The 44,996-nt window shown below is 72.2% G+C and carries 26 protein-coding genes, 1 pseudogene and 2 CRISPR repeat arrays; of the genes and pseudogenes, 10 read left to right on the top strand and 17 right to left on the bottom strand.

The genetic code is table 11. The features are described from left to right. Positions 1-138 precede the first annotated feature (138 nt). Positions 139-327: a hypothetical protein gene (locus tag ACWDD9_RS40440; RefSeq protein ID WP_449814381.1), complete on the top strand. Its 189-nt coding sequence runs from the start codon at positions 139-141 to the stop codon at positions 325-327. Positions 328-707: 380 nt separating this feature from the next. Here ACWDD9_RS40440 and ACWDD9_RS40435 read toward each other — a convergent pair whose 3' ends face one another. The 3 genes from ACWDD9_RS40435 to ACWDD9_RS40425 all read right to left on the bottom strand — a co-directional run bounded on the left by ACWDD9_RS40435 (position 708) and on the right by ACWDD9_RS40425 (position 3,412). Then, positions 708-968, bottom strand: a complete 261-nt coding sequence (locus ACWDD9_RS40435; protein ID WP_449814380.1) for a hypothetical protein — start codon at positions 966-968, stop codon at positions 708-710. Then, positions 965-1,315 (bottom strand): hypothetical protein, encoded by a 351-nt coding sequence (locus ACWDD9_RS40430; RefSeq protein WP_380745706.1) that lies wholly within the window; start codon positions 1,313-1,315, stop codon positions 965-967. The genes ACWDD9_RS40435 and ACWDD9_RS40430 overlap by 4 nt, the downstream gene beginning before the upstream one ends. Positions 1,316-1,697: 382 nt before the next feature. After that, a CRISPR array of direct repeats spans positions 1,698-2,032; the repeat unit is 29 nt; unit sequence GTCCTCCCCGCGAGCGCGGGGGTCAGCCG. A 1,104-nt stretch (positions 2,033-3,136) separates the two neighbouring features. Next, positions 3,137-3,412, bottom strand: a complete 276-nt coding sequence (locus tag ACWDD9_RS40425; protein ID WP_380745637.1) for a hypothetical protein — start codon at positions 3,410-3,412, stop codon at positions 3,137-3,139. 731 nt (positions 3,413-4,143) lie between these two features. Here ACWDD9_RS40425 and istA point away from each other — a divergent pair. From istA to ACWDD9_RS40405, 4 genes are all read left to right on the top strand, one after another. Beyond that, the gene (gene istA, locus ACWDD9_RS40420; protein ID WP_449814379.1) at positions 4,144-5,412 is read left to right on the top strand and encodes an IS21 family transposase; all 1,269 of its coding nucleotides are present in this window, start codon (positions 4,144-4,146) and stop codon (positions 5,410-5,412) included. Beyond that, positions 5,409-6,260: an IS21-like element helper ATPase IstB gene (gene istB, locus ACWDD9_RS40415; protein ID WP_449814378.1), complete on the top strand. Its 852-nt coding sequence runs from the start codon at positions 5,409-5,411 to the stop codon at positions 6,258-6,260. The genes istA and istB overlap by 4 nt, the downstream gene beginning before the upstream one ends. Positions 6,261-6,911: 651 nt before the next feature. Then, complete coding sequence (locus tag ACWDD9_RS40410; RefSeq protein WP_449814377.1) at positions 6,912-7,322, top strand: CU044_2847 family protein; 411 nt, start codon at positions 6,912-6,914, stop codon at positions 7,320-7,322. 4 nt (positions 7,323-7,326) lie between these two features. Next, a complete protein-coding gene (locus tag ACWDD9_RS40405; RefSeq protein ID WP_449814376.1) occupies positions 7,327-9,828 on the top strand; it encodes an nSTAND1 domain-containing NTPase in 2,502 nt (833 codons plus the stop codon). Here ACWDD9_RS40405 and ACWDD9_RS40400 read toward each other — a convergent pair. Next, positions 9,809-9,982 (bottom strand): annotated as a pseudogene (locus ACWDD9_RS40400) (IS5/IS1182 family transposase); the annotation flags it as partial. The gene ACWDD9_RS40405 and the pseudogene ACWDD9_RS40400 overlap by 20 nt on opposite strands. 567 nt (positions 9,983-10,549) lie before the next feature. After that, positions 10,550-11,387: direct repeats of the CRISPR family, unit length 29 nt; unit sequence GTCCTCCCCGCAAGCGCGGGGGTCAGCCG. Positions 11,388-11,574: 187 nt separating this feature from the next. Here ACWDD9_RS40400 and ACWDD9_RS40395 point away from each other — a divergent pair. From ACWDD9_RS40395 to ACWDD9_RS40385, 3 genes are all read left to right on the top strand, one after another. Next, positions 11,575-11,868: a hypothetical protein gene (locus ACWDD9_RS40395; RefSeq protein WP_449814375.1), complete on the top strand. Its 294-nt coding sequence runs from the start codon at positions 11,575-11,577 to the stop codon at positions 11,866-11,868. Then, the gene (locus ACWDD9_RS40390; protein ID WP_449814374.1) at positions 11,865-12,434 is read left to right on the top strand and encodes an RNA polymerase sigma factor; all 570 of its coding nucleotides are present in this window, start codon (positions 11,865-11,867) and stop codon (positions 12,432-12,434) included. The genes ACWDD9_RS40395 and ACWDD9_RS40390 overlap by 4 nt, the downstream gene beginning before the upstream one ends. Positions 12,435-12,562: 128 nt before the next feature. Beyond that, complete coding sequence (locus tag ACWDD9_RS40385) at positions 12,563-12,802, top strand: helix-turn-helix domain-containing protein (RefSeq protein WP_449814382.1); 240 nt, start codon at positions 12,563-12,565, stop codon at positions 12,800-12,802. Between the two features lie 174 nt (positions 12,803-12,976). Here the strand turns inward: ACWDD9_RS40385 and ACWDD9_RS40380 are convergent, their stop codons facing one another. Continuing rightward, positions 12,977-13,639 (bottom strand): O-methyltransferase, encoded by a 663-nt coding sequence (locus ACWDD9_RS40380; protein ID WP_449814373.1) that lies wholly within the window; start codon positions 13,637-13,639, stop codon positions 12,977-12,979. Positions 13,640-13,709: 70 nt separating this feature from the next. Here ACWDD9_RS40380 and ACWDD9_RS40375 point away from each other — a divergent pair, with 70 nt between their 5' ends. Continuing rightward, entirely contained in the window at positions 13,710-14,417 is a 708-nt protein-coding gene (locus tag ACWDD9_RS40375) for a TetR/AcrR family transcriptional regulator (protein WP_449814372.1), read from the top strand. After that, positions 14,414-14,785 carry a hypothetical protein gene (locus ACWDD9_RS40370; protein ID WP_449814371.1) on the top strand — a complete coding sequence of 124 codons (372 nt, stop codon included), beginning with the start codon at positions 14,414-14,416 and terminating at the stop codon, positions 14,783-14,785. Before ACWDD9_RS40375 ends, ACWDD9_RS40370 begins: the two co-directional genes overlap by 4 nt. Positions 14,786-15,392: 607 nt before the next feature. On the opposite strand, the gene ACWDD9_RS40365 is transcribed toward ACWDD9_RS40370, so the two are convergent. From ACWDD9_RS40365 to ACWDD9_RS40310, 12 genes are all read right to left on the bottom strand, one after another. Next, complete coding sequence (locus ACWDD9_RS40365) at positions 15,393-15,680, bottom strand: DUF6355 family natural product biosynthesis protein (protein ID WP_449814370.1); 288 nt, start codon at positions 15,678-15,680, stop codon at positions 15,393-15,395. A 99-nt stretch (positions 15,681-15,779) separates the two neighbouring features. Further along, positions 15,780-16,895 carry a beta-ketoacyl-ACP synthase 3 gene (locus ACWDD9_RS40360; protein ID WP_449814369.1) on the bottom strand — a complete coding sequence of 372 codons (1,116 nt, stop codon included), beginning with the start codon at positions 16,893-16,895 and terminating at the stop codon, positions 15,780-15,782. 113 nt (positions 16,896-17,008) lie between these two features. Then, positions 17,009-17,548 carry a YbaK/EbsC family protein gene (locus ACWDD9_RS40355; protein WP_375877657.1) on the bottom strand — a complete coding sequence of 180 codons (540 nt, stop codon included), beginning with the start codon at positions 17,546-17,548 and terminating at the stop codon, positions 17,009-17,011. Positions 17,549-17,658: 110 nt separating this feature from the next. Further along, the gene (locus tag ACWDD9_RS40350; protein ID WP_375877652.1) at positions 17,659-17,946 is read right to left on the bottom strand and encodes an acyl carrier protein; all 288 of its coding nucleotides are present in this window, start codon (positions 17,944-17,946) and stop codon (positions 17,659-17,661) included. A gap of 72 nt (positions 17,947-18,018) precedes the next feature. Continuing rightward, positions 18,019-19,008 carry an alpha/beta fold hydrolase gene (locus ACWDD9_RS40345; RefSeq protein WP_375877651.1) on the bottom strand — a complete coding sequence of 330 codons (990 nt, stop codon included), beginning with the start codon at positions 19,006-19,008 and terminating at the stop codon, positions 18,019-18,021. Next, positions 19,001-20,401 carry a condensation domain-containing protein gene (locus ACWDD9_RS40340; RefSeq protein WP_375877650.1) on the bottom strand — a complete coding sequence of 467 codons (1,401 nt, stop codon included), beginning with the start codon at positions 20,399-20,401 and terminating at the stop codon, positions 19,001-19,003. Before ACWDD9_RS40340 ends, ACWDD9_RS40345 begins: the two co-directional genes overlap by 8 nt. 92 nt (positions 20,402-20,493) lie before the next feature. After that, positions 20,494-22,215: an acyl-CoA dehydrogenase gene (locus ACWDD9_RS40335; RefSeq protein WP_449814368.1), complete on the bottom strand. Its 1,722-nt coding sequence runs from the start codon at positions 22,213-22,215 to the stop codon at positions 20,494-20,496. Next, entirely contained in the window at positions 22,212-23,957 is a 1,746-nt protein-coding gene (locus ACWDD9_RS40330; RefSeq protein ID WP_449814367.1) for an acyl-CoA dehydrogenase family protein, read from the bottom strand. The genes ACWDD9_RS40335 and ACWDD9_RS40330 overlap by 4 nt, the downstream gene beginning before the upstream one ends. Beyond that, entirely contained in the window at positions 23,954-25,759 is a 1,806-nt protein-coding gene (locus tag ACWDD9_RS40325; protein WP_449814366.1) for a fatty acyl-AMP ligase, read from the bottom strand. Before ACWDD9_RS40325 ends, ACWDD9_RS40330 begins: the two co-directional genes overlap by 4 nt. Before the next feature lie 21 nt (positions 25,760-25,780). Next, entirely contained in the window at positions 25,781-26,575 is a 795-nt protein-coding gene (locus tag ACWDD9_RS40320; protein ID WP_449814365.1) for a thioesterase II family protein, read from the bottom strand. 80 nt (positions 26,576-26,655) lie between these two features. Then, complete coding sequence (locus tag ACWDD9_RS40315) at positions 26,656-28,020, bottom strand: MFS transporter (protein WP_449814364.1); 1,365 nt, start codon at positions 28,018-28,020, stop codon at positions 26,656-26,658. After that, a complete protein-coding gene (locus tag ACWDD9_RS40310) occupies positions 28,017-44,981 on the bottom strand; it encodes an amino acid adenylation domain-containing protein (RefSeq protein WP_449814363.1) in 16,965 nt (5,654 codons plus the stop codon). The genes ACWDD9_RS40315 and ACWDD9_RS40310 overlap by 4 nt, the downstream gene beginning before the upstream one ends. Positions 44,982-44,996: the final 15 nt, after the last annotated feature.

Genomic DNA, 44,996 nt, shown 5'->3' with positions numbered 1-44,996 from the left:
AACAACCGGATGGCGGGACTCGAACCCGTCACTCATGAAGATCACCAACAGCATCCGGAACTCCGGTCAGAGCCAAATTCAGAGAGCGTCATCACAGTTAGTGGCGGGACTGGTCGATCGCACGGGAGGATGCCGACCATGACGATGAATGAGGGCCGCGTCTGTGGCTGCCGGTGCGGTGGCATCCCCGCCCGTGGGAAGTTCTTGCCAGGCCACGACTCGAAGATCGTGCCGCAGCTCGAAGCGGACCACGGAAGCCTGATCGCCTTCTGGGCCTGGTATGAAGAAGCGATGACCGGCGCGCCGCCCAAGCCGCGTACAGCCTGACGGCGCCCGGTAGCCTCAAGCTCGGCATCTGGGGGTCCTTCCCGGTCTTCCCCGCGAGCGCGGGGGTCAGCCGTTGCGGAGCACGGCCGTCAGGTCGATCCCGGTCGTCCTCCCCGCGCCCGCGGGGGTCAGCCGACCTGCCCATCTTTGGCCTACTCTCGCACGCCGTCCTCCCCGCGCCCGCGGGGGTCAGCCGTCGCAGGTCGAGGAAGCCAAGGCCCTCCTCGGGTTCTCCCCGCGAGTGCGGGGGTCAGCCGCTGCGCCGCCTCAAGCGCCGCCGCCCGGACCTGTCTTCCCCTCGAGCGCGGGGGTCAGCCGGTGGCCGACGCGGGCGGCATCCTCGCCTCCGTGCCCTCCCTGCTTCTGTGGGGGTCGGCCGGTCAGGGTGTCGGCGGTGGTGTGAGCTGGCAGACGACGACGAGCTCCAGGCGGGGGACGACGTAGTAGGTGAGCAGGCCGCCGGCGACGTCGAGGTAGCGCATCGGCTCGCCGCTGCCCTGGTAGGAGGTTCCGTCCAGGTAGAGCGCTTCGGCGGCGCGGACGAGTTCGTCGGCCCGCCGTGCGACGGCGGTGAGGAAGTCGGCCGGGGAGCCGGCGGTGACGTGCCGCTCGTTGGGGAGGTACTCCCAGCTCCAGGTCACGCGTTCACCGCTGCGTAGGCGGCGCGGTAGAGCTCGGCGACGGTGGTGGCGTGCTCGCGGCACTCCTGGACGGTGCCGGCGTGGTTGGCGAGGTAGTTCGCCCGGTGCCAGGCCTGCGCGGTGGCCGGGTGCCGCTCGATCTCCACGACGGCGGCCCAGTGCGCGACGAACGAGCGGAGCGGCTGGACACTCCCGCTGGCGATGGCCTCGGCCATGGCCCCCGTCTGCCCGTCGATCATCTCCGGAAGACGGTCCGCGGCGACGACCGCCAGCGCCGCCTTCAGCGCGGCCGGATTCCGCTCGGGCCGGGGGATCAGCTCGACTCCGTCATGGACGGGCTGACTCATGGCGACACTCCATCTCTCGTCTGCTGCGAGGCTACCCGCTCCGGAGTCCTCCCCACGCCCGCGGGGGTCAACCGCTCCTGGGCGGCGGCCGCACCTGGGGGCACTTCGGTCCCCCCGCACCAGCGGGAGATCGGTTCCTCTTCGGGGCCGGCCGTCGTGCAGTGCTGCGGGTCTCCGGAGTGACTCCTCCCCCTGCTCCGTCCTCGCCCACGCAGACCCAAGCACCACCCGGGCCTTCAACGGTGTCCGCGCAGAACGGTGTCGTGGCCCTCTGCCACGATGGACGCTGCTCCTTGATACCTCAACAGGCCGGTCCGCCTCGTGCTCCTCGGCAGGCTGGTCAAGAAATGGCAAAGCCGTCAGGACGGTGCAGGTCGCGAAGGGTCCTCCCCGCGAGCGCGGGGGTCAGCCTCCGGGCGGGTGCCGGGGCCGGTTTGGACGGGGGTCCTCCCCGCGAGCGCGGGGGTCAGCCGCCCTCGCTGCCGGTGTGGCACATCCACCACTCGTCCTCCCCGCGAGCGCGGGGGTCAGCCGGGATCGATCCCCCCGGCGCACCCAGCGGGTGGGTCCTCCCCGCGAGCGCGGGGGTCAGCCGGGATCGATCCCCCCGGCGCACCCAGCGGGTGGGTCCTCCCCGCGAGCGCGGGGGTCAGCCGACGTAGTAGTCCTCCGTGCGGGCGTTGCCCCGGTCCTCCCTGCGAGCGCGGGGGTCATCCGGCGTCGCCCTGGTCGCCACCGTCCGCGCCGAGGTCCTCCCCTGGGCCAGCGGGAGATCGGTTCGTCTTCGGGGCCGGCCGTCGTGCGGTGCTGCGGGTCTCCGGAGTGGCTCCTCCCCCTGCCTCGTCCTCGCCCAGGCAGGCCCAAGCGTCACCCGGGCCTTCAGCGGTGTCCGCGGAGAACGGTGTCGTGGCCGTCTGCCACGATGGGCGCTGCTCGTTGACACCTCAACAGGCCGGCCCGCCTCGTGCTCCTCGGCAGGCTGGTCAAGAAATGGCAAAGGCCATCAGAACGGTGCAGGTCACGAAGGGTCCTCCCCGCGAGCGCGGGGGTCAGCCGCGACTGGATAGGGACTCGGCCAGCGAGAGACGGTCCTCCCCGCGAGCGCGGGGGTCAGCCCGCGACGGTCGGCGGCAGCGGGTTCGGCATCGGGTCCTCCCCGCGACCGCGGGGGTCAGCCGGTGGACCCGGGTCTGACGGGCGATGAGCGGCGGTCCTCCCCGCGAGCGCGGGGGCCAGCCGGGCACCTGGTCGGCGAAGACCGGGTCGCGCCGGTCCTCCCCGCGAGCGCAGGGGTCAGCCGGCGGCCGACGCCGCCCAGGTTTCCGTGGCCCGCTCCTCCCCGCGAGCACGGGGGTCAGCCGAGGTACGCACGCACCAGTTGGGTGACGGTGGCGTCCTCCCCGCGAGCGCGGGGGTCAGCCGAGGTACGCACGCACCAGTTGGGTGACGGTGGCGTCCTCCCCGCGAGCGCGGGGGTCAGCCGGACAGGCGAGGGTACGAGGGCGCGCGGATCATGTCCTCCCCGCTAGTGCGGGGGTCAGCGCGGGGGTCAGCCGCACCATCGGGGTTGTCCTCTCTTATAGGGGCGGTCCTCCCCGCGAGCGCGGGGGTCAGCCGGTGTCGGGCAGCTTGTACGGGGTGCAGTTGTTGTCCTCCCCGCGAGCGCGGGGGTCAGCCGGGGTCGCTGGTTGAGGCGGCCCGGCAAGTGGTGTCCTCCCCGCGAGCGCGGGGGTGGCCCCGTAGACGAGGCAGTCGGGCACTTCCGCCTGATCCGGGATTCGGGTAACCCGAGCAGACCCGGCTGGCCCCCCGGCCAGTGGCTCAGTCTTCGTTGTCGACCAGACCGCAGGCGCCGGGGAACGACTCCAGGAACTCCCGCCGGTGTGGGTCCGGCTCGGCCTCGGCAAGATCCGTGAGCGTCCGCAGGAACCGGCCGAGCTGGTCCTCCGGCAGCCGCTGCAGCACTCCGGCCACGCTCTCCATCATCTTCACCGCGGAGTCGGCATCGACCTCGTCGTCCTCGCAGCCGTCGAGGAACCGGACGGTGTCGACGACCAGCCCGGCGAGAACGGGCACCAACGGGTCCATGTCAGTCATCCGGGCAACCTATCCGACCCCGACCCCCAGGAAAGCAAGAACGACAGCCGGCCGACGGCATCGAACCGCCGTCGGCCGCGAACCGGAAAGAGCACACCGCCATGAACGACAGCTCCACCGTCCCCGCGCCACGACACCGAATGCAGGCCCCGGCCTCGGCGATCGCCGCGACCTCGGGCGCCGCCGTCCTCCCCGCGGGCGCGGGCGTCAGCCGTGCAGGCCGCGGCCGAACCCCCAGGTGCAGAGGTTCTCCCCGCGAGCGCGGGGGTCAGCCGGTGTGGCGGTCGCCAGCGAGAACCGCACCGAAGTCCTCCCCGCGCCCGCGGGGGTCAGCCGATCTCGTCCGCCCTGTCGGCACCGGGCCGGACGTCTTCCCCGCGAGCGCGGGGGTCAGCCGCGCCGCCGGGCGCCCGGCCTGGGAGGGAATTTGTCTTCCCCGCGAGCGCGGGGGTCAGCCGCCGGGCGGCAGGTAGGTGGCCACGAAGTCGGTGTCCTCCCCGCGCGCGGGGGTCAGCCGATGCTCCGGGCATGGCCGTTGTGATCAAGCGGTCCTCCCCGCGAGCGCGGGGGTCAGCCGACCACCCTCGCCGCAGACTACACGGACCAGCAGTCCTCCCCGCAGGTGTCGGCAACGGGTGAAACGAGGACCACGGACAGCGGATCAAAAGCGGGTCACTTCGTGATCTCTTGATGATCCTGACTTCATGGGTACGGGAGTCGGGAGGAAAGAGGTGATCGGAGTGGAGGACTGGGCTGAGATCCGTCGGCTGCATCGGGCCGAGGGGTTGTCGGCGCGGGCGGTGGCCCGGCAGCTGGGGATCTCCCGGGGCACGGTGGCGCGGGCCCTGGGCTCCGATCGACCGCCGGTCTACCAGCGGCCGTTGAAGGGCTCGGCGGTGGATGCGGTGGAGCCGGCGGTCCGCGAGTTGTTGCAGCAGACCCCGACGATGCCGGTCACGGTGATCGCGGAGCGGATCGGCTGGGACCGGGGGCTGTCGATCCTGCGGGAGCGGGTGCGCGAGCTGCGGCCGGCCTACCTTCCCGTCGACCCGGTCTCGCGGACGGTCTACGAGCCCGGCGAGCTGGCCCAGTGCGACCTGTGGTTCCCGGAGGCGGACATCCCGCTCGGCTACGGCCAGAGCGGCCGTCCGCCCGTGCTGGTCATCGTCTCCGGCTACTCCAGGATGATCACCGCCAGGATGCTGCCCTCGCGGCAGACCAACGATCTGATCGACGGGCACTGGCGGCTGCTGACCGGCTGGGGCGCCGTTCCGAAGACGCTGGTCTGGGACAACGAACCGGGCGTCGGCAGGGGCCGGCCGACCAGCGAGTTCGCCGCCCTGGCGGGTCTGCTCGCCATCCGGATCCACTTCTGCCGGCCCCGCGATCCGGAGGCGAAGGGCCTGGTCGAGCGCGCCAACGGCTACCTGGAGACCTCCTTCCTGCCAGGACGCACGTTCGCCGGACCCGGCGACTTCAACACCCAGCTGACCGCATGGCTGCAGAACGCCAACCGCCGCCGGCACCGCGCGATCGACGCCCGGCCCCTCGACCGTTGGGAGACGGACAAGGCGGCCATGCTGGCCATCCCGCCCGTCGACCCGCCCACCTGGTGGCCGCTTCGCACCCGCCTGGGCCGCGACCACTACATCCGCGTCGACACCAACGACTACTCCGTCCACCCCCGCGCGATCGGCCGCCTCGTCACCGTCCGGGCCGACACCGAGGAGATCACCGTGACCTGCGGCGACGACGTGGTGGCCCGCCATGCCCGCTGCTGGGCCCGCCACCAGTCGATCACCGACCCCGAGCACGCCGCCGCGGCCCACCGCCTGCGCGAGGAGGTCCGGCAGCAACGGCCCGCCCGCGCACGCACCGCCCAGGCCCGGCTCCTGGCGCCCGACGGCCTCGGCGTCGAGGTCGAGCAGCGCGAGCTGGCCACCTACGACCGCATCTTCACCCTCATCGAGGGCGGAGCCGGAAAAGAGGACCCCCGATGACCCCGACCACCGCCCCCACCAGCCAGAACACCACCACCGCCAAGAGCGGCCGTCCACCCGATACACGCGCTGCCCGCACCGGCCGGCAGACCGCCGCCGACCTCGTCTTCCTCGCCCGCGCGATGAAGACCCCCGCCCTGCTGGACGCCGCCGAGCGCCTGGCCGAACGCGCCCAGGCCGAGTCCTGGACCCACCTCGAATACCTTGTCGCCTGCCTGCAACGCGAAGTCGCCGCCCGCGACAGCCACGGCGGAGAGGGCCGCATCCGCGCCGCGCATTTCCCCGCCATCAAGACCATCGAGGACCTCGACCTCGCGCACCTGCGCGGGCTGACGCGCCAGCAACTCGCACATCTGGGAACATCGGACTTCATAGCCGCCCGGGAGAACGCAATATTTCTGGGCCCGCCCGGGACAGGCAAGACACATCTGGCCACCGGGCTCGCCATCCGGGCCTGCCAGGCCGGGCACCGGGTCGCGTTCGCGACCGCCGCCCAGTGGGTCGACCGCCTGGCCGCCGCCCACCAGGCCGGCCGACTCCAGGACGAACTGGTCAAGCTCGGCCGCTACCCGCTGATCGTGGTTGATGAAGTCGGCTACATCCCTTTCGAGGCCGAGGCCGCGAACCTGTTCTTCCAGCTGATCTCGAACAGATACGAGAGGGCGAGCGTGATCGTCACCTCGAACAAGCCGTTCGGGCGTTGGGGAGAGGTCTTCGGCGACGAGACCGTCGCCGCCGCCATGATCGACCGGCTCGTCCACCACGCCGAGGTCCACTCCCTCAAAGGCGAGTCCTACCGCATGCGAGGACGCGAACTCGGACACGTCCCCACCGACGACAACGACTGACACACACCATCCATCCAGCGAGACCACGGCTGGCCCACAACTGAACCGCTGGAACCGGCCCGTTCTGAGCCGTTGCCGACAGATCCGCCGGTGCCGGCTGACCCCCGCGCTCGCGGGGAAGACCCTTCGCGACCTGCACCGTTCTGACGGCTTTGCCATTCCTTGACCAGTTTGCCGAGGAGTACGAGGCGGGCCGGCCTGTCGAGGTGTCAAGGAGCAGCGCCCATCGTGGCAGACGGCCACGACACCGTTCTGCGCGGACACCGTTGAAGGCCTGGGCGGTGCTTGGGCCTGCGTGGGCGAGGACGGAGCAGGGGGAGGAGCCACTCCGGATACCCGCAGCACCGCACGACGGCCGGCCCCCGCAGGCGCGGGGAGGACGAGCCCATCCTGGTCAACCGACAGAATCCGGTGGCGTTGGGGTTCGTGCAGGGTTCAGTGGCTCCCTTCCCCGTGGCATGGAGATCGTTTCCCAGGTCGGTGTTCACGGGTGGCCCCATGTCCTGGTGGTCGTGCGGCTGTTTCGGGCGGCAGGTCAGGATGCTCCAATCATGGCTACTTGTCAGGGAGTTCGAGGTTTCACCATATGTCGGTGCGCGTACTACGGTGTGGGCCTGGCCGTCGTGGGACGGCACTTGGGGGAGGGTTGTCGTGGGGCAGCAGTTGGCGCGGGTGCCGTTGGACGGCGGGGGTTCGGTCCTCGTCGAGGCGGAAGAGGCCGTGGCGGGGCCGGTGAAGGCAGGCCGGGTCGGTGACGCGGTGCGAGAGCTTCCGGAGAGTCTTGGGGCGGCGCTGGAGCCGGTGACCGGCCTGGCGCGTACGGTGCTGGCGCGGTTGCGGGAGGCGGGGCCGGACGAGGTGCAGGTGGAGTTCGGGGTCGACCTCTCCGCCGCGGCCGGGGTGGTGATCACGAAGACCGCGGCCAAGTGCCATCTGACAGTGCGTGTGACGTGGCGCAAGGACGAGGGCGACCGGTCTGCGGTCCGCAGGGCCGACGCTCCCGAGGGCGAAGACGAGCCGGAGGCTGGCGCCCGCGCGGCCGACGACGAGCCGGAAGCCTGAGCGGATGGCGGTCGGACGGGGCATGGTGCGGGCCGGTGCGGCGGACGGTCTGGCGGCGGCCGTCGCGCAGGTCCGCGACGAGGACGACTTGGTGGTCGGGGCGGGCTTCCTCGTCGCCGACGACCTGCTGGTCACGTGCGCGCACGTCCTGGAGGACGGCCGCTACGGCCCTGGTTCGACGGTGACGCTGGTGTTCCCCCGCGCGGACGGCGCCCCGGAGGTAACCGGCCGGGTGCTGGAGGACCCGTGGCGCGACCCCCGGGAGGAAGACGTCGCCCTGGTGCGCCTGGACCGCCCGGTCGGGGTGGCGCCGTTGCAGCTGGGGTCGGCGGCGGGCGCGCGCGAGCACCGGGTGCGCTCCTTCGGATTCCCCCAGCAGGCGCCGCCGGGCGGGCACTACGGCTTCGCCACCGCGGGCGGAATCCTGCCCCCCGCCGACAAGGTCGGTGAGCTGTTGCAGCTCACCGACGCCAACGACCTCACCCAGGGCTTCAGCGGCGGACCGGTCCTGGACGAGACGACCGGTCTGGTGGTGGGAATTCTCACCTCGATCGCACACCACGACAGCCACAACCGCGGCCAGGAAATCGCCTACGTCACCCCCACCTCCGTCCTGCACCAGGCATGGTCCGAGTTGGACGAGGCGGACAGGCCGGACGAGCTGGACGTGTCGCCCTACCGGGCGCTGGAGCCGTTCACCGCCGAGCACGCCCAATGGTTCCGGGGCCGAGAGGACGCCGTGGACCGGATCCTGGAGGGACTGAGGGGCGGACGGCGGGTGGTGCTGCTGCTGGGCCCGTCCGGGTCGGGGAAGTCCTCCTTGGTGCAGGCTGGAGTACTGCCCGCGCTGGCTGCGGGCCAGCTGCCGGGCAGTGACCGCTGGCGCCAGGTGCTCACGCGGCCGGGACCGGACCTGCCGGGCACCCTCACCCGCGCGGGCCTGCCCGGGAGCGAGGATGCCGGGGCGGACGGCACCGGCGAGCCGGACTTCGCCGACAGGGCAGCCGCCTCAGTCCCGGACCCGCCCCGGATCGTGCTGGTCATCGACCAGTTCGAGGAGCTCCTCGCACCGTCCGGAGAGCCTGCGGCCTTGGAGGCCCTCGGCCGGATCACCGCCGCGATCCGTTCCGACGCAGCCCTGAGCGTGGTCCTCGTGATGCGCGACGACTTCTACTCCCGGCTGTCCGCACTCGCCCCGGACCTGCTGGACACCGCCCAGCGGGCCAGCGGTCTCCTCAACGTCCCGGCCACCTTGAGCGCGGCGGACCTGGACGCGATCGTCACCGGCCCCGCCCGCGACCTGGACACGGCCTTCGAGCCGGGCCTCGCCGAGCAGATCATCACCGATGTCCTGAGGTTGAACCGCGGCACCGCCAGCACCGGCGGCGCGCCCGTCACCGTGCTCCCCCTGCTCGAAGTCGCCCTCACCCGGCTGTGGGAACGCCGCCTGAAGTACGACGGCCGCCTCACCCACGACGCCTACCACCGCATCGGCAACGTCACCGGCGCCCTCACCGACTGGTGCGAAACCGCCCTGCGCGACCTCGACCAGGACCAGCAGGCCATCGCCCGCAGAATCCTCACCGCCCTGGTCCGCCCCGCCGACTCCTCCCTGAACATCCCGGCCGCACGCCAGCAACTCCCGATCAGCGACCTGCGCGACATCGCCGCCGAGGACAAGACCCCCGACGCGCGGCGAGCCGTGGACGAGGTCCTGGCCGTCCTCTCCCGGCACCGCATCGTCACCACCGACCGTGTCCACGGCGACGCACGGCCGCAGGACACGGAGGGGACCGCAGTGGCCGAACTGGTCCACGACGCGCTCATCCGCGACTGGCACACCCTGCGCGAATGGCTCCAGGAGGACGCCCGCTTCCTCGACTGGTTCCGCCGCGCCCGCGACCAGTACGAGCGCTGGAAGGAACACCGCAATCCCCAGGACCTGCCCACCGGAACCCTCCTCGCCGAAGGCACCGACCTGGCGAACCACCGCCCGCTGTCCGCCGACCTCGACGACTTCCTCACCGCCGGACGCCGCCGCCAACGAGCCGCCGCCCGACTCAGCCGGCGCCTCAAGACGGCCCTGGCCATCACCCTCGTCCTCGCTCTCGCTCTCGTGATGCTTGTCTCGGCGTTCGTCGGGGAGCGGCGGGCGACGAAGAAGGCTGACGTGGGGGCCGAGTCCGCCCAACTGGTTATGTCCGACAGTCTCGTCCACGACTCCGATTTGCTGATGGCCACCCAACCCGACCTCGCTGCCCTCCTCGCGATCGCCGCCTACCGGTTCGACCCCACGGTGAGGGCCGGCGCCGCCCTTGCGAAAGCCGCCGACCGCACCAACCCCACAGCGGGGGCCGGCGCCGCCCTCCGCAGCGGTGAGGACCCCGACATCGCAGCGGAGGACGCGATCAGCGCGATCTGTAAGGCCGTCGGCCGCGACCTCACAAGCGAAGAAAAAGACAAATACCTAGGTTCCGTCCGGGCGATCATGTGCGAAGCCAGATGACGAGGGCTGCTGCGGTGACGGTGCCGAGGTAGACGTGTCCGCATTTGTCGTATCGAGTGGCGACGGCTCTGGCGTGCTTGAGCTTGTTGATGGCTCGTTCGACGGTGTTCCGCTTCTTGTACCGCTCCTCGTCGAATGGACGAGCGCCGGTACGGCTGACCCCCGCGCCTGCGGGGAGGACGGCGCCCTCGGCCTGGCCCCCCTGATCGCCCTCGGCTGACCCCCGCGAGCGCGGGGGTCAACGGGATCGGGCCATGGCGATGACTCCAACGGTGAAGTCCTCCCCGCGCCTGCGGGGGTCAGCCGATTCCTCCAGGTACGACAGGAGGCCCCCGCCGGTCCTCCCCGCAGGCGCGGGGTCAGCCGCCGCCTGCATCGACGTGCTCGTCACCGACTCGGTCCGCGGGGGTCAGCCGGTCTCGCAGACTCCGAGGGTCACCCGGTGCGGGTCCTCCCCGCGCCCGCGGGGAATCGGCTCGTCTTCGGGGCCGGCCATCGTGCGGTGCTGCGGCACTCCGGGACGAATCCTCTCCCGACCCCGTCCTCACCCACGCAGACCCAAGCGCCGCCCAGGCCTTCAGCGGTGACCGCGGAGAGCAGTGTCCTGGCCGTCTGCCACGATGGACGCTGCTCCTTGACACCTCGACAGGCCAGCCGGACTTGCCCTCGGCAGGATGGCCAAGAAATGGCAAAGTCGTCAGAACGGTGCAGGTCGCAAAGGGTCCTCCCCGCAAGCGCGGGGGTCAGCCGGCCCGGACCACCACGGTCCGGGCCTTCGCCATGTCCTCCCCGCAAGCGCGGGGGTCAGCCGCCCGGGCATCTCACCTCCCGGGCTCCGCACTGGTCCTCCCCGCAAGCGCGGGGGTCAGCCGAACGGGGCCTTGATCTCCAGCAGGCGGCTGGCGTCCTCCCCGCAAGCGCGGGGGTCAGCCGGGTCGAGGCGCCGTCCAGCTGCGGCTCGGCACGGACCATCGTCCTCCCCGCAAGCGCGGGGGTCAGCCAGACCGTGCCACAGGCCGGTCCCGGCAGCGGCGGTCCTCCCCGCAAGCGCGGGGGTCAGCCGAGCGCCAGCTCCACCGACATCACGTGGATGATGTCCTCCCCACGAGCGCGGGGGTCAGCCGCCCGGGCATCTCACCTCCCGGGCTCCGCACTGGTCCTCCCCGCAAGCGCGGGGGTCAGCCGAACGGGGCCTTGATCTCCAGCAGGCGGCTGGCGTCCTCCCCGCAAGCGCGGGGGTCAGCCGGGTCGAGGCGCCGTCCAGCTGCGGCTCGGCACGGACCATCGTCCTCCCCGCAAGCGCGGGGGTCAGCCAGACCGTGCCACAGGCCGGTCCCGGCAGCGGCGGTCCTCCCCGCAAGCGCGGGGGTCAGCCGAGCGCCAGCTCCACCGACATCACGTGGATGATGTCCTCCCCACGAGCGCGGGGGTCAGCCGACGGTGGGGAACACGGCGGTCTCCTCGGGGGTGTCCTCCCCGCAAGCGCGGGGGTCAGCCGGCGCGGGAGACGGCGAGGTGGGTGATCGTCATGTCCTCCCCGCGAGCGCGGGGGTCAGCCGACGCCACGAGCACGACGACAGCGGACGGAGCGCCAGGGCGTAGGCCCCGGACCATGCGGCAGCTCATGTTTTCTGTTGGGGCGGGCCGTTGCTGTGACCTGGGGCGGGAAGACGCTGCTAGCTGAGGGTGCATAACATTTTTTCGCGCAGATGTAAACGGTTTGGCGTTGTCGTTCGACTACTGGGCATGAAGCGTCAGGTAACGCAACTGCTCGGCTGGACCCCGGTGGTGCCGTTGGTGGCGCTGGGCACTCAGCCGCCATGGATCGTGCTGGCCCTGCTCGGGGCTCTGGGGGTGGCGGTGCGGCTGCTGGCCGAGTGGCAGCGCCGACGCACCCTGGTCGCACTGGTCGAGCGGTCGCCGCTGGGCACCGTCGTGGAACAAGAGAGCGGGATGGGCGGGCCCGGTATGCGGGTTCAGGTCGGTACCCGACCGGCCGGAGAAGCATCAGACGCGAACGAGCAGCAGGGGGCCGAATGACCGAGACGGAGAACCGACGGATCCCGGCGCATGTCGCCGATGCCGTCACCGCCCTGTACCGGGCGACGTACCGCGACGTCCTGCGCTTCGCCATCATGCTGGCCGGCAAGTCCGATGCTCCCGACCTTGTCCAGCATGCCTTCCACCAGGCCGCGCTCACGTGGGACGAAGTCGGCACCCGCCCGCTGGACGGCCAGGTCGCGTGGCTCAAGACGGTGTGCCGCCACAAGCACATCGACAACATCCGCCGGGACACGACCTTCGACAAGCTGCGCGTCGACGTGTGCGAGTTCTACACCACCGCCCCGCACGACCCGGCCTCCGTCACCGTGGCCCGCGCCGCACTCGACCGCTGCTGGGCGGCGATCCAGGCCATGCCCACAGCCCAACGCACGGTCGCGGTCCTGGCCTGGCACCAAGGCCTGGACCCTGCCGAGATCGCCGCCAGCCTCGGCATCTCGCCGGCCACCGTCCGGGTGCAGCTCCACAGGGCCCGCCTGCGCCTGGAACGCGAAGTCGGCGAACTCCGGCCGGAAAGCACCACGAGCAAGAGGAAGGCCTCATGACCACGTTCCGGCACACCACCGACCACACCGACGACCTCCCGAAGCTGTTCCGCCAGGTCGAACACAACGCCGTCCCCCAGCCCAGCGAGGCCTTCGTCCAGCAGGAACTGGACAAGCTGGTCGCCTGGATGAGCACCCCGGCACGGCCTTCCCTCACCCGCCCGGTGACACCCGCGCCGGCGGAAGACATCAGGTTCCTGGACATCGCCGAAGCCGCCGCCCTACTGCGGGTGTCCAAGCTGACGGTGTACCGCCTGGTCCACTCCGGCGACCTGCCGGCCGTACGGACCGCCCGGGCCTGGTACGTGCCCCGGGACGCAGCCCTCACCTACCTAGACACCCACGAAGTCGCCCGGTACACAGACTGACCGGCACCCCCGAAGCCGCGGACGGACGGTCGGGGACGCCCAGTGAAGTCCTCCCCACTCCCGCAAGGATCAACCGATGGGCCGGACGGTCGTACGGGACCTGCGGACGGGAATCGTCGCGGATCCCGGCCAGCAGACTCGTGGTCTGCAGACCGATCGTGACGACGCACAGGTCTAGAGGCGGCAGCTGATCTCCATGCCGTCCTCCACGGGGAACGTGACGCTCTGGTAACCGTTGCGGGGGTCGCGGACGTAGTCGAGGTAGGGCGTGAGGTCCGGCAGGTCGACGTCGTCGGCGATGACGAGGGTACCGGGGGCGAGGCGGGGCTCGAGGAGCCGCAGGACGGGCAGGCACAGGTCCTTCCAGCCGTCGAGGAGGACGAAGTCCGCGGGGCCGGTGGCCGTGGCGAGGGTGTCGCGGGCGTCTCCTTCGAGGACGGTGATCAGGTCGTCCAGGCCCGTCTCGGCGAAGGTCCGGCGGGCGGCCGCGGCCTTGGCGGCGCTCAGTTCCGTGCTGATCACCCGCCCCGTCCCGTTGTCGCGCACCGCGGCGGCGAGGTGGAGCGTGGAGATGCCGAAGGACGTGCCGAACTCGACGACGGTCGCGGGGCGGGTGGCCCGGACCAGGTTGTAGAGGAGGCGGCCGCCCTGGGCGGAAATCGGCATGTAGACCTCCGCCTTGGCGTCGGCCTGCTCCTGCGGGCTGAGGGGCGCGGAGTCCTCCGGCTGTGCCGCCCGGATCCGCCTGCCGGTCGCCTCGTCCTGCTCAGCGTTGCGGAACATCCGGTCGAGGGCGGAGGCGACGCGGGGATCTTCGAGGGTGTTGGTGAGTGTCATGACTCTAGACTAGACGCACCGTTGCGTATCGTCTAAAGGTTCTGGCCTACCCTGGCCGCAGGAGGCACACATGCAACGAAGAAGTACGGCCGCCGCGGCCGGGCCGGAACCGGCGGCACGCCACCACGGCAACCGCCACGGCCGCAGCGAACAGGCCCGGCAGGCGGTGCTGGAGGCGGCCGACGACCTCCTGGTCGAGAAGGGCTTCACCGGCGTCACCATCGAGGGCATCGCCGCCCGGGCGGGCGTCGCGAAGCAGACCGTCTACCGGTGGTGGAAGACCAAGACCGACATCCTCCTGGACGCCTTCCTCCAGGACGCGGCCGAGGCCCTGGCCCCGCCGGACCACGGCGACCTGGCCCGGGACCTGCGCGCCCACTTGCGTCAACTGGCCGAGTTCCTCACCCGGTCCGACGCGGGTGCCGTCTTCAGGGCCCTCATCGGGCACGCCCAGCACGATCCCGCGTTCGCCGCCGCCCTGCGGTCCGGGTACCTCGACGAGCAGCGCCGGCGCGACCGGCTGCCGCTGGAGCGTGCGGTGGCACGCGGACAGCTCGTCGCCGGACTCGACACGGCGGCGGAGATCGACCAACTCGTGGGGCCGGTCTACCACCGCGTCCTGGTGACGGCGGAGCCCGTGGACCAGGCCTTCACCGACCGCCTCGTCGAGGCGTTCCTGCGCCGCGCGCACGTGGCGGATGTAGTGGACGCAGCGGACGTAACGGATGCGGCAGGCGCGGCGGACGCAGCCGGCACGAGGGAGACGGGGCGCAGATGACTCTGAAGGCAGGTCAGCGAGTGGTGCTGGCGGCGGACACCCGGCTGACCGATCCGGCCGAGGTGTCGGGGGTCGTCATCGGCTTCCTGTCCCTGGCGGCGGGCATCGGCGGCACCGTCGAGCAGGTGGTCGTCCACCAGGAGGAGAGCGACGACGTGCGCGAGTACGAGCGGCTCAAGTCGCTGCTCGACGCCTTCGGGCGCGAGATGCCCGCGGGGAGCAGGAGGCAGCTCGAAGAGAAGGTCCGCTCGCTGGCGCCCGCGTGGACCGCCTTCCGGGAAGGAGCGCCCCGCGTGAGCGTGCGGGTCCGCTTCGACAACGGGTTCATCCTCGACGGGGCCGACGAGGGCGTCTTCGTCCCCGCTTGAGGGCGCGTCCCGGCGGCCGAGGTCGTCGGTGCGCACGCGTTCCAGCCGGTGCCGGCCGGCCAGCCGTGCTCACAGACCTGTCGCAGGGACGGCATGGGGTTCTCCCCGCGCCCGCGGGGGTCAGCCGGGAGTCCCGGCGGCGAACCGTCAGACGCTCTGGTCCTCCCCGCAGGCGCGGGGGTCAGTCGCCACCAGCCACGGCCTGCGCGCCGCCGACCGCGCCGACCAGGGCTACAGCGCCGCCGAGATCCTGGTCATCACCGAGGACTGGAAGTCCACCACCATGGTGGAGAGTCCGCCAAGGCCGGGCTATGCCGCGCGGGCAAGGACAACCTCGGCCGAGCCCAACAGGCCCTCGACGCCCTGGTCGTCCCACCGCCGACCCACTCCGCCAGGTAGGGCGGGCGGAACCGGTTGCCGGGCCCACAGTTCAGGTGGGAGGACGGCAGCGGGTCCGCCGACGTCTGTGCGGTCTTCGGCACTCGCTGGTGCCGCTGACGGCACCGAAAGCCCCGAGGGGGAGACCGCGTGGTTCGACCGACCGGTGCGCCGCTCACGTCCACGGGCGGGCGGACGTGAGCGGCGCGCCGTCTTGCTGAGCGGTCCGTCAGCAGGCGCGCTGGTACGTGGCGAAGACGATCTGGTCGAACGCGAGGATCTCGGTGACGCCCGGGGCCATGCACATGCCGGTGTCCGGGACGGAGCGGTAACCCACGACGACGTAGGCGCTGGTGGTGCCGCAGTTGTTCCAGTAGGAGTGGCCGGCGGATTCGTAGTAGCCGCACGGGGTGGTGGCCTGGGTCGCGGCCGATGACGGCGTCGCCGAGGTGAGGAGCAGGAACGTCGATACGGCCGCCGTGACGGCGACGAGGAAATGCCGCTTGTATCTGGTCATGCGGTCCAGAATTCCGCGCGGCGCTATGCCGCTCCTATACACCCCGCATTCACTCCGCCTTTCCCCTGGCCAGGGGAAAGGCGGAGTGGAAAATGGGGGTCAGAAAACGGGCTGGGGAATCGCGGAGGTGATCCAGGCGGTGAGGGCCTGGGCGACGGGGCTGGCCGCGGCGACGGGGTTGAAGGCGGGGACGGGCTTGACCGCGGGGACGGGCTTGACCACAGGGACGGGGATGACCGCGGGGACGGGGTCGAGGTGGACGATCTGTCCGGCGTAGGTGAGGCCGGCTCCGAAGCCGAAGAGCAGGACGTCGCCGCCGGTGTCGATGTCGCCGCGGTTGATCATGCGGGACAGGGCGATCGGGACGGTCGCGGCCATGGTGTTCCCGGTGGTCGCCACGTCGGTGGCGACGGGCACGCCGGACAGGTCGAGGTGGTTGGCCAGGGCCCGGATGATGCGCAGGTTGGCCTGGTGGGGCACGAAGCCGGCCAGGTCGGCGGGCCGGATGCCGGCGTCCGCGCAGATCCGGGCGGCGATGGGGCCCAGGCTCGTCGCCCAGCGGTAGACGGCGCGACCGTCCTGGCGCAGGACGCGGGTGTCGGGGTCGATGACGATCCGGTCGGCGTGCTCGCCGACGCTGCCCCACACCACCGGGCCGATGGCGCGGCGGTGGTGCGGCAGGACCACCGCCGCGCCCGCGCCGTCGGCGAAGAGCACGGCGGTGTCCCGGTCGGACCAGTCCAGCCAGGAGCTGGCCTTGTCCGCGCCGATCACCAGGGCGCCCCGGCTGGTGCCGGACCTGATCAGGGAGTCCGCCACGGCCAGCGCGTGACAGAAGCCGGCGCAGGCGCTGTTGACGTCGAACGCGGCGGGCGCGGCCAGGCCGAGCCGTCCGGCGACCCGGGCGGCGACGGCCGGCATGGTCGACTCCGCGCTGGCGGTCGCCACGATCACCGTGTCGATGTCGGAGGCGGAGTCGAGGCCGTCCCGGTCCCGGGCGAGGTTGGCCAGGGCGTCGTGGGCGGCCGCGACGGCCATGTCCGCGACCGTCTCGTCCGGGGCGGCGATGCGGCGTTCGCTGATCCCGGTGCGGGTCAGGATCCACTCCGCGTCGACGGTCAGCCGTTCGGCGACCGCCTCGCTGGTCAGGACGGTGCCGGGCAGGTAGTGCCCCATGGCAGCGATCCGTGTGCCCGGGGCCGGGATTGATGGCATTGTCGTCTCTCCTCGTGTGATCAACCAGGAACCGGGACGCCCTGGGCAGCACCGAGGACTACTGTCGCCACCGCGGCTATATTTTTCTTCTACTTCCGGGCCTGCCGGGAATTTCAGGCGGGGCGTTCGGCCACCGGTTCTATTCGTGGACGTGCCAGGTCGAAGTAGTCGCCGGTGTCCAGGGCCACGGAGCGGTCCAGGCGGGCCGCGTTGAAATAGAGCCGCGGGCTTTCGAGGAGTTCCGGGTCGACGATCAGTTCCAGGTCGGGGTGGAACGCGAACGGCACGATGGATCCGCTCCGGCATCCGGTGAGGCGCTCGGCCCGTTCCAGGGAGGCGAATCCGGCGCGCGTGCCGCCCAGCAGGTCCCGGACGGCGTCCACGTCGACCCGCAGGTCGCCGGGGACGACGGCGAGGGCGTGGCGTGTGCCCCGGCCGGGTGTCCTGACCTGCAGGACCAGGCACTTGGCGGCCTGTTGCAGGGGGTGGCCGCGCAGGACGCTGGCCACGTCCGTACGGCCTTCCGCCGCGTGGTGGATCATCCGGTAACGGCACCCGGACCGGTCGAGGAGGTCGATGAGCCGTGTGTACGTGCTCGGTTCGGCCGGTTCACCGGGGCGGGCGGTCTCCGCCGGCTCGGCTGTGCGAGTCATCACCAGCAACTGGTTCACTCCTTTTCTGTTGGTGCGGGGGGAGCCGGTCGGCGGCCTCGGGCAGTCGGCCGGACCGCGTGGTCGCCCGCGCGGTCCGGCCACGGGGGGGGTCAGGCGGTCCGGTTGCCGTGCTCCGCGAGCATCTCCGCGAGCAGGCCGGAGAGGGCATCGACGGTCGGGTAGTCCCAGACCAGGGTCGGTGCGACCTCGATGCCGAACTCGTCCTCGATCTCGCCGCACAGGGTGAGGCCGTGGAGGGAGTCGAGGCCGTACTCGGCCAGCTTGGTGTCGGTCCGGATGGAGTCGACCGGCTCCTCGAGGTAGAAGGCGACCTTCTCCCTCAGCCACTCGGCGATCGGCGCCTGCTGGATCTCGGTGGTCATCGCGGCAGTGGTCATCGGTGTGTCTCCTCGACATCTGAAGTGGTAACGGAAAGGGGACGGAACGAAGGAAGGGGTGGGGCTGGTCGGTCAGCTCAGCGACCGGGCGAAGGCGACGAGGGCGGCCGTGACCTCCTCCGGGCGTTCCTGCTGGATCCAGTGGCCGCAGCCGGGGAGCAGGAGCATCTCGCGCAGGTCGGGGACCCACTGCCGCAGTTCGGACTCCAGCCGGGCGGGGTCCGCGCCCTTGATCACGAAGTCCTCCTCACCGGCCAGGTAGAGGGCGGGCACCTGGACGGCCGCCTTCTGGTACGGGGCGGTCAGATCCCAGTTCGCGTCGAGGTTGCGGTACCAGTTCAGCCCTCCGGTGAAGCCGGTCCTGGTGAACTCGGCCGTGTAGACGGAGAGTTCGTCCTCGCTGAGCCAGCCGGGCAGTACGGCGGGCTCGGGGTAGAGGTCCAGCAGTCCGCCGCCGTCCGGCACGACGGGCGCCCGGTAGGGGGCCGATCCCGAGGTGCCGTTCAGCAGGCGGCGGAAGGACGCGGCCACGTCGCGCTCCAGCTCCGCCTCGGCAACGCCGGGCGTCTGGAAGTACAGCATGTAGTGGCCCGCGCCGATACCCCGACGGATCGCGGGCAGCGGGTTGAGCGGCGAGCGCGGGCGGTAGGGAATGCTGAGGCCGGCCACGCCCCTGACCCGGTCGGGGCGCATCAGGGCGGTGTGCCAGGCCACCTGGGAGCCCCAGTCGTGGCCGGCCAGCACCGCCGGGCCCTCGCCCAGCGCGTCGATCAGCGCGACCGCGTCGCCCACCAGGTGGTGGATCGTGTACCGGGCCGCGTCCTCGGGGCTGTCGCTGCCGCCGTAGCCGCGCATGTCCGGGGCGACCGCGTGGAACCCGGCCGCCGCCAGGCCGGCGAGCTGGTGTCGCCAGGAGTACGCGAGTTCGGGGAAGCCGTGCAGCAGGACGACGAGCGGGCCCTGACCGGCCTCGGCGATCCGGACGCTGCGCCCGCCGGCCCGCAGCGTGCGCTGGCTGACCCCGTCCGGGAGCGGCAGGCCGGACCCCGGCGGCTCAGACACGGACGGCCTCCTGGTCCGACGGGCGGGAGGGCGCCGGGGCCTGGACCAGGCGCAGCCGGGAGATGACCTGGTCCGGGTCGGCGGCGGCGGTGTCCAGGGCGCGCACGTAGTAGGAGGCGAAGCGCTCGATGGTCGACAGGTCGAAGAGCACGGCGTTGTAGCGGAAGTCGAGCGTCAGGCAGTCGCTGCTCTGGCGGACGTTCACCGCGAGGTCGAGCTGGCCCTCGGCCTGGGGCAGTTCGAACGGGCTGATGGTCAGGCCGTGGTGCTCGATGGTGTTGTGCTCGCCCTCGCCGTCCAGCAGCAGCTTCATCAGCGGGTCGGGCTTGGCGACACCGATCAGGTTGAAGGTGATCTGGCAGAGCGAGGAGCCGGCGCTGGTGCGCGGGCGGTTGGCCGTGCGGGTGAGCCGCGCGAAGGGGTAGCCGACGGCGGCGAGGCCTTGGCGGACCTGGCCGTCGACCGTCGTCGCGGCGTCGCGGAAGGTGGCTCCGGGGGCGAAGCTGCCGCGGAAGACCAGGGTGTTGATGTAGTTGCCGACGACGTCGCGCATCGGCGGGGAGAGCCGGGTGGTGGTGGGGCAGCCGATGAGGAAGTCGTTCTGCCGGGTGTAGCGGTGGAGCAGGCCCTGGAAGGCGCCCAGCAGGAAGGAGAAGAGGGTCACGCCGCAGGCACGGGCGGCCGTGCGCAGTGCCTCGACCTGACCGGCGTCGAGCTCCAGGTGGTGGGTGGCGCCGACGGGCGTGGGCCCGGCTGTGCGGGGGCGGTCGGTGGGGATCTGCGCGGGCTGCGCCCCCTCGATCACACCGTGCCAGAACGCCTCGGCGCGGGCACCGCGCGGGGAGGAGAGCAGGCGCTGCTCGGCGGCGACGTACGTGTCGTGGGTGTAGGCGACCGGGGCGGGCGCGGCCTCCTCGCCGGCGACGGCCTGCTGGTAGCCCGCGAGGATGTCGCGCAGCAGGACGAGGTCCGAGACGGCGTCGGAGGCGATGTGGTGGCCGCCGATCAGCAGGACCGCGTCGGTCTCGGAGCGGCGCAGCAGGACGAAGCGGAAGGCGCCGCGGTCGCGCAGGTGGTACGGCTCGTTGAGCGCCCGGCGGACGGCGGTGCGCAGTTCGTCGTCGCCGACCGGGCCCAGGTCCTCGACCAGCAGGGCGAAGGGTTCGTGGGCCTGGGGGGTGCTGACGGGCACCCCGTCGACCCTGTCGAACAGCGAGTGGACGAGTTCGTGCCGGGCGACGGCGGCGGCGACGGCCTCCCGGAGTGCGGGCAGTTCGACGGGGGACAGCACCCGTACGGCGACGCCGGTGTTGTAGGAGCTGCCCTCGGGGTCGAGTTCGTAGAGGAACCACAGCGCCTCTTGGGCGTGGGAAAGCTGATGACAGGTCGACATCACCGGCTCCCTTCTGGGATGAAAAAGCCGATATGCGCGGAGGGTCCGCGCGTGGACGTGGAGCGGCCGGTGGCGTCCGGCCGGTGCTCGGGTCAGGCCAGTCGGCGGCCTGTGAGGTCGAAGCCGCGGCGGGTCTCGTGGCGGCGGGCGAGCTCGGCGAAGACGGGCTCCGGTACGCCGTCCGTCTCCGGTCCGCAGCCGAGCCGGCCGGCCAGCCGGCCCAGCGCGGCGGCGAGCCAGGCCGTGTCGCGCAGGAACGGGTTCGGGTTGTCCGCGTTGTGGCGCCACACGCCGAGGCAGGCGGCGGCCGCGAGCAGCACCGCGTAGCGCTCGGCCAGCACGAAGGTGCCCGCACTGGCCACCGGGGTGCGGTCCCGGGGGGCCAGTTCGCCGAACCGCTCCTTCAGCCGGCGCAGCTCTCCCACCAGCGAGGCGCACAGCGGGCCGAGCACCCGGTCCCCGGCCAGCTCGGCGGCCACCTGCGGCAGTGCCGCCATCAGCGGGTCCTCACGACCCGCCATGACGCTCAGCCGTTCCGCGTCCAGCTCCGGCAGGGCCCGGTCCATGGTGAACAGCTCGGCCGGCGCGCCGTCGTCGCTCAGCCAGCCGCCGCGTGCCATCCGCGGCAGCTGGGGGATCATCGTCGCCTGGCAGACCGTTCCGCCGGCGTGGACGAGCGAGGCCACCGGGAGGTCGCGCAGGTGCTTCTGGAAGACGCCGTGCTCGCCCTCGCGCAGGAAGGAGCGCGCGCCCAGCACGACGGCCATGGCGTCGACCGCCTCGCGCATCAGCGTCGGCACCAGGTACTTCACGGCCGCCGCGTAGACGCTGGTCTGGCCGGGGAGCACGTGCAGGGCGCGGCAGACCGTGGTGGCGAGGCTGTCGGCGACGAGCAGGTCGAGCCACGCGCCGGCCAGCAGGGAGCGGGCGTGCGGCAGTTCGGAGACGGCCCGCCCGTACAGGCGCCGCTGGACCGCGAAGTCCATCACCGTCCGCAGCTGCTGGTCGACCGTGCCGACCGCGGCCGCGGGCAGCACCGCCCGGGTGACCTGGAAGGCCCGCAGGATGGTCTCCATGGCCTCCCCGAACCCGCCGGCGACCGCGGTCACGGGCACCGGGCAGTCCTGGAACTCCAGGCCGCCGAGGTACAGGGCGCGCACCCCGCTGGTCCGGTAGCGCGGCAGGAAGCGCAGCCGGTCGCGCGGGACGCTCGCCATGTCGACCAGCACCATGGAGTGGCTGCGGCTGCCGGCCTCCTCCCGGGTGCGGGCCAGCAGGGTGACGGCCTCGGCCCTGGCGAGGTTGTTGATGATCTCCTTGCGGCCGTTGAGGACGAGCGAGTCGCGCTCCACCCGGGCACTGAAGGCGGTGCGGGAGACGTCGTTGCCGGTGGACATGTCGGTGTACCCGGCGGCGACCCGGCCGTTGCGCAGCAGCACGTCCGCCAGCCAGCGGCGCTGCTTGTCACTGCCCGAGGACCAGACGTTCACGGAGCCGACCAGGTTGCTCGCGCCGTGGCCGAGCGCCAGCGCGACGTCGCGCCGGAACAGCGGGCGCAGCACCCTGGCCAGGTGGTCGGCCTGCCCGAGCCGGCCGCCGAGCGCCGCCGGGACGAACTCCGCGCCGAGGCCGTAGGCGTCCAGCACCCGCTCGCCCGCGGACAGCAGGTCGCCGCGCTCGTCCGCGTTCAGGAGGGCGGCGAAGCCCAGCGGGTTGCCGGGGTCGGTGGGGTCGCCCAACCGCGATTCCAGTGCGGCCGGGGTGCCGAGGTCGGTGAAGGGCGACGCGGGGGGTGCCGCGGGTGCCGTGGTCATGAGCGGCCTTTCACGAGCGGGTGGGTCAGCAGGGACGGCAGGTCGCCCCGGCCCTGCTGCTCGATCAGGACCGGCACCAGGCGCTCCAGGACGTCGCCGTCGGTGTCCGGCCGGCCGGGGAGCAGCTGGTCCAGCAGCCTGACCAGCACGGCCTCCAGCCACAGGCCGTCCTGCCAGAGCGGGTGGCCGGCGCCGGCCGTCGCGTGGTTGCGCAGCCACAGCCGGATCGCCGCCGAGGCGGCGAAGCAGCGGGCGTACCGCTCGGCCAGGGAGAAGGCGGCCACCGGGACGTCGGTCGCCACCGGGCGGTGGGCCGCGATGGAGGCGGCGACCTCGTCGGCCACGGCGGCGATCGCCTCCGCGTTGCGGGCCAGCGAGGCGGGGACCACGCCCTGGCGGGCCAGTTCGGCCAGCTCCGCCACGCCGTCGGAGAGGGATTGCACGATGCTGCCGCCGGGGCGGGGCAGCAGGGAGAGCCGATCGCGGTCGAAGTCCGGCAGCTCGGCGGTCAGGGTGGCCGCCGTCTCGACGCCGGCCCGGTCCACCTCGCCGCGGCGGGCCTGGCGGGCCAGCTGCGGGAACTGGTTGACCAGCGAGTGGAGGTTCACCACGGTGTTGCCGTCGAAGATGGACACGATGCGGTGGTCGCGCTGCACCTTCTGGAAGCGCCCGTGTTCGAAGGTGTCGCCCACCAGCAGGGAGCGGGCGCCCAGCACCGTCGACAGGCGGGAGACGACCTGGTCGACGAGGGTGGGGACGAAGTACTTGGTGACGGCCGAGACCACCGCCAGCTCCCCGGTGAGGGCGTGGATGGCCCGTCCGGCCACCAGGGTGGTCGCCTCGGCGAGGAGCACGTCGGCGTACGACGCGGCGATCAGGTGCCTGGTCTGCGGCAGGTCGATCAGGCGGCTGCCGTAGGCGTGGCGCTCCAGGGCGTACCCGGTGGCGAGTCCGAGCGCCTGGTCCGCCGCCCCGAGCGACAGGGCGGCGCACAGGGTGCGGGTCAGCTGGAGGCTCTTCAGGACGATCTCCGCGCCCCCGCCTTCGGCGCCGATCAGGGCGGCGGCCGGTACGGGGGCGTCGGTGAACGCGACGCCGCTGATGTCGGCGCTGCGGATGCCGTGCAGCTTCACCGCCGGCAGCGGCCGGTAGGTGCCGCCGGGGAGGCTCTGCTTGTCGACCATGAGCAGGCTGTAGGCGCGGGCGCCGCCCTGCTCGCCGGTGCGGGCCAGGACGCAGATCCGCCGGCCCCGGTTGGCGTTGTTGATCAGCCACTTCTCGCCGGTGAGGCGGTAGCCGCCGTCCGGTTCCCGGTGGGCGGCCACCTCCCCGGCGAGCAGGTCGCTGCCGTGGTTGCGCTCCGTCAGGCCCCAGGACACGACGGTGCCGTCGGCCACCAGCCGGCCGAGCTCGCGGGCCTGCTCCTCGCTGCCGCCGACCCAGACGGACACCGCGCCCAGGAAGGTCTTGCCGTGCGCGATGGCCACCGTCAGGTCGCGCCGGGCGACGGCGCGCATGAGCTGGAGCACCTCGTCGTAGCGGTGCAGCGAGCCGCCGTACCGCGCGGGGACGTAGTGGCCGGGCAGGCCCAGGAAGTCCAACTCGCGGCAGATCTCGACCGGGAACTCCTCGCGGTCGTCGAGTGCGCCGCAACGGGCGTAGGAGAAGAGCCGGCCCGCGTCGTCCGGGTCGCCCAGGGCGCGGTCGAAGTCCAGGACGGCGGGGTACGGGGTGGAGGTCACGGCGTCTCCCCCGTGCCCCCGGTCGCGGCGGCCGCCGTCTCGGGCGTGCGGTAGCGCTTCCTGGTCGCGGTGTTGAGGTCCTCGTACAGCGGCTCCAGGGCGCCGGTCATGAACTTCTCGCGCATCAGCCGCCGCTGGATCTTGCCGCTGGTCGTGCGGTGCACCTGGCCGGGGCGCAGGAACACCACGTTCGACACCTTCACGCCGGCCGCCTCGGCGAGCTCGCCGCGCACGCGGCGCGCCAGTTCGGGCAGCTCGACCGGGTTGGCCGGGTTGGGCCGGTACTCCTGGATGACGACGATCTCCTCGCCGTCGGCGGGGACCGAGCAGACGCTGGCGACCAGGCCCTGGAACGAGGCGTGCACGGTCTGCAGTTCGCGCTCCAGGTCGTGCGGGTAGAGGTTGCGGCCGTTGATGACCAGCACCTCCTTGGTGCGGCCGGTGACGTACAGCTCGCCGTCGTGGATGATCCCGATGTCCCCGGTGCGCAGGAAGCCCCGCTCGCCCTCGGCGGTCATCGCGCGGAAGGTGCGCTCGGTCTCCTCCGGGTTGTTCCAGTACCCGGCCGTGACGCTCCGGCCCCGGACCCAGATCTCGCCGGCGCGGCCGTCCGGCAGCGTGGTCCTGGTCTCCGGGTCGACGATCCGCACGTCGAGCCCGTGGATCTGGCCGCTGCTCACCAGCTTGGGGGCCTCCAGGTCACCGGGGAGCGGGCGCAGCACCTTGTGGGCGAGCGCGTCGCCGTCCACGGAGGTGATCGCCGGGCGGCGGCCGGGCGGCGTGCCGGTGACCAGCAGCGTGGTCTCGGCCATGCCGTAGCAGGGGTTGAAGACGTCGAGGCTGAAGCCGGCCGGGGCGAACTTCTCGGCGAAGCGGTGCAGCGTCGCGGCGCTGATGGGCTCCGAGCCGTTGCCCGCGTTGCGCAGGTGGGACAGGTCCAGGGTGGCGACCTGCTGGTCGGTGATCCGGCGCACGCACAGGTCGTAGGCGAAGTTGGGCGCGACGGTGGTGTGGATCCTCTTGCGGGAGACCAGGTCCAGCCAGAGGTAGGGACGGCGCAGGAAGTCCATCGGCGCCATCAGGTAGGTCGTGGTGCCGAGGTAGAGCGGCTCCAGCACCTTGCCCATGAGCCCCATGTCGTGGTGCTGCGGCAGCCAGCTGGCGACCAGGCAGCCGGAGTCCAGGCCGAAGGCCCGCTCGATCAGCTGCAGGTTGTGGAAGAGCGACCCGTGGGTGACCATGACGCCCTTGGGGGTGCTGGTCGAGCCGGAGGTGTACTGGAGGATGACCAGGGTGTCCGGGCCGAGCTGCGGCACCCGCCATCCGGGCGCCTCGGCGAGTTCCAGGGTGTCGGTGACGACGGCGTCGACCCCGGTGAGGCCGGAGTCCGCCACGAAGGCGCTGACGACGCCGGCGTTCGGCGTGTCGGTGAGGATCAGCCGGACGTCGGTGTCGCGCACGATGCCGACCGAGCGGGCGTCATGGCCCCGCTGGCTGCCCGGGACCGGCGCCGGCACGGCGACCACGCCCGCGTACATGCAGCCCATCAGGACCTTCACGAACTCCAGGCCGGTGCCGTAGAGCAGCATCACCCGCTCGCCGACCGTGCAGCGTCCGGCCAGCCACGAGGCGATCCTGCGCGCCTCCCGGTCGAGTTCGGCGTAGGTCAGCGTCTTCTCGACGGGCTCCCCGTCGACGACCCGGACGAAGGCCACGGCGGTCTTGTCGGGGATCGTGCGGCTGTGTGCTTCCAGTCGGCTCACCAGGTGCTCGTGCATGGCGCCGCTCTTCCTTTCGGTCATGGGATCTGTGGCTCCGGGTGATCAGGTACGGCTGAGACCGGCGAGGGCCTGCCTGAGCCGGAGGTCGCTGCGGAGGTGGCCGGTGATGTGGCCGAGGAGCTCCTGCTCGTGCGCCTCCAGGTAGAAGTGGCCGCCGGGGAAGACCCGGAACTCGAACGCGGACGCCGTGGTCTGCGACCAGGCGCGGGCCTTGTCGACCTCGCAGTCCTCGTCGCTGTCGCCGACGTACGCCACGAGCGGGCAGCCGGTCCGGGTGCCGGACGCCGGGTGGTAGGCGTCCAGCAGCCGGTAGTCGGCCCGGATGCTCGGCAGGACCAGCTCCAGCAGCGCCACGTCCTCGATCTCGCCCATCGAGCCGCTGCCCAGCTGCCGGAGCTCGCGGACGAAGGCCTCGTCGTCGTCGGCCCGGCCGGGGGGCGTGGCCAGGTGCGGTGCCTCGGCGCCGGAGACGAACAGCCGCACCGGCTGGACCCCGTGCCGTTCCTGGAGCCGCAGGGCGACCTCGTGGGCGACGTAGGCGCCCATGCTGTGCCCGAAGAACGCGATCGGCGTGTCGAGCAGCGGGACGAGGGCGGCCACGATGTCATCGGCCAGTTCGGGCAGCGAGGCCGCGAACGGATCGGCGAACCGGTCCTGCCGGCCGGGGTAGCAGGTGGCCAGCACCTCGACATCGTCGGGAACGGCCCGTGCCCAGGTCCGGTAGGACGTCGGCGCCCCGCCTGCGTGCGGGAAGCACACCAGGCGCAGGGCCGGGGAGGGCGTCGCCCGGTAGCTGCGGAACCAGTCCGCCGCCGCGCCGGTCATCGAACCTGTCATCGGGGTCCTTCCTTGGAATCGTGCGCGGAGGCGTCACAACTGCTGGCACTCCGCCAGCGTCCACACGCTCTCCCGGAGCCCTATATCCCGCCCATACCGGCGGATCCGGCCGCCGCGGGCGGCTCCTGCGTCCCGCCGCCGGGCGCCGCGGAGGCGGGCGCCGGGCCGTCGGGCGCCGCGGCGGCGCGGTGCTCGGCGCGCACCGCCGGGCTGAACGCCACCACGGCGGTCAGCGCCAGCACCGCGACGCCGAGGACGAAGCCGGTCGCGGACGGGCCCGCCCGGTCGACCAGCCAGCCGCCGGCCAGGGCGCCCAGCGAGTTCGCCCCCGAGGACAGGAAGCTCGACGCCCCGTTCACCCGCCCCTGCAGGGCCTCGGGGGTGACCTGCATCTGGTAGACGTTCCCGGTGACGTTGAACAGGCTGGCCACGAAGGTGATGCCGGCCAGCGAGGCGGCGATCAGCGCGGGCGAGCCGGAACACGCCGAGACCGGGATGAACACCGTCCACACCGCGAAGCCGGCCACCGCCGTCCGGTACAGGTCCGACCGGCGCGACCACCAGCCCGCGCTGAGCGCCCCGAGGATGCCGCCCAGCCCGCCCGCGCCGAGCACCAGGCCCACCACAGCCGGTGGGTGACCACCGTTGTGGATCCGCACCAGCACCGCCAGCAGGAGCACCTGGAAGACCAGGTTGCTGCCCGCGAACACACAGGTCATCACCCGCAGGAACCGCTGCCGCCACAGCCAGCGGACCCCTTCCCCGACCGCGGCGCGCAGCGACGTGCCGCCCGGGGGGACCGCCCGGTCGGCCTGCGCCGGGCCGAGGGCCCGCCGCAGGGTCACCAACAGGACGGCGGCGACCAGGCCCACGGCCGCGTTGGCCGCGAACGGGAGCCAGCGGGCCACCGTGAACAGCAGGCTGCTGCCGGGCTGGGCGAGCAGGCCGATGGCGGCCCCGCGCGCCTCGTTCTGGGCCAGCGCGGCCGACAGCTGCCCGGGCTCGACCACGGTCCGCACCGCCGCCCGCTCCGACAGCTGGTAGAGGATCGTCATCGCGGACTGCAGGAACGCGCCCAGCATGAGCTGCGGCAGCCAGAACCGGCCGCACAGCTCGGTCACGGCGATGCTCGCGACCACCGTCACGCAGACGATGTCGCAGCCCACCATCAGCCTGCGCCGGTTCCAGCGGTCGACCAGCGCGCCGGCCGGCAGCTGGACGAACAGGTTGGGCAGCGCGGCGGCGAACGTGACCAGCCCGGTCGTACTCGCCGATCCCGTGTGCCACAGCGCCAGCAGCGGGTAGGCGACCATCGTCACCGAGGTGCCGAAGCGCGAGATCCCCGCGCTCACCCAGAGCCGGATGAAGTCGGCGTTGCGCCGCAGGGGCACCGGCCCGGGCAGGGCCCGGGCCGGGGCCGACGGCGTCGCCGTGGGAACGGTCACCGGTGCTGCCCCGCGACCGCCGCGCGCGCCCGTTCCTGCTGCACGGCCTCGTCGATGGCCTTCTGCCACAGTCCCGCGACCCTGGTCCGCGCGGACCAGGTGGCGACGATCATGTGCTTCACCAGCTCACGCCCGCTCACCGCGTTGGTCAGCAGGACCGAGCCGACGCCCGAGTGCACCCGCAGCCCGGTCATCGCCTGGTAGCCGTAGGCCTGGCCGCCGTGGCCGAACTCCACGTCCCCACTGGTGGTGTCGACGATGGTGCTCCAGCCGTAGTTGCGGTCCGACTGCGGCGACAGCATCTGCCGCACCAGCTGCTGGTCGACCAGGCCGCCCGAGTACCCCAGGTAGCCGCGCCGGATCTCGACGGCGAACTTGGCCAGGTCCTCGGCGGTGCTCCACATCCCGGCCGCGGCCGGCTCCGGCTGGACGATGTAGCCGCCCCGTACCTGGGTGCCCACCACGTCGTGTCCCCGGGCGAAGGGCCGCCCGGAGGCGTGCGGGAACATCGGGTCGAAACTGCTGCCCGTCATGCCCAGCGGTGTGAACACCAGACGCTTCACCAGGTCGGGGAAGGCCTCACCGGTGAGGTCGGACATCACCTGCTGGAGCACCGAGTAGTGCACCGAGTTCTGTCGGAACACCTGGCCGGGCACGTCCTGGCGGCGCACCGGCGGTGTCTTGGCCGGCGCCCGCCCGTACAGCATGTCGAGCACCGTCGGCTGCTCGTCGTCGTCCGGGTAGTGGCCCTCGTTCACCGCCGGGTGCGGGGCGAACCCGGCCAGGTTCGCCATCAGCAGCCTCGCCGTGACCGGCTCCTGGAACTCCCCGGGGACCTGCCAGGACGTCAGGTAGCGGTTGACGTCCCGGTCGAGGTCCAGCAGGCCCTGCGAGACCAGCCCCAGCGCCGCGTACGTCGTCACGTGCTTGCTGATCGACCCCACCGCGAACAGGGTGTCCGGGGTGACCGGCTCGCTCTGCCCTGCGCCGAGGACGCCGTAGCTGCGGACCGCCGTCACCTGACCGTCGTGGATCAGGGCGAGGCTGGCGCCCGGGATGGCGTGGTCGGCCATCACCTCCTCGGCCCGCAGGTCCGCGAGCACCGACTCGGCCGCACTGCCGCGGCTCGACCGGCGCACCGGGCGGCGGCCCGACGCGGCGTCCGTGCCGTCGTCCTCGCCGAGCAGCACCCTCAGCTCCGCCATCTGCTCGTCGACCAGCCGGCGGACGGTCGCCGCCTCGTGGACGTCCGTGCTGTGGACCCACTCGACGTACAGCCGGCCCTCGTACACGTACGCGTCGATCTCCAGCAGGTGCGCCCGCGGGGCCTCGGGGGCGGCCGTGGCCACGACCCGCTCCGCGAGGTAGACCAGCGGCGGCGTCCCGTTCAGGGAGCGGGCCGTCGGCCTGCCGGCGGCGGACCGCGGCGCCGTGAAGGAGAACCGCACCTCCGGTGCCGGGAGGGCCGCCAGCTCCTCGGCCACCTCCGGGTCCGGCGCCAGGTGACGCAGCAGTCCGTATCCCTGCACCGGGTCGGGCAGGGTGCGCATCTGCCGGGCGACCGACTTCAGCGAGGACTGCGCGTCCCGGCCGAGCGGCAGTCGCAGGGTCACGGGGTAGCCGTGGTCCAGCGGGCCGACCGTCCGCGACGGGTCGCCGGCCGTGTCAGCCGTCGCGCCACCACGGGCGTCACCGGCGATCTCGACGGCGATCCGGTCGGCCTGCGCCCAGCGCGCGAGCGTACGGCCCACCGCCGTCAGCACCAGGTGCTCCGGGTTCGCGTCGGCCAGCAGGGACGCGGTCAGCTCGGACGGCAGGGTCGCCGTGACCGTGTTGGCCGTGGTGTGGGTGGTCTCCACCCGGGCACGGTCCACCGGGAGCGTGGCCCCCTTCGGCCGGTCCAGCCACAGCTCGGCCTGGTCCAGCAGCTCGTCGGAGTGCGCCTGCTTCAGCTGCTGCTCCGCCCACCAGTGCAGCGGGGACGCCACCGGCGGCAGCGTCGCCGGAAGGCCCTCGTTGAGCTGCCGGTACGCGGTGTTCAGGTCCTCGACGAGGACCGTCCAGGACGCCCGGTCGACCGCCAGCTCGTGGACGGTCAGCCAGATCTGGTCGGCCGCTCCGCTCTCCGCGCCGAAGCGGATCAGCGTCGCGTCCACCAGCGAACCGCCCCGCGTGTCCAGGCGCGCCCGGCCCTCGACGACCGCCCGCTCGATCCGCGCCGACCGCTCGGCGGCCGGCACCTCGCCGAGGTCCACGACATGGACCAGGGCCTCGGTGTTCGGCTCCGCCAGGTGGGCGCGGCCGTCGGCGGCCTCGTCGAACCGCAGACGCAGCGCCTGGTGGTGCTGCACCACGGCCCGCAGCGCTTCTTCGAGGACGTCCGCGTCGGCCTGCCCGTTCACCGGCAGCTGCACCGTGCGTCCGCCGGTGGCCTGCGCGCCGAGCAGCCGGTGCTGCTCCGCGAGCAGCGCGATCCCGTCCTGCTCCGGCGTCCGACCGCCGTCACCCTGCGCCAGGGCGGCGAGTTCACGCAGGTTCTTGGCCTGCATGACCATCCAGACCGCCAGCGGGAGACCCGCCTCCCGGCCCGCGGACAGCATCCGCAGAGCCCGGATGGAGTCGCCGCCGAGCTCGAAGAAGCTGTCCTCGACGCCGATGCGGTCGATGCCGAGGACATCGGACCAGATGGCCGCCAGCTGCTCCTCCACCATGGTGCGCGGGGCGACGTAGGCCGCCCGGGAGAGCGCGGTGGTGGCGGAGGCCGGGAGGGCCTTGTGGTCGACCTTGCCGCTGTTGGTCAGCGGGATGGCCGCCAGCTCCATGAAAGCGGCCGGGACCATGTACTCGGGCAGCGAGCGGGCCAGGAACTCCCGCAGCGCGACCGTGTCCAGGCCGGAACCGTCGGCACTGACGACATAGGCGACCAGGGACTTGTCCCCGTGCGCGTCCTCCTGGGCGGCCACGACGGCGTCGCGGACGGAGGTGTGCTCGCGCAGGGCGCTCTCGATCTCGCCGAGCTCGATGCGGTAGCCGCGGACCTTCACCTGGCCGTCGGCGCGGCCCAGGCACTCCAGCGTGCCGTCGGCAAGGACGCGGGCCAGGTCACCGGTCGCGTACAGGCGGGAGCCGGCCGGCCCGAAGGGGTTCGGGACGAACTTCTCCGCCGTCAGGTCCGGGCGGCCCAGGTAACCGCGGGCCAGACCGTCACCGCCGATGAACAGCTCGCCGGTCACACCCTGCGGTACCAACTCCAGAGCGCCGTCCAGGACGAAGAGCTGGGTGTTGGCCAGCGGGCCGCCGATCGAGACCCGCTCCACCTCCGCCGGGACCTCGCCCCGCGCGGACCAGATCGTCGTCTCGGTCGGACCGTAGACGTTCACCAGGCGACCGACCTTCGGCAGCAGCTCCCGCGCCACACCCACGGTCAGCGCCTCACCACCGACCAGCGCGGTCACCGACACATCGTCGAAGCCCGCCGCGAGCAGCAGACGCCAGCCCGACGGGGTCGCCTGGACATGGGTGACCTCGTTGCGGGCCACCAGCTCCACCAGCGCCGTCGCGTCCTTGGCCTGCTCGGCCGAGGCCAGGACGATGCTCCCGCCGGTGATCAGCGGCAGGTGCAGCTCCAGACCCGAGATGTCGAACGACACCGACGTCGAGGCCAGCCACGTGCCCGCATTGTCGCCCGTGACGTCGTCACAGATCGAACCCAGCAGGTTCACCAGCGCACCGTGGCCGATCATCACACCCTTGGGGCGACCGGTGGATCCGGAGGTGTAGAGCACGTAGGCGAGGTCGTCCGAGGCGGGAACGATGCCGTCCCAGCTCTCCTCGGATCCGCCGTCCAGCTCCAGCCAGGGGCCGGTGTACTCACCGAGCCGGTCCGTCGGGTCGGCGTCGGTCAGGACGAGCGCGGCACCCGAGTCGGTGAGCATGTAGCCCACCCGCTCGGCCGGAAGCGACGGATCGACCGGAACATACGCAGCCCCCGCCTTCCACACACCCAGCATCGCCGCCACAACACCCGGACCACGGTCGAGATACAGACCGACCACCGATCCGGACCCGACCCCGCGCCCACGCAGCCGACCCGCGATCCGCGAAGACGCGGCATCGAGTTCGCCATACGAAACCCGCTCCTCACCGAACACCACCGCGACCGCATCCGGCGCAGCCGCCGCACGAGCCCGGAACAACTCCAGAGCCGAACCCGCACCCCACTCCACCGACGAACCACCACGCACCAGCGCGGCCCGCTCCGCCTCCGCCAGCACCACACCCGACGCGTCACCGTCCGGATCCGCCGCCATCGCCTCCAGCACCAGCCGGTACATCCCCGCAAGACGCCCCAGCGCCTCACGGCCGACGACGTCCGACGTCGTGTTGAGCATGATCCGCCGGCCGATCGCCGCGACGTTGAGCGCGAACTCGTTGCCGCCGACGTTCAGGTTGCCGGCCATGTCGACCGTCTCGGTGTCGACCTGGTGGAAGTCGAGGTACTCGAAGAGCACCGCGATGAGCCGGCCACTCTGCCCCGAGTCCCGCTGAACGGCGGGCAGCGGGTACCGGCGGTGGGCCCAGGTCTCCGCTTCCTGCGCGAAGACCCGCTCCACCAGCTCACGCCAGGTGCCCGACGGGCGGGTGGCGGGGAACGGCAGCGTGTTCAGGTGCATGCCCAGCACCCGCTCCGCACCCGGCGCCTCCAGACGCCCGTGGTAGACCACACCCGCGTGGATGGCCTCCTCCGCACTGAGCATGCCCAGCACCTTCAGGTGCGCCGCCAGCAGCACGCTCTTCAGCGAGGTCCTGGCACGGGCGGCGAGGGTGCGCAGGCCCTCCTCCAGGTCGCCGAAGGCGACGTCGGTCCCCAGCGGCTCGCGGGCCCCGGCGGTCGCCGGGTCGGCCCAGGAGTCGGGCAGCTGCGCAGGAGCGTGGTTGTCCACGATCCCCTGCCAGAAGGCGCGGTCCTCCTCGGAGGCCAGCGACTCCAGCTCGGCCGCGACGAAGTCGGCGAACCGGACGGCCGGCGCCTCGTAGGCGGGCAGCTCACGGCCGTCGCGCAGGTGCTGGTAGGACGCCAGCAGCTCCATGAGCAGCGAGTGGTAGCTCCAGCCCTCGGCGATGGCGTGGTTGTAGGTGAAGGTCAGTCGCCAGGCCTCGTCCGACTCCAGGTGGATCGCGATCCGCAGCAGCGGAGCGGTCCCGAGGTCGAACGCGGCAGCGTGCTCCTTCACCGAGAAGGCCCGCAGCGCCTTGATCTGCTGAGTGGAGTCGAGACCCCGCAGGTCGTGCAGCGCCACCGGCACCTGGGTGTCGGCGTGCACCAGCTGCATCGGCTGCGAGTAGCCGCTCAGGTGCATCGAGGTGCGCAGGGCCTCGTGGCGGCCGGCCACGACGGCGGCGGCCTCCGTGAAGGCGGCGGCGTCGAAGGACTCGGCGTCCGGGATGCGGAAGGAGCTGATGTTCAGGTAGGCGGACTCGCCGCGCTCCTGAGCGGCCACCATCTCGACGAGCATGCCGGTCTGGATCTGCGACAGCGGGTAGGCGTCCACGACGCCCACCGGCAGCAGGGCCCGGTCCTCGGCGCCGATCAGCGCGAACGGCTCCACGGCGGTGACCAGGGACCCACCGACCTCCTTGCCGGAGATGTACGTGCCCAGTTCCGCGATCGTCCCGTGCTGGTAGACCGACCGGACATCCACGTCGTAGCCGGTGGCGCGCAGGGCGCCGACCAGGCGGACGACGCGGATGGAGTCGCCACCGAGCTCGAAGAAGCTGTCCTCGACACCGACCCGGGCGACGCCCAGGACGTCCGACCAGACCGCCACGAGCCGCTCCTCCAGCGGGGTGCGCGGGGCGACGATCTCGGCGGTGGCGAACGCGCTCTGGTCGACGGCCGGGAGGGCCTTGTGGTCGACCTTGCCGCTGTTGGTCAGCGGGATGGCCGCCAGCTCCATGAAAGCGGCCGGGACCATGTACTCGGGCAGCGAGCGGGACAGGAACTCCCGCAGCGCGACCGTGTCCAGGCCGGAACCGTCGGCACTGACGACATAGGCGACCAGGGACTTGTCCCCGTGCGCGTCCTCCTGGGCCGTCACGACGGCGTCACGGACCCAGGCGTGCTCGCGCAGGGCGCTCTCGATCTCGCCCAGCTCGATGCGGTAACCGCGGACCTTCACCTGGCCGTCGGCACGACCCAGGCACTCCAGCGTGCCGTCGGCAAGGACGCGGGCCAGGTCACCGGTCGCGTACAGGCGTGAACCTGCGGGGCCGAAGGGGTTCGGGACGAACTTCTCCGCCGTCAGGTCCGGGCGGCCCAGGTAACCGCGGGCCAGACCGTCACCACCGATGAACAGCTCGCCGGTCACACCCTGCGGTACCAACTCCAGAGCGCCGTCCAGGACGAAGAGCTGAGTATTGGCCAGCGGGCCGCCGATCGAGACCCGCTCCACCTCCGCCGGGACCTCGCCCCGCGCGGACCAGATCGTCGTCTCGGTCGGACCGTAGACGTTCACCAGGCGACCGACCTTCGGCAGCAGCTCCCGCGCCACACCCACGGTCAGCGCCTCACCACCCACCAGCGCGGTCACCGACACATCGTCGAAACCCGCCGCCAGCAGCAGACGCCAACCCGACGGAGTCGCCTGGACATGCGTGACCTCGTTACGGGCCACCAGCTCCACCAGCGCCGCGGCATCCTTCGCCTGCTCTGCCGAGGCCAGCACGATCTTCCCGCCGGTGATCAGCGGCAGGTGCAGCTCCAGACCCGAGATGTCGAACGACACCGACGTCGAAGCCAGCCACGTGCCCGGAGCACCCGGAGTCACGTCGTCACAGATCGAACCCAGCAGGTTCACCAGCGCACCGTGGCCGATCATCACACCCTTCGGGCGACCGGTGGATCCGGAGGTGTAGAGCACGTACGCCAGTTCCTCGGCGGCCGGGGTGACGCCCTCCCAGCTCTCCTCCGAACCGCCGTCCAGCTCCAGCCAGGGGCCGGTGTACTCACCGAGCCGGCCGGCCGGCTCGGCGTCGGTCAGGACGAGCGCGGCACCCGAGTCGGTGAGCATGTAGCCCACCCGCTCGGCCGGAAGCGACGGGTCCACCGGAAGGTAGGCGGCACCCGCCTTCCACACACCCAGCATCGCCGCCAGGACACCGGGGCCGCGGTCCAGGTACAGGCCCACCACCGAACCGGCGCCGACCCCCTGCCCACGCAGCCGGCCCGCGATCCGCGACGACCACGCATCCAGCTCGCCATACGAAACCCGCTCCTCACCGAACACCACCGCGACCGCATCCGGCGCAGCCGCCGCACGAGCCCGGAACAACTCCAGAGCCGAACCCGCATCCCACTCCACCGACGAACCACCACGCACCAGCGCGGCCCGCTCCGCCTCCGCCAGCACCACACCCGACGCGTCACCGTCCGGATCCGCCGCCATCGCCTCCAGCACCAGCCGGTACATCCCCGCAAGACGCCCCAGCGCCTCACGACTCAGGAACTCACCGCTGGTCGCCATGTTGAGGTGGCCGTTGTTGGGGACCACGTTGAGCGCGAACTCGTTGAAGCCGTCGTTGAAGCCGGCGTCGGTGTCGACCGTCTCGCCGTCCACGTGGTGGAAGTCGAGGTACTCGAACATCACCGTGAGCAGGCGCTCACGGGTGCCGCTGTCGCGCTGGACGGCGGGCAGCGGGTAGCGGCGGTGGGCCCAGATCTCCGCCTCTTGCGCGAAGACCCGCTCCACCAGCTCACGCCACGTCCCGGACGCGCGGGTGGCGGGGAACGGCAGCGTGTTCAGGTGCATGCCCAACACCCGCTCGGCGCCCGGCGCCTCCAGACGCCCGTGGTAGACCACACCGGTGTGGAAGGCCTGGTCCGAGGTGACCGAGCCCAGCACCTTCAGGTGCGCCGCCAGCAGCACGCTCTTCAGCGAGGTGCCGGCACGGGCGGCGAGGGTGCGCAGGCCCTCCTCCAGGTCGTGGAAGGGGACGCGCAGACCGTGCCGGTCCTGCGGGTCGCGCTCCGGTGCGGCCCACGGCTCCGGCAGCCGCAGCGGCACGTGCTCCGCCACCACGTCCTGCCAGAAGGCGCGGTCCTCCTCGGAGGCCAGCGACTCCAGCTCCGCCGCGACGAAGTCCGCGAACCGGACGGCCGGCGCCTCGTAGGCGGGCAGCTCACGGCCGTCGCGCAGGTGCTGGTAGCACTCCACCAGCTCCATCATCAGGGCGTTGTAGCTCCAGCCCTCGGAGACGGCGTGGTGGTAGGTGAAGTTGAGCCGCCACGAGCTGTCCGACTCGACCAGGACGGACATCCGCAGCAGCGGTGCGGCCGTCAGGTCGAAGACCACGGCGCGTTCCTGTGTGAGGTAGGCGGCCTTGCGGCGCTCCTGCTCCTCGATGTCCAGGCCGCGCAGGTCCCACAGCGTCACGGGGTAGTCCGCCGTGGCGTGCACCAGCTGGAGCGGCAGCGCGTAGCCGCTCAGGTGCATCGAGGTGCGCAGGATGTCGTGCCGCTGGACGACGACGTCCACCGCCTGCTGGAAGACCGGCAGCGAGAACGGCTGGTCGTCGCGGATCCGGAAGGAGTTGAGGTTGTGGTAGACCGCCCGGTCCGCCGGGCCGGCGGCCATCGTCTCGACGAGCATGCCGGTCTGGATCTGCGACAGCGGGTAGGCGTCCACGACGCCCTCGGGCAGCGCGGCCCGGTCCTCGTCGCCGATCAGCGCGAACGGCTCCACGGCCTTGACGAGGGACTCGCCGCCCTGGCCGGTGAGGCCGGCCGCCATCGCGGCGATCGTCCGTGACTCGAACACGTCGCGGATCGAGACGTCGTACCCGGCGGTGCGCAGTGCACCGACCAGGCGGACCGCACGGATGGAGTCGCCGCCGAGGTCGAAGAAGCTGTCCTCGACACCGACCCGGGCGACGCCCAGGACGTCCGACCAGATCACCGCGAGCCGCTCCTCCACCGGGGTGCGCGGCGCCACATGCTCGACCGTGGCGAAGGACGCCTGGTCGGGCGCGGGCAGCGCGCGGTGGTCGAGCTTGCCGTTGCTGGTGAGCGGGATGGCGTCGATGGCGACGAACGCCGTCGGCACCATGTAGGCGGGCAGGTCGGCGGCGAGGTGCTCGCGGAGCTGCGCGGCAGCCGGTGCGGCGCCCTGCTGCGGCACGTAGTAGCCGACGAGCTGCTTGGCGCCCTGAGCCCCCTCGATGACGGTCACCACCGCGGCGCGGACGGCCGGGTGCCGGCGCAGCGCGGTCTCGATCTCGCCGAGCTCGATGCGGTAGCCGCGGATCTTCACCTGGGTGTCGACGCGGCCGAGGAAGTCCAGCGAGCCGTCCGGCAGTCGCCGGGCCAGGTCGCCGGTGCGGTAGAGGCGCGAGCCCGCCGGACCGAAGGGGTTCGGGACGAACTTCTCCGCCGTCATCTCCGGCCGGTCGAGGTAGCCGAGGGCCAGCGCGGGGCCACCGACGTGGATCTCGCCGGGCACCCCGACCGGCACCAACTGGCCGTCGGCGTCGAGCAGGTGGACGGAGAGATCGCGCAGCGGACGCCCGATGTTGCTGCGGCTCGGCCGCCGGAGGTCCTCGGCGCCGATCCGGTGGTAGGCGCAGTGCATGGTCGTCTCGGTCGGCCCGTACAGGTTGACCAGGGCGGGCCGGTCGAGGCCCATCCGGTCCACCCACGGCTGGAGTTCGGAGGTCTCCAGCTTCTCGCCGCCGAAGCCGACGAGCCGCAGGTCGAGCCGGTCGATGCGCGGGTCACCGTCGCCGGCCAGGGCCGCGAGGGCCCGGAATCCGGTCGGGGTCTGGAGCATCACGGTGACCTGCTCGGCGACCAGGAGGTCGAGCAGCTCGCCGGGCGAGCGGTTGACGTCGGTCGGGACGACGACGACCCGGCCACCGTGCAGCAGGGCTCCCCACATCTCCCACACCGACACGTCGAAGGCGTACGAGTGCGCCTGGGTGAAGACGTCGTCGGCACCGAAGGCGAACTGCTCGCGTGTCGCGCTGTACAGGCGCAGGACGTTGGCGTGGGTGAGGCTGACGCCCTTGGGCTTTCCGGTGGAGCCGGAGGTGTAGATGACGTAGATCAGGTTGTCCGGGGTGATGGTGGTCGCCGGCGCGGTGGCCGGGCGGGCCGTGATCTGCTCACGGCTGTCGCCGTCCAGCAGCACGATCCGGCCGTCGAACGAGTCGGTCACCCGCTCCGCCAGGTCGGCGGTGCTCACCAGGATGCGGGCACCCGCGTCCTGGAGGATGTAGGACAGGCGCTCGTCCGGGTTCACCGGGTCCAGCGGCAGGTAGGCCGCACCGGACTTCATGACACCCAGCAGGGTCGGGACCAGGTCCAGACCGCGCTCCAGGCACACGCCCACGAGCCGGTCCGGGCCCGCACCCAGGCCCTGCAGGTGGTGCGCGAGCCGGTTGGCCCACGCATCCACCTCGGCGTAGGTCAGCGACTCGGCGCCGAAGGTGATCGCGACGGCGTCCGGGGTACGGGCCGCCTGCTCCGCGAACACCTCGTGCAGGCAACCGTCGACCGGCACCTCCACCGTGGCGTTCCACTCACCCAGCAGCAGCCCCCGCTCCGCCTCCGGCAGCAGGACCACCGAAGCGTCCCCCTCCGGGTCGGCCGCCATCGCCTCCAGCACCAGCCGGTACATCGCACCGAAGCGCTCCAGGGCCGCACGGCCGACGACGGCCGTGGAGGTCCCGATGTTGAGGTGGCCGCCGGCGGCGATCACGCTGAGGAGGAACTCGTTGCCGCCCGCGTCGAGGTTGGACGCGGTGTCCACGGTGCCGGTGTCGACCTGGTGGAAGTCCTGGTAGTCGAAGACCATCGAGATCAGGCGCTCGCCGGTGCCGCTGTCGCGCTGGATGGCGGGCAGCGGGTAACGGCGGCGGGCCCAGATCTCCGACTCGCGGGCGTAGACCCGCTCGACCAGCTCACGCCAGGTCCCCGAGGCGCGCAGCGCCGGGAACGGCAGGGTGTTCAGGTGCATGCCCAGCACCCGCTCGGCGCCGGGGGCCTCCAGACGCCCGTGGTAGACCACACCGGTGTGGAAGGCGTCCTCGGTGCCGACCATGCCCAGCACCTTCAGGTGCGCGGCCAGCAGCACGGTCTTCAGCGAGGCCTTGGCGTCGTTCGCCAGGCGGTGCAGCTTCTCCTCGAGGTCGTGGAAGGGCACCCGCGCGCCGAGGTTCTCGGCCACCAGGTCGGCGTCGTCGGCCCAGGTGGCCGGCAGCTCGGCTGCGGCGTGGCCGGCGACGACGTCCCGCCAGTAGGCGCGGTCCTGCTCGGAGGCCAGCGACTCCAGCTCGGCCGCGATGAAGTCCGCGTACCGGACCGACGGCGCCTCGTACCCGGGCAGCTCACGGCCGTCGCGCAGGTACTGGTAGCACTCCATCAGCTCCATGAGGAGGCTGTTGACGCTCCAGCCCTCGGTGACGGCGTGGCAGTGGCTGAGGGTGAACCGCCAGGCCTCGTCCGACTCCAGGTGGACGGCGAGCCGCATCAGCGGCGCGGCCGACAGCTCGAAGCCGGACGCCAGGTCCTGCTCCGCGAAGACCCGGGCACGCTCCTCGCGCTGCTGCTCGTCCAGGCCGCGCCAGTCGTGCACGGTCACCGGCAGCTGCGCGGTGGCGTGCACCAGCTGGAGCGGCTGGGAGTAGCCGCTGAGAGCCACGGAGGTGCGCAGCAGTTCGTGCCGCTGCGACAGCACGGCCACGGCTTCGCGCAGCGCCTCCGGGGAGAAGGCCTGCTCGTCCGGGATCCGGAAGGAGTTGATGTTGTGGTAGGCCGACTCGCCGCGCTCCTGGGCGGCCAGCATCTCGACCAGCATGCCTGTCTGCACCTGCGACAGCGGGTAGGCGTCCACGACGCCCTCGGGCAGCGCGGCCCGGTCCCCGTCACCGATCAGCGCGAACGGCTCCACGGCGGTGACCAGCGACCCGTCGGTGGCCTGGCCGGTGAGGCCGGCCGCCAGCACGGCGATCGTCCGCGCCTGGAACACGTCGCGGATCGACACCTCGAACCCGGCGGTGCGCAGCGCGCCGACCAGCCGGACCGCACGGATCGAGTCGCCGCCGAGGTCGAAGAAGCTGTCCTCGACACCGACCTTCTCCAGGCCCAGCACCTCACCCCACACCTCGGCGAAGCGCTCCTCCACCGGAGTACGCGGCGCCACGTGCCGCGAGGCCGCGAACGCCGAGCGGCCCGGCGCGGGCAGCGCGCGGTGGTCGACCTTCCCGTTGGCGTTCACCGGGATGAAGCCGAGGGCGACGAAGGCCGACGGGATCATGTAGTCGGGCAGGATGCCGCCCAGGTGCCCGCGCAGCAGGCCGGCGTCGACGGCCGTGCCGCCGTCGGCGACGACGTAGGCGACGAGGGACTTCTCCCCCGCGGAGTTCTCGTGGACGGTCACCACGGCACTCTTGACGCCGGAATGCTTGTGCAGCGCGCTCTCGATCTCGCCGAGCTCGATGCGGTAGCCGCGCACCTTCACCTGGGTGTCGACACGGCCGAGCGTCTCCAGGGTGCCGTCGGCCAGCCGGCGGGCCAGGTCGCCACTGCGGTACAGGCGCGAACCGGCCGGACCGAACGGGTCCGGAATGAACTGCTCGGCGGTCAGCTCGGGGCGGTCCAGGTAGCCGCGGGCCACGCCGGGGCCGCCGATGCACATCTCGCCGACCACGCCCACGGGCACCAACTGGCCGTCGGCGTCGAGCAGGTGGATCCGGACGTCGTGGAACTTGTGCCCGAGGAGACTGCGGGACGGGTGGTCGAAGTCCTCCGTCACGAGCCGGTGCGCGGTGGCGATCACCGTGGTCTCGGTCGGGCCGTAGACGTTGAGCAGCACCGGGTGGTCGAGGCCCATCCGGTCCGCCCACGGCTGGAGCTGGGGGACCTCGACACGCTCGCCGCCGACGGCGATCAGCCGCAGGGCGAGCCGGTCGATGCGCGGGTCGCCGGTGGCCGCCATGGCGGCCACCGCGCCGAACGCGGAGGGGACGTAGGACAGGAAGGTGACCTGCTCGGCGACCAGCAGGTCGACGAAGTCCTCCGGCGAGCGGGTGGTCTCGTTGGACACGACCACCAGACGGCCGCCGTTCAGCAGGACGGCCCACATCTCCCAGGTGGAGAAGTCGAAGGCGTACGAGTGCGAGAGCACGCCGACGTCGCTGCCGGTGAACCCGAAGTCGTCCTGGATCGCCGGGAAGAGCCGCAGGACGTTGGCGTGGCTCGCCATGACGCCCTTGGGCTTTCCGGTGGAGCCGGAGGTGTAGATGACGTAGATCAGGTTGTCCGGGGTGACCGCGGTGGCCGGCGCGGTGGCCGGGCGGGTCGCGATCTGCTCACGGCTGTCGCCGTCCAGCAGCACGATCCGGCCGTCGAACGAGTCGGTCACCCGCTCCGCCAGGTCGGCGGTGCTCACCAGGATGCGGGCACCCGCGTCCTGGAGGATGTAGGACAGGCGCTCGTCCGGGTTCACCGGGTCCAGCGGCAGGTAGGCCGCACCCGACTTCATCACACCCAGCAGCGTCGGGACCAGGTCCAGACCGCGCTCCAGGCACACGCCCACGAGCCGGTCCGGGCCCGCGCCCAGGCCCTGCAGGTGGTGCGCGAGCCGGTTGGCCCACGCGTCCACCTCGGCGTAGGTCAGCGACTCACCCGCGAAGGTGATCGCGACGGCGTCCGGGGTACGGGCCGCCTGCTCCGCGAACACCTCGTGCAGGCAACCGTCGACCGGCACCTCCACCGTGGCGTTCCACTCACCCAGCAGCAAAGCCCGCTCCGCCTCCGGCAGCAGGACCACCGACGCGTCCCCCTCCGGGTCGGCCGCCATCGCCTCCAGCACCAGCCGGTACATCGCACCGAAGCGATCCAGGGCCGCACGGCCGACGACGGCCGTGGAGGTCCCGATGTTGATACGCCCGCCCGAGGCCACGACGCTGAGTGCGAACTCGTTGGTCGCGGACGTCAGGTTGGCGTCGACGTCGACGGTGTCGGTGTCGACCTGGTGGAAGTCCTGGTGCTCGAAGAGCATCGTGATCAGGCGCTCGCCGGTGCCGCTGTCGCGCTGGACGGCGGGCAGCGGGTAGCGGCGGTGGGCCCAGATCTCCGCTTCCTGGGCGTAGACCTGCTCCACCAGCTGGCGCCAGGTGCCGGACGGACGGGTAGCCGGGAACGGCAGGGTGTTCAGGTGCATGCCCAGCACCCGCTCGGCGCCCGGCGCCTCCAGACGGCCGTGGTAGACCACACCGGTGTGGAAGGCCTCCTCCGAGGTCAGCGAGCCCAGCACCTTCAGGTGCGCGGCCAGCAGCACGCTCTTCAGCGAGGTCCGGGCCCGGGTCGCCAGTCGGCGCAGGTCCTCCTCCAGGTCCTGGTACCGGACGTACACCCGGTGGACGTCCTCGGCGCTGCCCTGGTCGTCGGCCCAGGTCTCGGGGAGCCGGGCCGGGGCGTGGCCGGCGACGACGTCCCGCCAGAAGGCGCGGTCCTGCTCGGAGGCCAGCGACTCCAGCTCGGCCGCGATGAAGTCCGCGTACCGGACCGACGGCGCCTCGTAGGCGGGCAGCTCACGGCCGTCGCGCAGGTGCTGGTAGGACGCCAGCAGCTCCATGAGCAGCGAGTGGTAGCTCCAGCCCTCGGTGACGGCGTGGTTGTGGCTGAGGGTCAGCCGCCAGGCCTCGTCCGACTCCAGGTGCACCGCGACGCGCATCAGCGGCCCCACGGCCAGGTCGAAGCCCTCGGCCCGGTCCCGCTCGGCGAACGCGCGGCCGCGCTCCTCGCGCTGCTGCTCGTCCAGGCCGCGCCAGTCGTGCACGGTCACCGGCAGCTGCGCGGTGGCGTGCACCAGCTGCAGCGGCTGGGAGTAGCCGCTCAGGTGCATCGAGGTGCGCAGGATGTCGTGCCGCTCGACGACGGCCTCGACGGCCCGGAGCATCGCGGGCTCGTCGAACGGGCGCTCGTCGGGAATCCGGAAGGAGGTGAGGTTGTGGTAGGTGCCCAGGCCGTCGGCCCGGAGCATCTCGACCAGGATGCCGGTCTGCACCTGCGACAGCGGGTAGGCGTCCACGACGCCCTCGGGCAGCGTGGCCCGGTCCTCTTCGCCGATCAGCGCGAACGGCTCCACGGCCTTGACGAGGGACTCGCCGCCCTGGCCGGTGAGGCCGGCCGCCATCGCGGCGATGGTGCGCGACTGGAACACGTCGCGGATCGAGACGTCGTACCCGACGGTGCGCAGCGCGCCGACCAGCCGGACGGCACGGATGGAGTCGCCGCCGAGGTCGAAGAAGCTGTCCTCGACACCGACCCGGGCGACGCCCAGGACGTCCGACCAGATCGCCGCGAGCCGCTCCTCCACCGGGGTGCGCGGCGCCACGTGCTCGACCGTGGCGAAGGACGCCTGGTCGGGCGCGGGCAGCGCGCGGTGGTCGAGCTTGCCGTTGGGGGTCAGCGGGATCTCCGCCAGCGGCACGTAGGCGGCCGGGACCATGTAGTCCGGCAGCGAGGTGCGCAGGTGGGCCCGCAGGTCGCTCAGGTCGGCACCCTGCTCCGTCAGGATCAGGTAGGCAACCAGGGACTTCTCGCCGAGGGCGGTGGTGTGGACGGTGACCGCGGCGTCCCGCACCAGCGGGTGCCGGCGCAGGGTCGCCTCGATCTCGCCGAGCTCGATGCGGTAGCCGCGGATCTTCACCTGGCCGTCGATGCGGCCGAGTGACTGCAGGGTGCCGTCGGCCAGTCGGCGGGCCAGGTCGCCACTGCGGTACAGGCGCGAGCCGGCCGGGCCGAACGGGTCGGGGGTGAACCGCTCGGCGGTCAGCTCGGGGCGGTCCAGGTAGCCGCGGGCGACGGCGGGCCCGCCGACGAAGATCTCACCGGGGACGCCGACCGGGACGAGCTGCCCCGCCGCGTCCAGGACGTGGATGGTCATGTCGGCGAGCGGGGTGCCGATCGGGCTGTCCGCCGGGTGCGCCAGGTCGGCGTCGCCGACCCGGTGGTAGGTGGAGTGCACCGTGGTCTCGGTGATGCCGTACATGTTGATCAGCGCGGGGCGGTCCGTCCCGACGCGGCGCGTCCAGGGCAGCACCTCCAGGAGGTCGAGCCGCTCGCCGCCGAACACGATGGCGCGCAGGTTGAGCCGGTCGATGCGCGGGTCGCCGTCGGCGGCCATGGCCACCAGCGAGCGGAACGCGGTCGGGGTCTGGCACAGGATGGTGGCCCCGGTCCCGACCAGCAGGTCCACGAACTCCTCCGGCGAACGGATCACCGAGGAAGGGACGACGACGACGCGGCCGCCGTGCAGCAGCGCACCGTAGATCTCCCACACCGAGAAGTCGAAGGCGTAGGAGTGCGAGTGCGTGAAGACGTCGTCGGCACCGAAGCCGAACTGCTCACGGGTGGCGCCGAACAGGCGCAGGACGTTGGCGTGGCTGAGGGCGACGCCCTTGGGCTTTCCGGTGGAGCCGGAGGTGTAGATGACGTAGATCAGGTTGTCCGGGGTGACCGCGGTGACCGGCGCGACGGCCGGAAGCCCGGCGATCAGCGCCTGCTCCGCCTCGTCGTCCAGCACCACGACCCGGCCCTCGAACGAACCCGTCAGCCGGCCGGCCAGCGAGGACTCGGTCACCAGGATCCGGGCACCCGCGTCCTGAAGGATGTAGGACAGGCGCTCGTCCGGGTTCACCGGGTCCAGCGGCAGGTAGGCCGCACCCGACTTCATCACACCCAGCAGCGTCGGAACCAGGTCCAGACCGCGCTCCAGCGAGACACCCACGAGGTCGTCCGGGCCGGCACCCAGCGCGACCAGGCGCTGCGCCAGCCTGTTGGCCCGCTCGTCCACCTCGGCATACGTCAGCGACTCGGCACCGAAGACCACCGCGACCGCGTCCGGAGTACGGACCGCCTGCTCCGCGAACACCTCGTGCAGGCAACCGTCGACCGGCACCTCCACCGTGGCGTT

This window comes from Kitasatospora sp. NPDC001119, from assembly GCF_053598475.1.
The sequence above is the reverse complement of the archived record's forward strand: the minus strand, read 5'-3'. Positions and strand labels throughout refer to the sequence as shown.

Excerpts from the sequence above, each read along its gene's own strand:
- ACWDD9_RS40340 (WP_375877650.1), bottom strand. The coding sequence starts at position 20,401 with ATGTCGACCTGTCATCAGCTTTCCCACGCCCAAGAGGCGCTGTGGTTC.
- ACWDD9_RS40335 (WP_449814368.1), bottom strand. The coding sequence starts at position 22,215 with ATGACCACGGCACCCGCGGCACCCCCCGCGTCGCCCTTCACCGACCTC.
- ACWDD9_RS40405 (WP_449814376.1), top strand. The coding sequence starts at position 7,327 with ATGGCGGTCGGACGGGGCATGGTGCGGGCCGGTGCGGCGGACGGTCTG.
- ACWDD9_RS40385 (WP_449814382.1), top strand. The coding sequence starts at position 12,563 with ATGAGCACCCCGGCACGGCCTTCCCTCACCCGCCCGGTGACACCCGCG.
- ACWDD9_RS40375 (WP_449814372.1), top strand. The coding sequence starts at position 13,710 with ATGCAACGAAGAAGTACGGCCGCCGCGGCCGGGCCGGAACCGGCGGCA.
- ACWDD9_RS40320 (WP_449814365.1), bottom strand. The coding sequence starts at position 26,575 with ATGACAGGTTCGATGACCGGCGCGGCGGCGGACTGGTTCCGCAGCTAC.
- ACWDD9_RS40365 (WP_449814370.1), bottom strand. The coding sequence starts at position 15,680 with ATGACCAGATACAAGCGGCATTTCCTCGTCGCCGTCACGGCGGCCGTA.
- ACWDD9_RS40425 (WP_380745637.1), bottom strand. The coding sequence starts at position 3,412 with ATGACTGACATGGACCCGTTGGTGCCCGTTCTCGCCGGGCTGGTCGTC.
- ACWDD9_RS40355 (WP_375877657.1), bottom strand. The coding sequence starts at position 17,548 with ATGACTCGCACAGCCGAGCCGGCGGAGACCGCCCGCCCCGGTGAACCG.
- istB (WP_449814378.1), top strand. The coding sequence starts at position 5,409 with ATGACCCCGACCACCGCCCCCACCAGCCAGAACACCACCACCGCCAAG.
- ACWDD9_RS40390 (WP_449814374.1), top strand. The coding sequence starts at position 11,865 with ATGACCGAGACGGAGAACCGACGGATCCCGGCGCATGTCGCCGATGCC.
- ACWDD9_RS40325 (WP_449814366.1), bottom strand. The coding sequence starts at position 25,759 with ATGACCGAAAGGAAGAGCGGCGCCATGCACGAGCACCTGGTGAGCCGA.
- ACWDD9_RS40360 (WP_449814369.1), bottom strand. The coding sequence starts at position 16,895 with ATGCCATCAATCCCGGCCCCGGGCACACGGATCGCTGCCATGGGGCAC.
- ACWDD9_RS40350 (WP_375877652.1), bottom strand. The coding sequence starts at position 17,946 with ATGACCACTGCCGCGATGACCACCGAGATCCAGCAGGCGCCGATCGCC.
- ACWDD9_RS40380 (WP_449814373.1), bottom strand. The coding sequence starts at position 13,639 with ATGACACTCACCAACACCCTCGAAGATCCCCGCGTCGCCTCCGCCCTC.
- ACWDD9_RS40430 (WP_380745706.1), bottom strand. The coding sequence starts at position 1,315 with ATGAGTCAGCCCGTCCATGACGGAGTCGAGCTGATCCCCCGGCCCGAG.
- ACWDD9_RS40395 (WP_449814375.1), top strand. The coding sequence starts at position 11,575 with ATGAAGCGTCAGGTAACGCAACTGCTCGGCTGGACCCCGGTGGTGCCG.
- ACWDD9_RS40370 (WP_449814371.1), top strand. The coding sequence starts at position 14,414 with ATGACTCTGAAGGCAGGTCAGCGAGTGGTGCTGGCGGCGGACACCCGG.
- ACWDD9_RS40440 (WP_449814381.1), top strand. The coding sequence starts at position 139 with ATGACGATGAATGAGGGCCGCGTCTGTGGCTGCCGGTGCGGTGGCATC.